The sequence below is a fragment of the Microbispora catharanthi genome, from assembly GCF_006334915.2.
Taxonomy (GTDB): Bacteria; Actinomycetota; Actinomycetes; order Streptosporangiales; family Streptosporangiaceae; genus Microbispora; species Microbispora catharanthi.
Genome location: NZ_VDMA02000019.1, coordinates 1 through 57671 on the forward strand (window position 1 = coordinate 1; position 57671 = coordinate 57671).

The window sequence follows — 57671 nt, forward strand, 5'->3', positions numbered from 1 at the left end:
TCACCCTCATGGATCAAACCAAGAAGAATGTGCTCAGTGCCGATGTAGTTGTGGTTGAGCATCCGAGCCTCTTCCTGGGCCAGGACGACAACCCGCCGCGCACGGTCGGTGAACCTCTCGAACATCTGCACTCCTCGCTGCGGCGTGACCTACAATCGGAGTCTCCACTTCGGTTACAGGCTATGAAGCGGCGAATCCGTGTGTCAATCGAGGCGTGGGGAGAGCCGAGGAAATGCCGAACGACCAGCGCATTCCCGAGCCGGACGCCTCCGGAGGGCCGGCCAGGACGCTGCGCGCCGACGCCCGGCGCAACCGAACGCGCATCCTTGAGGCCGCCGAGGCCGTCTTCGCGGCCAAGGGCCCCTCCGCCTCGACCGAGGAGATCGCCCAGAAGGCCGGCGTCGGGATCGGGACCGTCTTCCGGCACTTCCCCACCAAGGAGTCCCTGCTCAAGGCGATCATGCACGCGGTCGCGGTCAGGCTGACCGAGGAGACCCGGGCGCTCGCGGCCGAGGGCGACCCCGCCACCGCCTTCTTCGCCTTCTTCACCCGCACCGTCGAGCAGGCCGCGGAGAAGAAGACCGTCGTCGACCTGCTCGCGCAGGCCGGCATCCCGGTCACCGTCGCCAAGCCCGTCCTCGCCCTGCGTGAGGCCGTCGAGGTGCTCGTCGGCAAGGCCCAGCAGGCCGGGGCCGTACGTCCCGACGTCCGGGTGCCGGAGGTCATGGCCCTGCTGATCGGCGTGTGCCAGGCGTCCCTGCACACCCGGTGGGAGCCCGATCTGCGGGCCCGTACGCTCGCGATCGTCTTCGCGGGCCTGCGCCCCGCCGCGGCGGCCGGCTGACCTCCGCCACTGGGCGGTCGCGCAAAACCGCAGCTCATCGGCGTGGCGGGCACGTCGTGTGAACCCTTGCGCCTCACAGCCGCAATGATTGGCTGCGCACGGTGCCGACGAACCCGTCGACGCAGAGGGGTCCGGCGCGCCGGGCAGCGGTCACCGTTGTCAGAGAGGAGACGACGTGCGGCGCCAGGACGAGGCCGAAGATCTGGTCCAGTTGCTCACGCCCGAAGGCGAGCGTGTCGCGCACCCCGAGTACGACCTGGACCTGTCGAAGAGCCAGTATCGGGGGCTGTACCGCGACATGGCGCTGGTGCGCCGGATCGACCGGGAGGCCTTCGCTCTCCAGCGCCTCGGCGAACTGGGGATGTGGATCCCCTGCCTGGGGCAGGAGGCCGCCCAGATCGGCTCGGGCCGGGCGCTGGATCCGGACGACCACGTGTTCCCCTCCTATCGGGAGCACGGCGTCGCCTGGTGCCGGGGCATCGCTCCCCTCACGCTCATGGGCATGCTGCGAGGCACGACGAACGGCGGCTGGGACCCCCGGGAGACCCGCTTCCACCTCTACACGATCGTCCTCGGCGCGCAGACGCTGCACGCCGTGGGGTACGCCATGGGGGTCCGCAGGGACGGCGACGACTCGGCCGTCGTGGCCTACTTCGGCGACGGCGCGGCGAGCGAGGGGGACGTCAGCGAGGCGTTCAACTTCGCGGCCGTGTTCGACGCGCCGGTGGTGTTCTTCTGCCAGAACAACCAGTGGGCCATCTCCCACCCCGTCGGGCGGCAGAGCCGGGCGCCGATCTACCAGCGCGCGCGGGGGTTCGGCTTCCCCGGCGTACGGGTGGACGGCAACGACGTGCTGGCCTGCCTCGCCGTGACGAGGGCCGCGCTGCGGCACGTACGCTCCGGAGGCGGGCCGTTCCTCATCGAGGCGCACACCTACCGGATGGGCCCGCACACCACCTCCGACGACCCGGGTCGTTACCGGCCCGCCGAGGAGGTGGACGCGTGGCGGAAGAAGGACCCGATCGCGCGCATGCGGTCCTACCTGCTGCGGGAGGGCATGGCCGACGAGGCGTTCTTCGCCGAGGTCGACGAGGAGGGCGACCGCATGGCGCTCGAACTGCGCAACGGGGTCATCACCATGCCGGACCCGCCGGTGGACGCGATGTTCGACCACGTCTACGCCGATCGGCACGCGCTGGTGGAGGAGGAGCGCGCCTGGTACGCCGCCTACCTCGACCGCTTCGAGGAGCCCGGCACCTGACCACCGGCGCCTCACGCGATCAGGACCGGGCGCGGCATGCCGATCCGTACGGGGACGCCGGGAGACGCGTGCACGAGCGGGTCGTGGCCGGGTGTGGGAAGGCCGGCCGCTTCGAGCAGTCCCTGCTCCAACCCGGCGAGCCGGGCACGGTGCAGGGGCCAGCGCGGGTGCTCCACCTCCGCCGTCGCCAGGCGGCCCGCGACGACCGTGAACAGCCGGTAGCGCTCGACCAGGAAATCCGCGAGCCCGCTCCGCTCGGCCTCGGGCAGCGGAGCGCCGAGGTCGACGTCCGCGTCGCAGCGCGCCCCGGAGGGCCCCGGCCACCGGCGCCGGCAGCGGTAGCGGCGCCGCGCCCCCTCGCCGGTCACGGACATGTCCGACCAGTAGTACGGCAGCCGATACGTCGCCCGGGCACCCAGCACGGCCGGCAGTCTCCCGGCGTCCAGTGACAGGAACCACAGGCCGCCCCTCCCCCGGGCGTCCCTGGCGTACGTGCGCACGTTGGTCTCGGGGAAGCGTGACAGCCACGGCAGCGGCGGCAGGCCGGGCGCCCGCACGTCCCGCATCAGGAACGGCGTGAGCCCGACGTACGCGGACCCCTCGTAGGTGTCCACGGTGAGCCCGTCCGGCAGGAACGCCTGCACGAGTTCGGGCGGATACCTCCAGTGGATGAACGTGATGTCGGCCCAGCGGTGATGCATCACCGGACGGTCGACCCGTCCCGGCGGCGACGACGGCATGAAGACCATGCCCCGGCCTCTACCCACGACGCCGGAGGTCGGTCGCCGCGAGCGCCCCTTTCGTGTCGGTGCGCGACGCTACGATCATGCGCATGTCGGACGACTTAGCGGGGAACGCCCGATCTTTCCAGGTCGACCTGCGCGGACTGGTCGATCTCCTGTCCCACCACCTCTATTCCAGCCCACGGGTGTACCTGCGCGAACTGCTGCAGAACGCGGTGGACGCGGTCACCGCGCGGCTGGCGGTGGACCCGGCGGCGCCGACGGACATCCGGATCACCGTCGAGGAGAACGGGCTGCGGATCGACGACCCGGGGATCGGCCTGACCGAGGCCGACGTGCACCGCTTCCTCGCCACCATCGGCCGCTCGTCGAAGCGTGACGACCTCGAAGGCGCCCGGCAGGAGTTCCTCGGACAGTTCGGCATCGGTCTGCTGGCCTGCTTCACCGTGGCCGAGCGGATCCAGGTGCTCACCCGGTCGGCCCGCGACCCTGACGCTCCGGGCGTGGAATGGTCGGCGACCTCCGACGGGACGTACACGGTGCGTACGCTCCCGCCGGACGAGCGTGCCGCCCTCGTCGGCACCCCCGGGACGACGGTGCGCCTGCTGGCCAGGCCGGGGGCCCGGCGGTGGTTCGCCCCCGACCTCGTGGCCGACCTGGCCCGCGACTTCGGCGCGCTGCTGCCCTACGCGGTGACGGTGACGGGGGGCGGGCGGACGGTCCGCACCACCGACAGCCCTCCGGTGTGGGACCGCCCCTACCGTTCGGCGGCCGAGCGCCGGGCGGCGCTGCTCGCGTACGGCGAGCGGGTGCTCGGCTTCGCGGCGCTCGACGTGGTCGAGCTCGACGTGGAGTTGGCCGGGGTGCGGGGGGCCGCCTACATCCTGCCGAACGCCGGCAACCCGGCCGCCGGGGGCCGTCACCGGGTCTACCTGAAGGGCATGCTGCTCGGCGACGCGGTCACCGGCCTGCTGCCCGACTGGGCCTTCTTCGCGCGCTGCGTCATCGACACCGACACCCTGCGCCCCACCGCGTCGCGGGAGGGGCTGTACGAGGACGAGACGCTGGCCGCGGTCCGCGAGGCCCTGGGCGCCCGGCTGCGCGACTGGCTGACCGGTCTGGCCGCGCAGGAGCCGGGCCGCCTGGCCGCGTTCCTGTCCGTGCACGCCCTCGGCGTCAAGTCGCTGGCCAGGCACGACTCCGAGCTCTTCGAGATCATGCTGCCCTACCTGCGGTTCGAGACCACCCACGGCGAGGTGACGCTCGCCGAGTTCGCCAGGAAGCACCCGGTCGTGCGGGTGACGTCCTCGGTGGAGGAGTTCCGGCAGGTCGCCGGCATCGCGGCGGCCCAGGGCCTCGGGGTGGTCAACGGCGGCTACACCTACGACGGCGAGCTGGTCGCCGCGCTTCCCGGCGTCCTGCCGGGGGTGACGGTCGAGGAGCTGGACGCGGACGCGGTCACCGCGGCTCTCGACCCGGTGGACGCCCGCGAGGAGCTGGCGATGGCCGCCTTCCTCACCGCGGCCCGCGCGGCGCTCGACCCGCTGGAGTGCGACGTGATCCTGCGCGCCTTCTATCCGGCGTCGGTGTCCGCCCTCCACCTCGACTCGCGGGCCGCCCGGAGCGAGCGCGCCCGCGCGGAGACCGCCGCCGAGTCCGACGAGCTGTGGGCCGAGATCCTCGGCGCGCTCAAGTCGTCCGCGCCGCGCGCGCAGCTCGTGCTCAACCACCGCAGTCCGGTGGTGCGCAGGCTGGCGACGATCCGCGACCACACGCTGCTCGTCACCGCCGTCGAGGCGTTGTACGGCCAGGCGCTGCTGATGACGCACCGGCCGCTGCGGCCGATGGACACCTCGCTGCTGAACCGGGCCTTCGACCAGTTGCTCGGCTGGGCCGCGGCGAGCGTGTCCGACGCGCCGGAAGGAGAGGGGCGGTGAGCGGCGCCGCCGCGATACGCGCGGGCCTGGAGGAGTGCGCGGCCCTGCCCGAGGGGCGGCAGAAGGCCGAGCGCCTGGAGGTGCTCGCCGCGCAGGCCCGCACGGCCGGCAACCGCTCGCTGGAGGGCGAGGTCCTGCTCGCCCTCGTCGAGGCGTACCTGTACGCCGCCGAGGGCGACCGCATGCCGGTCGCCGCGGGACGGCTCCTGCGGCTCCTCGACGACTTCCCGGCCGAGCTGGGCCCGCTGTCCTACTCCATCCACTGGCGGCTCAAGTGGATGACGCACAGCCTGGTCGGCAACCCCGCCGTCCCGCTGGAGACGACCCACCGCTGGCTCGACGAGCTCCAGAGCCGTTACCGGGAGCGCGGCTACAGCGCACGCCCGGTGCTCGCGCTGCGCTCGCTCCTGGCGCAGGAGACCGGCGACTTCGAGACGGCCGCCGCCGCGATGGAGGCGTCCATCGCCGCGCCCGACGACGCGATGGCCGACTGCGACGCCTGCGAACACAACGGCTGGGGCGCCTGGCGCGAGGCCGCGGGCGACGACGAGGGCGCGCTGCAGTTCTGGGCGCCGCTGCTCGACGGCGAGCTGACCTGCGCCGAGGAACCCCACCGGGTGCTCGGGCAGGCCCTGCTTCCCCTGCTGCGGACGGGCCGCGTCGAGGACGCGCGCAGCGCGCATCTGAAGGGCTACCAGCTGGCCCGGCGCACGCTCTCCCTCCGCGAGGCGGTGGGGCAGCACATCGAGTTCTGCGCGCTGACCGGCAACGAGGCGCGAGGCCTGGAGATCCTCACCGAGCACGTCGCCTGGCTCGCCCCGCAGGGCGAGGAGGTCTCGCGGCGGCTCGGCTTCATCTGCGGCGTCACCGTGCTGCTGCGCCGCCTGACCGCGCTCGGCCACGACGACCTGCCGGTGGGCGACCGTACGGCGGGGGCCGCGCTCGACGACCTGGAGCGGGAGATCGGCGACATCTGCGCCCGTTACGACGCCCGTAACGGCACACATGTCGTGAGCGAGCGGGTGGCGGCGCGGCTGAGCCGGGAGCCGCTGCTCGACCGGCTGCCGTTGGGCTCCCCCGTGCGGCTCCCGCGGCCGGCGGGGGCCGCCGTCCCGGTCCCGCCCCGTCCGTCGCAGGCGTCGCTTGAGGATCTCGTGGCGGAGGCGCGGCGGCTGTCCGCACTGCGCCACCCGCACGCGGACGAGGCGTGGGAACGGGTCGGCGCCGCCGGGACCGAGCTGCCCGAGCCGGTGGCCGCGCGGGTCGAGCTCAGGCGGGCGGGGACGGCGATGGAGCAGGACCCCGGCGCCGCGTACGCGCGGCTCCTGGCGGTCGCCGACCGGTTCGAGCGGCTCGGCGACCGGGCCGACGCGCTGGAGGCGCGCGCCGGGGCGGCCGTCGCCCTGGCCTACGCGGGTGACCGGGCCGGCGGCGAGAGCCTCGCGGAGACCGTCACCGCCGAGGCCGCCGCCGCGTACGCCCAGGGGACGCTCGACGCCGAAAAGTACCTGGCGGCCCGCAGGGCCGGGGCGTACGTCGCGGTGAGCACGCTCGCCGGGCCGGACGGGCCGGTCGAGACCGACGTCCTGGCGGCGCGTGCCCGGGTGGAGGCGGAGCTGTCCACGGCGGAGGAGCTGGGCGGGACCGGCCGGGCCGGCACCTACCACGACATGCTGGCCCGGATCTTCCTCCTGCTCGGCGACCTCGACGCCGCGCGCACGCATCTGACGGCCGCGCTGGGCCGCTACCGCGACGCGGGCATGCCCTGGCTCGCCGCGCGGCCCGCGGGCATGCTCGGTCAGATCGCCCTCGATCAGGGGGATCCGGAGAGCGCCGAGGGCCACGTGTCGGCGGCCCTGGAGCACGGCGGAGACCTGCTGCCCGCCGAGGAGGCGGCGGAGCTGGGCTCCCTGCTCGTCGAGGCGCTCACCCGGCAGCCCGGCCGCGAACTCGACGTGGTGGGGGCGGCGCTCGCCGCGGCCGCCAGGTGGGACGGCCTTTCCGAGCCGGACACGCTGCACAACACCTTCGCCGCCGCCCGCGCCTACCACGTTCTCGATCGGCACGGCGAGGCCGCCGCGCTGTTCGAGGAGGTCATACCGCGCGTCGAGGTCCCGTACGAGGGGGAGGCCGTCGCGCGGACGCGGGCGCAGTACGGCCGGTCGCTGGCCGAGCTGGGCCGGCACCGGGAGGCCGCCGAGCAGTTCGTCATGGCCGCGCGACTGGTGCAGGACGACCCCGATGCGAAGGAACTGCACGCGGAGCTGGCCTGGTCTGCCGCCGAGGCGCTGCAGTTCGCCGGGAGGCCGGACGAGGCGCTGCCCGCCTTCCGGCGGGCCGCGCGGCTGTGGGGCGACCTCGGCATGATCGTCCCGCGCGTACGCTGCCTGCGCGCCGCCGCGTGGCTGATGGACTGGACGGGCGGGGACACGGCGGAGGACGAGGACGGGGACACGGAGCCGCCCGGTGTCACCGCGATGCGGGCCGTGCTCGCCGAGCTGGAGTCCCTGCCGGGTGCCGAGCCGTCGGAGGAGGTCGCCGCCGAGCTCGCCGAGACGCGCCGGCAACTCGACGCGATGCTCGACGACGGCTTCGACTCGTGCGACTTCGATGAGGACGAGGGCGAGGACGAGGAGTAGACCCCCGGTGACGGGCCACGGCGGTGATGCCGGGCCCGAGCGGTCGCATGCCGCCATTCCACGGAACTTTCGTCACAAACCAGCAAAAGTTCTGCAGTTTTGCCCAAACTATCTTCACAATCCCCCAAAAGGCGCTTACCTTCGGGGCGGATCACCGCTACGCGGCCGGCTTGTGAAGCGAACGCGTGCTCACGACCGTGCAGCGGGCCCGCACCGCACCGACGGAAAGGAAGCTCCGCCATGCCCCCCAGGCGGCCGACCTATCGCGCCAGAAAACGGATCGCGCAGACCTGCGCCTTACTCCTGACCTTCACGGGACTGACCGTGCTCACCCCGGCCACGCCCGCGCAAGCGCACGCGGCACCCATCGACGCCGCCGACTACCAGCGCGTGGAGCTGGCCAGGGGCGTCGCCGAGATGGGCGAGCCGATGACGATGACCGTGCTGCCCGACCTGTCGGTGCTGCACACCGCTCGCGAGGGAGTCCTGCGGCGCACCGACGCGCGCGGCGACACGACCGTGGTCGGCACGCTGAACGTCTACAACCACGACGAGGAGGGGCTCCAGGGAGTCGCCGCCGACCCCGGCTTCGCGACCAACCGCTTCGTCTACCTCTACTACGCTCCCCGCCTCGACACCCCCGACGGCGACGCCCCGGCCACCGCGTCCGATTTCTCGGCCTGGAAGGGCGTGAACCGGCTGTCCAGGTTCACCGTCAAGCCCGACTGGTCGCTGGACAAGGCCAGCGAGGTCAAGATCCTCGACGTGCCGGCCGATCGCGGCATCTGCTGCCACGTCGGCGGCGACATGGACTTCGACGCCGCCGGCAACCTCTATCTGTCGACCGGCGACGACAGCAACCCCTTCGACTCGTCGGGCTACTCCCCGATCGACGAGCGGCCCGACCGCAACCCGGCGTACGACGCCCAGCGCAGCGCGGGCAACACCAACGACCTGCGCGGCAAGATCCTGCGCATCAAGGTCAAGCCGGACGGGACCTACGACATCCCCGAGGGCAACCTGTTCCCCGCGGGCACCCCGAACACCCGGCCCGAGATCTACGCGATGGGCTTCCGCAACCCGTTCCGGCTGAGCGTCGACAAGGCCACCGGCGTCGTCTACGTGGGCGATTACGGCCCCGACGCCGGCACCGCCGACCCCAACCGCGGGCCGAGCGGCCAGGTCGAGTTCAACCGGGTCACCCGCCCCGGCAACTACGGCTGGCCCTACTGCACGGGCACCAACACGCCGGTCGAGACCTACAACACGTTCACCTTCCCCTCCGGTCCCTCCGGGGCGAAGTACGACTGCGCCGGCGGCCCGGTCAACGCCTCCCCGCGCAACACCGGCCAGCGCACGCTGCCGCCCGCCCAGCCCGCGTGGATCAGGTACGGCGGCGACGCCGGCTCGCCGCCCGAGTTCGGCGGCGGCTCCGAGTCCCCCATGGGCGGTCCGGTCTACCACTACGACGCCGCGCTCGACTCCGCGGTCAAGTTCCCGCAGGACATGGACGGCCACCTCTTCGTCGGTGAGTTCGGCCGCAGGTGGATCAAGGCGATCGACATGCAGGCCGACGGGACGCGCGGCGACATCGTCGACTTCCCGTGGACCGGCACGCAGGTGATGGACCTGGCGTTCGGCCCGGACGGCGCGCTGTATGTGCTCGACTACGGCACCGGCTACTTCAACGGCGACGCCAACTCGGCGCTGTACCGCTTCGAGTACATCAAGGGCCGTGACCGTTCCCCGATCGCGGTGGCCAAGTCCGACAAGACCTCGGGCAAGACGCCTCTCACGGTCACGTTCTCCTCGGCCGGCTCCACCGACCCCGAGGGCGCCACGCTCACCTACGCCTGGGACTTCGGCGACGGCACCACCTCCACCGAGGCGAACCCGGTCAAGACCTACGACAAGGACGGCACGTACACCGCGACGCTCACGGTGCGCGACCCCGCGGGCAACAGCGGCAGCGCCAGCGTGGTCGTCACGGCGGGCAACACCGCGCCGACCGTGACCATCGAGACGCCCACGGCGGGCAGCCTGTTCCAGTGGGGCGACTCGGTCCCCTTCACGATCAAGGTCACCGACCCTGAGGACGGCGAGGTCGACTGCGCGAAGGTCAAGATGACCTACGTGCTCGGCCACGACAGCCACGGCCACCAGATCAGCTCGAAGAACGGCTGCTCGGGCGAGCTGACCATCCCGGTCGACGGCGAGCACGACGACGCGGCGAACATCTTCGCGGTGTTCGACGCCGAATACACCGACAAGGGCGGGCTGACCACCCACGCCCAGAACATCCTGCAGCCGCGGCACCGCCAGGCCGAGCACTACTCGGCGTCCTCGGGGATCAACCCGATCAGCAAGTCGCAGGCGCACGGCGGCAAGACCGTGGGCGACATCAACAACGGCGACTGGATCTCCTTCAAGCCGTACGCGCTGAGCAAGGCCAAGGGGATCACCGCCCGCGTCTCCTCGGGCGGGAAGGGCGGCACCATCGAGGTCCGCGCGGGCTCGCCGACCGGCACCCTGCTGGGCAAGGTGAGCGTGCCCGTCACCGGAGGCTGGGAGACCTTCGTCGACGTCTCCGCGCCGCTGTCGAACGCCCCGGCCGGAACGACCGAGCTCTATCTGGTCTTCCAGGGCCACGACGGCGCGCTCTTCGACATGGACGACTTCACGCTGACGGCCGAGCCGCCCGCGGGCAGGAGCCCGGGACCGATCGTCGGCGCCGCCGGCCTGTGCCTCGACGTCGCGGGCGCCAACCCGGCCAACGGCACCGGCGTGCAGCTCTACGAGTGCAACGGGACCGGAGCGCAGGTGTGGACCGTCGACGGCTCCACGCTCCGCTCGCTCGGCAAGTGCCTCGACGTGTCCAACGGCGGCACCGCCGACGGCACGCGGGTGCAGATCTGGGACTGCGTCGCCGGCGTCGGCGCGCAGATGTGGACGATCGGTACGGACGGCACCATCAAGAACCCGCAGTCGGGCAAGTGCCTCGACGGGTCGAACACCGGGCAGATGGTCATCAAGACCTGTGACGGCGGCGACGCGCAGAAGTGGACGCTGCCGGCCGGCGACAGCGGCGAGGGCGAGGTTCTGGTCTTCTCGCGTACGGCCGGCTTCCGGCACGACTCGATCCCGGCGGGCATCCAGGCGATCAAGGACCTGGGCTTCAAGGTCACCGCGACCGAGGACCCGGCGGTCTTCACCACCCAGAACCTGGCCAAGTACAAGGCCGTGGTGTTCCTCAGCACCACGGGCGACGTGCTGAACGACGCCCAGCAGGCGGCCTTCGAGTCGTACGTCAAGGCGGGCGGCGGCTACGTGGGCATCCACGCGGCGGCCGATACCGAGTATGACTGGCCGTTCTACGGCGGCCTGGTCGGGGCGTGGTTCGCCTCGCACCCCGCCGTCCAGCAGGCGACCGTGAAGGTGGAGGACCGGGCCCACCCGGCGACCGCCCACCTCGGGCCGACGTGGACCCGCACCGACGAGTGGTACGACTACCGCTCCAACGCCCGCACCACCGCCCATGTGCTGGCCTCGCTCGACGAGAAGTCGTACTCCGGCGGCAAGATGGGCGAGGACCACCCGATCGCGTGGTGCAAGGAGTATCAGGGCGGCCGGTCGTTCTACACGGGCGGCGGCCACACGGCGTCCTCGTTCTCCGAGCCGGAGTTCCGGCAGCACCTGCTGGGCGGCATCAGGTACGCCATGGGCGACCTCAAGGCCGACTGCCGTCCCGAGACCGGCTACACGACGCTCTACAACGGCGCCACCACCGGCTGGCAGCAGGCCGGGCCCGGCGGATTCACGAACGCCGACGGCACCCTGACCTCGCACGGCGGCCTGGGGCTGTACTGGTACAAGGCGAAGGAGTTCCACTCCTACTCGCTCAAGCTGGACTGGAGGATGCGCGGCGACGACAACGCGGGCGTTTTCGTGGGCTTCCCCGCCTCCGACGACCCGTGGTCGGCGGTCGACAACGGCTACGAGATCCAGATCGACGCCACGGACGTTCCCGAGAAGACGACCGGGTCGGTCTACGGCTTCCAGTCGGCGGACCTCAAGGCCAGGGACGCCGCGCTCAACCCGCCGGGGCAGTGGAACACCTACGAGCTCCGGGTGGAGGGTGAGCGCCTGCAGATCTTCCTCAACGGCGTGAAGATCAACGACTTCACCAACACCGACCCGAAGCGGTCCCTCCAGCAGGGCTACGTGGGCATCCAGAACCACGGCGACGGCGACGAGGTGGCGTTCCGGAACATCCGCATCAAGGAGCTCGGCCCGGCGGAGGGCGACGTCACCGTCCAGGCCGAGAGCTGGACCGAGGCGAACGGCGTCGACACCTACCCCCACGCCCCCGCGCACGGCGGCACCGTGCTCGGCTACGTCAACCCCGGCGACTGGGCGGCGTACGACGGCGTGGACCTCACCGGCGTCACCAGGTTCACCGCCCGGGTGGCCTCGCCCACCCCGAGCGGCGGCTTCGAGATCCGGACCGGTTCCCCGACCGGCCCGGTGCTCGGCAGCGTCACGGTCCCGAACACCGGCGGCTGGGAGTCGTACGCGGACGTCTCCACGGCGCTCACGAACGTCCCCTCCGGGAGCGTGAAGCTCTACCTGGTGTTCACCGGGGCCGACTTCGACGTGGACGACTTCACGCTCGTCCGCGGCGCGAAGGACGCGAAGGCGCCGGTGACGACGGCCACACTCGATCCGGCGGAGCCGGCGAGCGGCTGGTTCACCGGACCGATCTCGGTCACGCTGAAGGCCGCCGACGAGGACAAGGGCAGCGGGGTCGACAAGACCGAGTACCAGCTCGACGGCGGGGCCTGGACCGTCTACAGCGCTCCGGTCGTGGTCTCGGGCGACGGCTCGCACACGCTGGCCTACCGCTCGTCGGACAAGGCGGGAAACGTCGAGGACGCCAAGACCCTCGCGGTCAAGGTGGACGCGACGGCGCCGATGACCACCGCGTCGTTCCCCCCGGCGAACGACGAGGGCTGGCACAACGGTGCGGTCCCGGTGACCCTGGCCGCGACGGACACCACGTCCGGCGTGGCGAAGATCGAGTACGCGGTGGACGGCGGCCCCTGGACGGCGTACGCCCAGACGGTCGGCGTCACCGGTGAGGGGCAGCACGAGCTGCGCTATCGCTCGGCCGACAAGGCGGGCAACGTCGAGGAGATCAAGGCCGTGACGGTCAAGATCGACACGAAGGCGCCCACCGTCGCGGTCTCCGGCGTCGCGGGCGGCCAGAAGTACGGCGACAGCCTGGACCTGGCCATCGGCTGGACGGCCGTTGACAGCGGCTCCGGCATCAAGACGGTCACCGGCACGCTGGACGGCAAGCCGTTCACGTCGGGCACCGTCCAGGCGCTGTACGAGCTGGCCCTGGGCGAGCACACGCTCACCGTCACCGCCGTCAACAAGGCCGGCAACCAGACCGTTCAGACGGTGAAGTTCTCCGTCGTCACCTCGACGGACGACATCACCGCTCTGATCGACCGTTTCGAGGCCGCCGGGAAGCTCACCGGCAAGAGCGCCCACAAGCTCCAGACCAACCTGGCGACCGTCCGCGACGCGGAGAACAAGGACAAGAAGGCCGACAAGATCACCAAGGAGCTGCAGAAGTTCAAGGACGTCGCCGGCGACCAGAAGGTCGTGACCGACGCCCAGGTCCGCGCCACGCTCCTCCGGGACGCCGACGCGCTGATCGTCCAGTACGGCGGCACGCCGAAGGGCTGACGCCCTGCTGAGGCCCTGCTGAAGCTGGGTTCGCCGATCTGATTCACCCGGGTGCCCCGTGACGCGAGTCGCGGGGCACCCGCTTTCCTTTTGAGGCCGATCCGCGTCAGGTCTTCGCGGATCCGGAATACTCCCGGCGGAGTAGCCATACCGCGGACGGAGCAGGCCCGAGGTGCCTGTGGCCGGACGACGCGCCCCGGACGCGCCCCGGCCTAGCGTTGCGTCGTCAGTCACCGCTCCCCCATGAAGACCGCTGAAAGGCTCCGCATGGCCAGCCCGCACACACTGTCCGCAGCCGCCCCCGCCGGCCCGTCCGCCCGCCCATCCGCCCGCCCATCCGCCCGCCCATCCGTCCGCCACGCCGGCTGGATCACCGACGTCACGTTCGCCGTTCTCACCGTGGTCCTCTTCGTCGCCGTCGCCCTCGCCACCGGCGTGCACCAGCCGTGGGACGGCGTCATCCCCCTCGCGCTGTTCCTCGGCGCGCTCCTGCTCGTCCGGCGCCGGTGGCCGATGACCGTGCTGCTGCTGTCGGTCGCCGCCGTCTTCGCCTACCACCTGGGGCACCCCTCTCCCGCCGGGTGGATCTGGCCCGTGGCGGCGGCGTACTTCACCGCCGCCGCCACCTCGCGCGTGCGCTGGGTGGTCGTCGCCGGCATCGCCCAGCTCGTCTACTCCGCCGTCGACGCCTGGTGGATCATCGACAGGAACCTCGTTCGCTACTTCGTCCACACCCTCGGTGAGGGGCTGCTGCTCGCGGCCCTCGTCGCCGCGGGCCTCGCCTACGTCGCGTCGCAGCGCCGGGGCGACCTGCTGCGCGAGGCCGAATATCGCGCCCGGGCCGCGGAGGAACGCCTGAGCGTCGCGCGTGAGGTGCACGACATCGTCGCCCACACGCTGGCCGTCGTCGGCGTCCACCTCAACGTCGCCGCCGACACCCTGCGGGAGGAGCCCGCCGAGGCCGCCGCCGCGCTGCGCCTGGCCCAGGACGTCAGGAACCGGGCGATGAAGGACCTCAACTCGCTCATCGCCGTCCTGCGGGAAGGCCCCGCCGGCACCGCGCCCCAGCCCGACGTCTCAGCCCTCGGCGCGCTCGTCGCCGACGCCCGCGCGGCCGGGCTCGACGTCACCCTCCGCGAACACGGGGACCTTTCGACGATCCCCGCCCCCGCCTCCGTCGCGGTCCACCGCATCGTGCAGGAGGCGCTCGCCAACACGCTCAGGCACTCGGGGGCGACCATGGCCGAGGTGGCGGTGGGCCGTCACGCCCGTTCGGTCACCGTCGAGATCGCCGACAACGGCAAGGGCCACTCCTCCGGCGGCGCCGTCACCGAGGGCAACGGCCTCACCGGGATGCGCGAGCGGGTGCGCGCCCTCGGCGGGACGCTCACCGCGGGCCCGGTGCCCCAGGGCTTCGCCGTGAAGGCCGAGATCCCTGTGGCAGGCTCGGCGGAGTGACGATCAGAGTGCTCCTCGCCGACGACCAGGCACTCGTACGGGCGGGCTTCCGCAGCCTGCTTGCCCGCTCGCGGGACGTCGCCGTCGTCGGGGAGGCCGCCGACGGCGCCGAGGCCGTACGGCTGGCCGCGAGCACCCGCCCCGACGTCGTCCTCATGGACATCCGCATGCCGGGGACGGACGGCATCACGGCCACCCGGAGCATCGTCACCGACCGGGACTGCCGGGTCGTCATCCTCACGACCTTCGACACCGACGAGCACGTCTTCGCCGCGCTGCGCGCCGGAGCCAGCGGCTTCCTCACCAAGGACGTCGAACCGGCCGAACTGCGCCGCGCGGTGGCCGCCGTGGCCGCCGGGGACGCGCTCCTGTCCCCCGGCGTCACCCGCCGCGTCATCGAGCGGTTCGCCCGGCGGCAGGACCTCGCGCCCGACGCCGGGGAGCGGCTGGCCGCCCTCACCACCCGCGAGCTGGAAGTGGTGCGGCTCGTCGCGCTCGGCCTGTCCAACGGCGAGATCGCCGAGCGCCTGGTCATCAGCCCGCTGACCGCCAAGACCCACGTCGCCAGGGCCATCGCCAAGCTGGACGTCCGCGACCGGGTCCAGCTCGTCATCCTGGCCTACGAGAGCGGCCTGGTGCGACCCGGCCGTTGACGTCCGGTCAGGCCGTCGACATGGCGGATTCGATGCTGCGGTGCCGGGCGGCGCCGTGCGCGAAATCGGGTACGCCCGGCGTGCCGCCCTCGCGCAGGTCGTTCAGGAACCGCTGGTAGGCGTGAGCGACCGCGTAGGCCGGCGCGTCAGCGTGGGCGTCCAGTCGCGGGACGCGGACGTACGATTCCGGCACCGTCAGGGGAGCGAGTCCGGTGGATGTCCCGCGGCCGCCTTCGATGGTGATCGGGCTGAGCTGGAGGTGGCCGATCGGAGCGGTGAGGACGAGGTCGCCCTCGGTGCCGTTGATCTCCCAGCGGAAGTTGGTGCCCCGGGAGACGCCTCCACGGTAGTGGAAGGTGGCCACCGCGCCGCCCGGCAGCCGTCCCGAGGCCACCACCTGGTCCGCGGCGGTCATCGGCACGGGCCGCCCGCTCCCGGTGTCCACGGCCGACGTACGCCGCGACGCCAGGTGGATCCGCAGATCCTCGGGCTCTCCAAGGACGGACGCGAGTCCGTCGAGGGTGTGGGCGAAGGGGATGGTCAGCAGTGTCGCGCCGTTGGCGGCGTCGAGCACGTAGTGATCGCCGGGGCCGACGGTGGCGCCCCAGGCGCCGCCGGAGCCGACGACCGTCGTGGACAGCACCTCCCCCACGTAGCCGTCGGCCACGAGATCCCGAACGTAGGCGAGGGCCGGGTGCGACCGCGCCTGGAGTCCGACGACGGTCGGCACCGCGCGGCCGCGCGCTTGCCGCGCCATGTCCGCGGCCTCCGCGAGCCCGTTGCCCAGCGGCCACTCGCACAGCACGCTCTTGCCGGCGCTCAGCGCCGTCCGCACCAGTTCCCGGTGGTGCGACACCTTCACCGCCACGACCACGAGGTCCACCTCGTCGCAGGCGGCCAGTTCGGCCGCCGTCCCGAAGGCGCGCGACACTCCGTGCCTGTGTCCGGAGCGCTCCGCCGACTGTTTCGAACTCGTGCTCAGGGCCCTCAGCTCGTAACCCGGGACGGCGCGCAGGGCCGGCAGGTGAGAGCGCCCGGCCCAGCCTCCGTTCGCCCCGAGTCCGATGATCCCCACTCCGATCGGCTTCCCGGACCGGGCCAGCTCGGCGAGCGGTGACGTGGATGTGTTCATGATTCGCGGCCTGTTCTTTCTGTAGACGGCACAGGGGTGCGTTCGCTGTCCAGCAGAGCCATGAGGGGTGCGGCGTAGCGGGTTCCGGCCACCGCGCCGGCCGGGACGGCCTCGTCGATCGCGCGGAGGTCCGTGTCGGTCAGGGCGACGTCGGCCGCGGCCAGGGCCTCCTCGACGCGGTGCGGCCGGCGGGCGCCCAGGACGGCCACGATGGCGCCGCGCTCGCGGCCCTGGGTGATGACCCAGGCGGTGGCGAGTTGCGCGACGCTGATGCCGTGCGCGTCCGCGAGCGGCCGCAGCCGGTCGACGAGGGTGAGGTTCGCGGCGAGGTTGCCGGGGTGGAAGCGGGGCAGCCAGTGGGCGCGCGGGTCGCCCCCGGCGGGTCGCCGGTAGGCGCCGGTGAGCAGACCGTGCGCGAGGACCCCGTAGGCGGTGACGCCGATCCCCAGCTCGCGGCAGGTGTCCAGGATGCCGTTGGTTTCGGGACCACGGCTGAACAGGGAGTATTCGATCTGTACATCGCAGATCGGGTGCACGGCGTGGGCACGGCGGATGGTCTCCGGCCCCACCTCGGAGAGCCCGACGTGGCGCACGTACCCGGCCTGGACCAGCTCGGAGATCGCGCCGATCGTGTCCTCGATCGGGGTGTCGGGGGCGAGGCGGGCGGGGCGGTAGATGTCCACATGGTCGCCGCCGAGGCGGCGCAGCGAGTAGGCGAGGGCGTTCTTGACGTGGGCGGGGCGGCCCTCGATGCCGACGAAGGCTCCGTCGGGGCCGCGCAGACCGCCGAACTTGACGCTGAGGAGCACCTTGTCGCGATCGCCGGCGCGGAGGGCGCGGCGGATGAGGTCCTCGTTGTGGCCCATGCCGTAGAAGTCGGCGGTGTCGAGGAGGGTGACGCCGGAGTCGAGGGCCGTGTGGATCGTGGCGATGGCGTCGGCCTCGTCGGCGGGTGCGGTGTGGTCGGACATGCCGGCGCAGCCCAGGGCGACAGAGGCGACCTGAGGGCCGCCGGTGCCAAGAGGTCGGGTGTGCATGGCGCCTCCTGCGGGGCGAGAAACATGGACGCCGCCGACAGGGCTGCCTCGAAAGCAGCTGCCTGTTAGCGTTGATATCTCAACACTAGAAAGAGGCATGTTGATATGTCAACACAGGACGGAGAGACCGCCACTTCGAGCGAGCCCGCGAGCGGCGCCGCGTCGGACCCCGTCGACTTCTGGGCCGCCTTCAAACGCGCCCACGAGGTCGTCCGGGCCCGCGTGATCGCGGACACCGCCGAGGCGGCGGGCCTGTCCGAGCCGGACCTGGCGATCCTCGTCAACCTCGACAAGGCGGGAGGCGCCCTGCGCCAGAGCGAACTCGCCGCGTCGCTCGGCTGGGATCGCACCCGCGTCTCCCATCAGCTCACCCGCATGAGCACCCGCGGGCTCGTCACCCGAGAGCGCGCCGGTGGCGTCATCGTCACCCTCAGCGGCACCGGCCGGGCCGCCATCGCCGCCGCGCACCCCGGCCTGGACGCCGCGGTGCGCCGCCACTTCACCGACAAGCTCTCCGCACAGGAGATCGAAACGCTGGCCTCCGTGTTCAGCCGGCTTTGACGTGCTCCCCGGTCGAAGACCGGAGCACCGCGGACGATTCCCGGCAGCGGCCGGAACGTGCCGGTCCACCGGTGACTCCCGATCATCGGCGGCAGTGGACGCCGTAAGTCAAGATTTTTTCCTTGCGCACTAAATTCAAGTATTGACCTAAGTATCGAACGCGATCATTCTCTGGGTCAGGGTTCGCCCCGTTCACCCCCCGAAGAGGAATCGCCATCATGAGACAGCGTTCGAGGATCCATCCCACGCGCCGCGCCCTGACGGCCGTGCTCAGCGCACTGGTCCTGGTCGTGGCCTGCGTCGTCACAGCGGCGGCCGTGTCCGCGCCGGCCACGGCCGCGCCCGCGCTGCTGTCGCAGGGCAAGACCGCGACGGCCTCGTCCACCGAGAACGCCGGCACACCGGCATCGGCCGCCGTCGACGGGAACACCGGAACGCGCTGGTCCAGCGCGTTCGGCGACCCGCAGTGGCTTCAGGTCGACCTCGGGGCCACGGCGACGTTGAGCCAGGTCACCCTCAACTGGGAGGCCGCCTACGCCACGTCGTTCAAGATCCAGGTGTCGGCCGACGCCTCCACCTGGACCGACGTCTACTCCACCACCACCGGCACCGGCGGCACGCAGACCCTCACCGTGACCGGCTCGGGCCGCTACGTCCGCGTGTACGGCACCGCCCGCGCCACCGCGTACGGCTACTCGCTGTGGGAGTTCCAGGTCTACGGCACCACCGGCACGTCCTCGGGCTGCGCCGGCCCCGACGCCGCGCTGAACCGGCCCGCGACCGCCTCGTCCACCGAGAACGCAGGGACGCCCGCGTCCGCGGCGGTGGACGGCGACCCCGGCACCCGCTGGTCGAGCGCCGCCGCCGACCCGCAGTGGCTGCAGGTCGACCTCGGCTCGGCCACGTCGATCTGCAGGGTCGTCCTGACCTGGGAGGCCGCCTACGCCACGGCCTTCAAGATCCAGGTGTCGGCCGACGCCTCCGCCTGGACCGATGTCTACTCCACCACCACCGGCACCGGCGGCACGCAGACCCTCGACGTCACCGGCTCGGGCCGCTACGTCCGCGTGTACGGCACCGCCCGCGCCACCGGCTACGGCTACTCGCTGTGGGAGTTCGCCGTCCACACCAGCGGCGGCGGCACCACCGACCCGCCGAGCGGCACGCCGATCTCGGCGTACAAGCAGGTGACGGCCTCGTCCTGGGAGGGCGGCAACGCTCCGGCGGCGGCGCTCGACGGGCGGACGACGACCCGCTGGTCGAGCCAGTACTCCGACGACCAATGGCTGCGGGTGGACCTCGGCGGGGCCGGGCACATCTCCGGCGTCTCACTCAACTGGGAGTCCGCGTACGCCACCGGCTACCGGATCGAGGTGTCCGCGAACGGCACGTCATGGACGCCGATCTACACCACGACCAGCGGCAGGGGCGGCGTCGAGAACCTGAACGTCACCGGCGACGGCCGCTACGTCCGCTTCGTCGGCACCGCCCGGGCGACGGGCTACGGCTACTCGCTGTGGGAGTTCCAGGTCTTCGGCACCGTGGACACGGCGGCCACGACCGCGCCCCTGCTGTCCCCGCCCACCAAGGCTCCGGCGACCACCGGGCAGTTCGCGCTGTCCGCCCCCGCCGACAAGGCCATGATCACCGACACCCGGCGGCCCGCGTTCTCCTGGGCGGCCGTCTCCGGCGCGGTGCGCTACGAGGTCTGGCTGAACGTCAGCCGCACCGACTACGACTTCACCGCCTCGGGCAACCTGATCGACCTCTACACCAAGGTCGCCGAACCGACCGGCACGAGCTACACGCCCACCTGGGACATCCCCGACCGGTGGACGTACAAGTGGTATGTCGTCGCGGTGAGCGGCTCGGGCGCCAGGACGACGTCGAACATCCGCACCTTCAGCCTCTACCTGCCCGACATCGAGCAGGTCGCCGACGGCGTCCCGATCGTCAACGGCGTCCGCGACCTCGACAGGAACGGCACGGTCGAGCCGTACGAGAACTGGCGGCTGCCCGTCGAAACCCGAGTCAGCGACCTCCTCGGCAGGATGACCCCCGAGGAGAAGGCGTATCAGATGTTCTACAACGCCCAGACCTACCCGCTCTCGGGCTGGCACTTCGGCCCGGCGTTGCCGAACGACCTGCACGCCGTGCTGCTGGGCGCGTCCGGAACCCGGCTCGGTATCCCGCCCGTCTCGGCGGGCGACACCATCGCCGGATACCAGACCACCTACCCGCTGCAGAGCACGCTCGCGGCGGGCAAGGACTACGCGCTCGACTACAAGCTCGGCGACATGCAGCGCCGTGAAGAGCTGGAGGTCGGGGCGCGCGGCGTGCTCGGCCCGCTCGCCGAGGTCGGCACCAAGGTCCTCTACCCGCGCATCCAGGAGGGCAACGGCGAGAACGCCGACGTCGCGGCCGCCCAGGTCCGCGCGCTGGTGGCCGGACTCCAGGGCGGCCCCGAGCTCAACCCCGCGTCCGTGCTGGCGACCGTCAAGCACTGGCCGGGCGAGGGCGCGGGCGGCGAGGCCGGGATCACCTACGACGCGGTGACGATCAAGTACCACATGATCCCGTTCAGGGCCGCGATCGAGGCCGGCGCCGTCAACATCATGCCGGGCTACGCCGGGAGCTCCTACCTCGACCCGGGCGGCTCGGGCGCGGGCGACAGCAAGCCGATCCTCGACTACCTGCGGACCGACCTCGGCTACACCGGTCTCATCACCACCGACTGGCTGCCGTCCTCGGTTTGGGTCAAGGCCGCGAACGCCGGCTCCGACGTGATGGGCGGGGCCGACCCCGGAGCCACCGGGTTCACCATGGCGACCTTCCTCGGAGGAGTCCCGATCGCGCGGATCAACGACGCGGTGACCCGGATCCTGCGCCTGAAGTTCACGCTCGGCGTGTTCGAGCGCCCGTATGGCGACCCGGTGAACGGCCCCTACCGCTTCCACCAGCCGTCGTACGTCGCGCTCGCCAACCAGGCCGCCCGGGAGTCCATCACGCTGCTCAAGAACAACGGCGTGCTGCCGCTGAAGCTCAAGGCGGGCGACAACGTCGTGGTCGCCGGTCCGCGGGCCACCGACGGATCGGCCTGCTGCATCTGGACGAGCTTCTTCCACCAGGAGTACGGCTCGCAGACGTTGCTGGACGCGGTGAAGGCGCGGGGGGCCACCGCGGGCGTCAACGTCTACCAGGACACCGGGCCTTCACCCAGGCTCGCGATCGTGGCGGTCGGCGAGCCGACCTACACGCACGCCACCGCCTGGGTGAAGGAGCAACCCCAGGTGCCCGCCGACCAGCTGGCCGTCATCCAGAACTTCAGGAACCAGGGCATCCCGGTGGTCGTCGTGCTGACCCTCCCCCGGCCCATCGTCATCAGCGAGTGGAACGGCCTGGCCGACGCCATCGTGGTGACGTACCGGGGCGGCGAGGAGGTCGGCCCGGCCACGGCGAGCCTCCTGTTCGGCGACTACACGCCGCGCGGCCGCCTGCCGTGGCAGCTCCCGCGCAGCCTCGACCAGATCCTCAAGCCGGGCGGCGGCGACGTGCTCGCCGACGCCGTCGAGGACTGGAACCTCCCCTACGACCTGGGCGCGACCGCCGCCCAGCGGTCGGAGATCCGGGCCCGCATCGACGCGGGCCAGACCGTCCCCACCACCTACGGCAATCCCCTCTACCCGTACGGAGCCGGCCTGCAGGGCTGGTCGTGACGCCCGCTTCAGACTGAAGTGGGCAGCGGCCCGCCGTGCCAGGTCATGGCGTCGCCCAAGGCGGCGAGGAGATCCACCTCGCCGCCTTCGGCCTCGGCGTAGGCACGGTGCAGGTTGAGCACCAGGCGCTCGGCGTCCGCCCATCCGGCGAACTCGCCCAGGTCGGCCGCCTGCGCGGCGGCCAGCGGAGTGAGCCCGTTCTCACGTCCAGCCCGGGCGGCGTCGAGGACGAAGCGGTAGTACCGCTCGTGCGCGGCCAGGACCTCCGGCAGCTCGGAGGCGGTGGCGAGCGGCCCGTGTCCCGGCACCACGTGCTCGGGCTCGAAGGCCGCCAGCCAGTCCAGCGACCGCAACGCCCCTTCGAGCGACCCCATCAGCACCAGCGGCGTGAGCCCGTTGAACAGCAGGTCCCCGGCGAACAACACCCGTTCGCCGGGAAGCCACGCCACCACGTCCCCGGGGGTGTGGGCGGCGTGGCCGGGATGCCGCAACTCGACGCGGCGCGCCCCGAGATGGACGGTCAGCTCGGAGGTGAACACCACCGACGGCGGGCGGCGCGTCACGTGTCCCCAGTCGGGCACCGGCGTCCACACCGGCGGGCAGCCGTCGATGATCGGGTCGGCCAGCAACGCCTCTCTCATCGCCGCGTGCCCGAAGACGACCGTGTCGTCCGGGAGCAGGCTGTTGCCGTAGCAGTGGTCCCCGTGCTGGTGGGTGTTCACCGCCATCCGGACGGGGGCGCCGCCGGTCGCCTCGGCCACCGCGCCGAGAAACCGCCGGGTGCGCGCCTCGGTCGCGCAGGTGTCGACGATCAGGACGCCGCCGTCGCCTGCCACGGCTCCGGCGTTGTTCACCCACCAGGTGCCGTCGGGCTGCACCCAGGCGAAGATCCCCGGCCCCACCTCGTGCAACCCTGCCTCTTGCGACCCTGCCCCGTCGGCCCGCTCCACCACGCGCTCACGATTCCTCTCCCCGGCGTCCTACCCAGGGGACCCTATCGACGGCCTCCCTGCCACCGTGAGCCGGCCGCGGCCGGTCGCTCCACGCCGGCCCGCGTCAGCGCCGGCCGTACAGAGCCGGCAAGTCGATCAGGTGCACATCAGGCGAGGCAGCCTCCTGCGCCAGCGCCTTGTCGTTGAATCCGGTGCCACTGAAGCAGATGAGACGGGTGCCCGTGGTGTCGTAACGGCCGGACTCCGCGATCAGGTCGCGGATGTGCCGGAGACGTTCGATGTGAGCGATTCCCATCGTGTCGTTCCACTTGGCTTCGCCGATGGCCAGAAGCGGCGGTTTGCCGTCGTCAGCGATGCCGATCACGGCCACGTCCACCTCGTGCCCGGTTCTGGCCTTGAGATCGCGGACGACACCGTGACCGACTCGGGCAGGCAGCCCGCCGAACAGGTCCGGATCGGCGTGATGCAGCGACCACTCGCGGCAGATCTGCTCGAAGTGCGGGCCGAGGACGTTGCTGACGAAGCGGCGGCGGCTGGCCTGCCAGACCCGCGTGGCGCTGCCCGGCCGCTCGAGCTGGTCCCAGACCGGCCGCATGATGGCGTGATAGAAGCGGATCAACGGCTCGGAGATCCGGTATGTGGCGCGGTTGTCCCGAAAAACGTCCGCATCGCGATGCAGCAGGCCGGCGTCTTCGAGGACGTTGATGGGATGCGCGATGTCCGTCGCCTTGCGCTCCAGGTAGCCGGCCATGCCTCCGCGGGTGGCGTTGCCATCGGCAACGGCCGCCAGGACGGACAGATACAGTGCACTGTCACGCAGGTCCGGCTCCTCGGCCAGTAGGTAGCGGGCCTCGCGGAACAGGGGCGTCTCCGGGTTGAGCACGGTGCGGACGACCCAGTCGTCGAAGTCTTCCGCGCCCGCCGGGGTATCACCACGTGCGAACTCGCGACGATAGGCGGGCGTGCCGCCGACGACCGCGTTGACCTTGAGGGCCAGCGCCGGATCGGAAATCCCCCAGAACGCGGCGGCCAGCTGGTGGTCAAGCGGACGAACGAGCAGTTCCAGTCCCGCCCGTCCGCGCAACGGCGCGCTGCCCGACAACAACCGTCCCATGAAGGACAGGGCCGAACCGCACAGCAACAGACGCGTACGGGAATTGGTGCGCTGGTCCCGCATCGGCCGGAACGCCTCCTGGATGAGGGAAGGCAACTCGGGGTTCGCCCGTGCGAGGTAGGGAAGAAGTTATAGGACCACAGTTCTATAAACTGTAGTCCTATAAGAGGCAGCCACGTGAGCATCGACTCCCAGCGTCATGTTGTGCCTGGGCATGTGCACACGGTCGGTCGCACCACGTCACAAGGCTCACCGATGCACGGTGAGCACGATCTTGCCGATCTGGGCGCCGGACTCCATGTGCCGGTGGGCCTCCACGACCTCCTCCAGCGGGAACAGGCGGTCCACCACCGGGCGGAAGGCGCCCGTACGCAGGCCCGAGGTCACGAAGGCGACGGCGCGGCGCAGCCGCTCCGGGTCCCTGGTGATCTCCAGCACCGTGTACGTACGCATGTTCAGCGCGGGCATGCCCAGGTCGAACCCCGGATAGGGCGTCGGCTGCCCGCTCTGCGCGCCCCACAGCAACAACGTCCCGCCGGGCGCGACGACCCTGGCCAGTTCCGCCACGCCCGGCCCGGCGACGGCGTCGAAGACGTACTCGGCACCTCTGCCGCCGGTCAGCTCGAGCACTCGCCCGGCGACGTCCTCCTCGTCGGAGACGACGACCTCGGCCGCGCCCTCCTCGATCAGCCGCCGCCTCTTGGCACGGGTGCGGGTGACGGCGATCGGCGTGGCCCCGATGCGGTCGGCCGTGTGTATCGCGGCCAGGCCGACGCTGCTGGACGCCGCGTTGATCACCGCCACGTCACCCGCCCGCATCCCGGCCACCTCCGTCATCGCGCCGTAGGCCGTGAGGTAGGGCATCCACACCGCCGCCCCGGCGACCTCGTTCATCCCGTCGGGGCGGGACAGGAGCGCGGACGCCGGCACGATCGCCTGCTCGGCGTAGACGCCGTAGTCGTTCTGCGAGAAGAAGCCGGGCAGGACGCTGACCGCCTGACCCTCCGCGAACCCGGTCACCTCCGGGCCGACCGCCTCCACCACACCGGCGGCCTCGGTGCCGAGCGTGGCGGGCAGGTGCTTCACCGGCTCGATGTACCGGTCGCGCCGGAACAGGATCTCCGCCCTGTTGACGCCGATCGCCTCGACCCGGATCCGCACCTCACCGGGCCCCGGCTCGGCCGGCTCCAGGTCGTCCAGCCGCAGCACCTCGGGCTCGCCGATCTCGTGGAACCGCACCGTCTTCGCCATGTCGTCGTCCTCCGCTTCATCGCCGTCCACTGTGCTGGTTCACTGTGCGACCAAAGTACGACCGATGTCAAACTTCGACGAAAGTCGTACTATGGGGCCATGGGACGTACGCCGCCGCATCCAGAGGTGTCGCAGTTCGACCTCCAGCAGGTGCTGGAGGCCCTCGTCGATCCGGTACGCCGGAGCATCGTCGCGCAGCTCGACGCCTCCGACGCCGACATCCCCTGTGGGGGCTTCGACATTCCGGTCAGCAAGTCCACCGCCACCCACCACTTCAACGTGCTGCGCGAGGCGGGCCTGATCCGGCAGCACTACGTCGGGACGTCACGGATGAACTCCCTGCGCCGCGCCGAGATGGACGAGGTGTTCCCCGGCCTGCTCGACGCCCTCACCCGTCAGCCGGCGAAGAAGACCTGACGCTCCGCGGCCCTGTCGTCGAACGCCTCCAGCCGGGCCTGTCCCTCGGCGGCGAGGGTGTCCAGCATGGTGTGCAGCAGCGCGGTGCACAGGACCGTCGGGCCGGCGTGGGAGTCGAACGCGAAGCCCGAGCTCACCGGGGCGAGCAGGACCTCGTCCGCGAGGTCGGTGAGCCGGCCCACCGGCTGGTCGGTGACGAGGGCGACCTTGAGCCGGACCCGCCGCGCCCAGACGAGGCCCTGCTCCAGCTCACGCGGATAGCGCGGCAGGCCGATGGCGAGCACCCACGCGGCACCCGACTCCGCCGCTCTGCTCAGCCGGTCTTCCAGGATCGAGCCCGGCACGTCCAGCACGCGTACGTCCGGAAGCACCTTCTCGGCGAGGTAGCCGAACAGATGCGCCAGCGGCGCGGAGATCCGCAGGCCCATGACCAGAAGCGGGCTCGACCTGGCCAGTTGAGCCGCCACCCGCCGGAGCTGGCCGGGATCGGCCAGGCCGTCGCGCAGCCGTTCGAGGTCGCGGATCTCGGAGTCGACCAGTTCCTGGATCTCGTTGTAGCGGTCATCCGTCGCGACCGGCGGACGATCGCCGAATACCGACGTGCGCAGCGCCTCCCGGAACTCCGGGAACCCGCGGAACCCGAGCGCGGCGGCGAAGCGGGTGACCGACGGCTGGCTGACGCCGGCGCGCGCGGCGAGGTCCGCGCTGGTGAAGAAGACGGCCTCCTGCGCGTTGTCCAGCAGGTAGCGCGCGATCCGGCGTTGTGACGGCGAGAGGCGGTGGCCGTCGAAGAGCGTCCGCAGGTTCGCGACGATCCGGGTGGCGTCCAGCACGGCGAGCGATCGGCCAGGCTCTGGGACGTGCCTCATCCTGGAACACTTCCCTTCTTCGTGGAGTGACGGACCCGGCCCCCTGGCCGGTCGCCTCACTCGTGAATCGCGAAGCGCCTGCCGGATGCAACGCCGCCGGGCGGCCCCCGTGGGGACCGCCCGGCTACGCCGCGTCGTGATGCCGGTCAGTTCTTCGGGCCGTTGCCGTTGAACCTCGTCTTGCACTCCTGCAGCCGCACGTCGACCTGCTCGCCCCGGTCGACGGTCACGTGCACCGTCTCGAGAACCTCGCCGGTCGGGCGGGCGCAGGTGAGCGTCCAGCTTTCCTTGATGAAGTTGCCCGGCCCGGTGGCGACGACGCCGGTCTCGGTGTAGGCCGGGGCCGGCCGTACGGACGGATTGACGTGCCAGGCGAACTTGCCGTTGGCCGGGGTGACCAGCGTCGACTGCAGATGGGTGGGGATCCTCTGGGGCGGATCGACCACGTTGTTCGCCTGCCGGATCGGCGCGGTCCACAGGTCGAAGTCCTTCGCGATCTTCAGGACCGCGCCCTTCGGCGCCTTTCCGGTGATGACCGAGTGCCCGGCCGGATCGGCCGCGTACTCCAGGGCCGCCATGAACGCCTCGCGGTTCGACTTGCCCTCGTAGCGACCCGTCCCGGTGTAGTCCTCGATCACCTCGGAGTAGGTGTTGCTGGTCGACTGGGTTTTCATGATCTCGAAGGTGAACCCGAGGCCGCGGGTCGCGTAGTACGACCAGTCCGGGGTCTCGCCGGTCGTCTCGTAGTCGAAGCCCGACTTCATGCCCGTGTAGCCGTTCTCGGCCGTGATCGCGTCGGTCAGGGCGGCGTAGACGGCCTCGTCCGGGGTGTCGCCCGCGCGCTTCTCCAGCGGCGGGCGGAGGACGGTGTGACCGGAGGTGTGGTTCGTGATCAGGACGGTGACCTGGTTGTTCTTGGTCAGGTCCATGACGTTCTGCACTTCGGGCTCGGAACCGGGCCCCGGGCCCCGGGTCGTCGCGTTCGAACCGGCGTTGCTGCCCCAGCCGAAGGGGTAGTTGCGGTTGATGTCGACCCCGGCGCTGCTCGCGCACGTCGGGGACAGGCCGCAGCTCGTACGCCGGTTGATGACGAACCCGTCGACGTTGACGACCGGGACGAAGACGACTCGCGCCTTGTCGAGCAGGCGTGTGACCTGGGGGTCCTTGCCGTCGTTGTCGATCAGGTCGTAGGCGAACTCCATCGTGTGCTCGCCGGAGGGCCATTCGTTGCCGTGGTGGACGCCCATCATCAGCAGGACCGGTTTGCCGTCGGCGGCGCCGACGTCGTGGGTGACCTCGATGCCGTACACCTCCCGGCCCTGGCGGGTCTTGTGCGGCAGCGTGATGTGCTTGACGAGGCCGGGGTGCCGGGCGCTCAGCGCCAGCATCTCGTCGTTGTAGTCCGTGATCGTCCGGTAGGTGGTCCGCCCGCTCGGCAGGCTTGGCGCCTGCTGCTGGACGATCGCCTGGGGGTCCGCCGTGGCAGCGGCACCGGCGCCGGCGGCCGGAATGCCGAGACCTCCCAGAAAACCGACGCCCAGCGTCAGCGTGAGAACGCGTTTCCCGAGGACAGAGGCAGTGGAGGGGGACGTGCCTCCTGAAGACATGCTGAAACCTTTCTCAGCCGCGGACGAGCGGGAAACGAAAACGCATCCTTTTCTCCGGGCCGTCTTTCGGCAGTACGCGACACCCCCCGAACAGTCGCTGACTGCAAAGTTTCAGTAAGTCTGCGGGGTGAATGTGAGCCTGTCAACCGCTGATCGGCGGCCTTCTCCGCACATACGGAAAATGCGTCGGTGATTTTCCGCACCCGCACGCGACGCCCGAGGTGCGGGGAGACCGCGCCGGAGGGCCGGCTCCTGTCGAGCATGTTTTGTTTCGCCTCGTTTTTGTTCCGCATCGTTTTCGTTCCGCATCGTTTTTGTTCCGCATCGTTTTCGTTCCGCATCGTTTTCGTTCCGCAGCGTGCACGCCCTTCGAGCAGCCGTCGTCCGCGGCTCGGGCCGACGTGCCGGACGGTCGACGAACTCGACGCCACACGCCTATAGGTCGCGGGGAGAAAGGCTTTCGGGGGCGCGGGCCGGGATCCCACCCGCACGGCGAGATCGGCCGTCTCGCTTTCCCGGTGACGAAGGCATTTCGACAACGCGGGGCCCGTCTCGCCGCGCACAGGTCCCGCGCGCAGGGCCGGGTTCGCGGCCACACCACGACCGGGTGGGCGGCGGGGAGCGGCGATCATCGTCGGACGGCTCCGACGCCGGTCATCCGGTAATGAAAGGCACCCGATTTTCCGAGCCGGGAGGGTGAAAGTTTCACCGAGATGCGTCCCGCTCCGGATCGCCCTTCACTCTCGACGAACCGACGGCCTACATGCCTTTGTCAAGGTCGACCAGGGAGCTTCTCCCGTTTCTGACACGATCGCGTGTCAGATGTTCATTGACTCGACACCCGCGATTCACCTATTGTTCCGCACGGGTTCCCGAAACTTTCTTTCTTTATTCGAAAGTTTCGATCAGGCCTGTGTGAGGAAGCGCGCGTGCCCTGCTCACCCCGGCGGAGACTCAGGAGGAACGAACGTGTCGGCACAGCTCGTCCTGTTCGCGATCGACATCTGCGCGGTGGTGTTGCTCGTCTTCGGGCTCTACTTCCCACGACACCGCCGGCGCGACCTGGTCGTCTCCTACCTCGGGGTCAACATCGGCGTCCTCGCGGTGGCGAGCGTGCTGAGCGCCGGCAACGTCGGCGCCGGGCTCGGGCTGGGGATGGCGCTGTTCGGCGTGCTGTCCATCATCCGCCTGCGCTCGACGGAACTCGACCAGCACGAGGTCGCCTACTATTTCTCGGCCCTCGCCCTGGGCATCCTCGGTGCGGTGAGCACCACCTCGGCCTGGCTCAGCGGCGGCATGATGGCGCTCATCCTCGCGGTGATGTTTCTCGGCGACCACCGGCGGCTGTTCCGGCACTACCGGCACCAGATCCTGGTGCTCGAATCGGCCTTCACCGACCATGTCGCGCTCGTCGCGCACCTCGAACAACTCCTCGACGCCCGAGTGCACGCCGTCACCGTCCAGCGGCTCGACCTGGTCAACGAGACCACCGTGGTCGACGTTCGGTACGCGCTGACCGACCGGGCGCTGACCGCCGAACCCGAGGCGCCCGCACACGCCGGAGCACGCCGATGACCACGACGCCCATCGGGACCGCCCTGGCGCGGCTGGCCCCCGTCGGACTCGACGAGCTGGTCGACCGGGCCGCGTTGCAGACCAGGGTGGACCGCAAATACCTGGTCCCGGCCGAGGCCCTGCCCCGTCTGCTGGAAGGGCTCATGCCGTACGCCCAGGTGCTGGACATCGACGGGGAACGCACCTTCCGCTACCAGTCGGTGTATTTCGACACCCCTCAGTTGGCCAGCTACCACTGCGCGGCCTACCGCAGGCGCCGGCGTTTCAAGGTGCGCACCCGCACCTATCTCGACTCCGCCCAATGCTGGCTGGAGGTCAAGATCAGCGGTGCGCGGGGCAGCATCACCAAACACCGGCTGCCCTACGACCCGCGGGACCGCGGCACGGTGGACCCCGGGCGCGACTTCGTCGACGCGGCACTCGCCCGCGAGTCGATCGGTCCCGCCGCCAGGAGCTGCCTCGACCCGGTCCTGGTGACCGAATACCACCGCGCCACCCTGCTGCTGCCGGACACCGCGAGCCGGGTCACCCTCGACACCCGACTCGCCTGGCGGCACGGCGACTCCGCGCTGCGGCTGCCCGGCCTCGCCGTGGTCGAGACCAAGAGCGCATCGGCCGCCACGCCGGTCGACCGCGTGCTGTGGCGGGCCGGGATGAGACCCGTTCGCATCTCCAAGTACGCCACCGGGCTGGCCGCGCTCCGCCCCGACCTGCCCGACACGCCGTGGCGGCGGACGCTGCGCCGCCACTTCCGCGGCACCGCGTCGCCGATGGACCCGGCGCCGGACCTTTCCCACCGCCCCGAACAGGAGGCATCGTGCGTCTGACGCTCCGCAGCACCGGCGTCACGGCGGCCCGCCGCGTCACGAGGACCGCGGTCGCCGCCGTGCTCCTCACCGGGCTCCTCGCCGGGCCCCTCAACGCGTACCCGTCGTCGGCGGGCGCCGGATCGGCTTCCGGCACCGGATCGGCCGGCCGCGCCGCGAGCACCGCCGCCACGGCGTCCGCGACCGCCGATGCCGGGGCGGCGGACGACCTGACCGGCGACATCGCCTTCTCCACGCCGAGCGGCACCTTCCAGGGACAGGTGTCGGTGTCGCTGAGCACCGCGGTCAGCGGCGCACAGATCCGCTACACCACCGACGGAACGCCGCCCACCGCGCAATCGGCGCTCTACGGCGGCCAGCCGCTGCAGTTCACCCGCACCACCCAGCTGCGCGCACAGGCCTTCGCCGGCGGCACGGCGTCCGGGAGGGCCGGAACGGCCATGTACGTCGCCCAAGCCACCACCACGACCCACGATCTGCCGCTGGTCCTGATCGACTCGTACGGCAAGGGCAAGCCCGGCCGGGATTACCTCGACGCCGCCACCATGATCTTCGATCCTGGCAGTGGTGCGACGACGTCGCTGGCCACGGCTCCGGCGGTCGCCACCCGCGCCGGAGTCCACCTGCGGGGGCAGTCGTCGGCCTCGTTCGAGAAGGCGCCATATCGCCTCGAGTTCTGGGACAACGACAACGACGACGCCGACTACCCGGTGCTGGGGATGCCCGCCGACTCCGACTGGGTGCTGCGCGGGCCGTTCCCGGACAAGTCGCTGATCCGCGAGGCCTTGGTCTACGACCTCGGCAAGGAGATGGGGCTGAAGGTTCCCCGGTATCGGTTCGTGGAGCTCTACCTCAACACCGACGCCGGTCCGGTGGGCGCCGACGACTACATGGGCGTCTACATGCTCGCCGAGACGATCAAGAACTCGAAGAACCGCCTCGACCTCAAGAAGCTGGACGAGGACGACACGACCCTGCCGAAGCTCACGGGCGGGTACATCTGGAAGTTCGAGTGGATGGCCGCGGAGGAGCCGACGCTGCCGTGCAGCGGGTCGTCGGCCACCTGCTGGACCTACCTCGAGGTGGTCGACCCCTCGCCGCTGCAGCCGCAGCAGAAGGACTGGCTGCGGGGCTACATCCAGGAATTCCACAACGTGCTGCACTCGCAGAACTTCGCCGACCCGAACACCGGCTATCGGGCGTACATCGACGTGGGTTCGTTCATCGATCAGTTGATCATCTACGAGCTGAGCCGGAACATGGACGCCAACTACCGCAGCGCCTACTTCTACAAGGACCGGGACACGAAGATCTTCGCCGGCCCGCTGTGGGACTACGACCTCACTTTCGGCGTGGGCGGCTTCTTCCAGAACGACCAGACCGCGGGCTGGCAGTATCAGCAGACCCGGCAGCCGGTCGCCAACGACTGGTTCGCCCAGCTCATGCGGGATCCGGCCTTCGTCGACCAGGTCAAGGCGCGCTGGCAGGCGCTGCGCCGCGGCGTGCTGTCCGACTCCGCGCTGCAGAGCAGGATCGACGCTCTCGCCCAGCCGCTGACCAACGCCGCGCAGCGGAACTTCCAGCGCTGGCCGAACCTCACGACGCGCACCATCGGCTTCTTCAACACTCCGACCGCGTCCACCTGGCAGGGTCAGGTGCAGTACCTGCGCGACTGGGCGCTGCGCCGCGCGGCCTGGCTGGACTCGACGGCGGGGTGGGGCGGTGCGGTCACCTCGCCCAGCCCCAGCCCGTCACCCAGCGCCAGCCCGAGCCGCTCGCCCAGCCCCTCGCCGAGCCCGAGCCCCAGCCCCTCGCCGAGCCCGTCGCCCAGTCCTTCGCCCAGTCCTTCGCCCAGTGCGAGCCCGAGCCCTTCACCGTCCGGCGGAGTGTCCGGCGCGTGCTCGGCGACGTTCCGGGTGGTCAACTCCTGGCCCGGCGGCTTCCAGGGTGAGGTCACGGTGCGCGCGGGCAACGCGGCGATCAACGGCTGGACCGTGAACTGGACCTGGCCCGGTTCGCAGACCGTCACCCAGCTGTGGGGAGGCGTGCGCTCGGGCTCCGGCTCGGCCGTGACGGTGCGCAACGAGTCGTGGAACGGCTCGCTCGCGGCCAACGCGAGCACGACCTTCGGCTTCGTCGGCGGAGGATCCTCGGCCACCCCGGCGGTCACCTGCACCAGCCCGTGAGGCGAAGCGAACCGACGAGGTCCCGTCCGTCGGACGGGACCTCGTGCCCTGTTGCATTAGGAGGCATCAAGCGCCCCCTGGCCGTGTAGGCACCACGGGCGGTGTCACCTCGTTGGCGGCCACCGCGCGGCGGACCTCGGCATGCGGGTGCGCCACCGGATCGATGTCGGCGGCCCTCAGCAGCCCCCGCTCCGCGAGCCGCGCAGCGCTCCCCGGCCCGGTCAGCCCTCCTTGGTGTCGACGTAGACGACCGCGTGCTTCACGGCGACCGAGGTCCACGGCACGATGACGACGGCGCCGTTCCGCTCGAAGACGCGTGCGTCGTCCCCCTCGGTGCCGTACTTCTGCGGCAGCTGCGCCACCTCGGCCGCCTTGCCGGTGGCCGCGTCCAGGCGGACGAGCCGGGGAGGCAGATCGCGCCAGTCGCCGACCTCCAGGGCGAGCAGGCCGTGGTCGTCGGCGCGGACGAGATTCAGCATCGTGGGCTGCGTGCCGGACGACTCCCACACCTGCTTGCCGGTCTTGAGGTCGAAGGCGAGCGCCTTGTCGCTCGATCGCGCCTTGTTCGGCACGTTCTCCGGAAAGGTCGTGAGGTAGAGACGGTCGCCGTGCACGACGTAGCGGCGCTGCTCGAACATCCCGTCCACGAACGCCACCTTGTTCATGGCGAGCATGTCCACCTTGCCGGTCGTGAACTCGCTGAGCTTGCCGCCTCGATCGTCGAGAACGAGGAAGGTGCTCTTGTCGCCCTCCTCCTGCCGGACGACCAGCGGGTCGGCCGACAGCACCAGGCTCATCAGGCTGAGATCGCCCATCTTGTAGCGCCATACGGCCTTGCCGCTCTTCGGGTCGAGCACCTGCACGAAGTTGCCCGAGCCCTCGAAGCTGCAGTCGAGGAGCAGGGCCACCCGGGTGGCCGCCGTGTTCATGTCCTTGATGTGGCAGCCCTGGGGAAACTGGGCCGTCCACTGCTTCCCCCCATCGGACAGGCGGTAGCCGGACAGGACATCGTGCGCGTACACCACGGCGACATCGCCCGCGTCCATGATCCGGGGCACCGTGAGCGAGTTGGCCAGCCGGGACTTCTCCGCCGGGATCTTGATCTTCCAGGTGATCTTTCCTGTCGCGGCGTCGATCCCGGCCAGGTGGTCGCACAGCTGGTCGCTGCCGTACGCCACGGCGCCCTTGCCGTTCGCCAGGTCGGCGGTGGCGCCGCAGAGCTGGTCGCCGGGCGAGGGAGTGCCCCAGGCGCGCTTGCCCGAGGTCAGGTCGTAGGCGAGCACCCCGTCGCGCTGCACCCGGATCACCGTCTTGTCGGTCAGCCAGCCCGCGAACGAGAGCCCCTGGGTGAAGTCCATGCTGTCGGCACTCGCGAGCGGGACGGACCATTCCCCCGCGCCCCCACCGGAATCGGTGCCGGAACCGCCGCCCGCGACGAACCAGGCGGTCCCCGCGCCCACCGCCAGCAGCACCACCAGCCCGAGCGCGACGAGCAGCGCCGTCTTGCCCTTGCCGCCGGGCGCCTGCGGCTGCGGCTGCGGCTGCGGCTGCGGCTGCGGCTGCGGCTGCGGTGGGAGCCCCTGGGCGGGCTGCCCCGGAGCTCCATAGCCCTGGCCGGGGTAGCCCCCCTGCTGACCGGGGTAGCCCGGTTGGCCCGTGTACCCCTGCTGGCCCGCATGCCAGGGCGTCTGGCCCTGCCCAGGCGGAGCGGGGGCCGGAGCGGCCTGGCCCGGCTGCGGCTGCCCCCAGGGCTGCGGGTACGGCGAGCCCGGGTGTCCCTGACCCGGCTGGCCCTGACCCGGCTGCCCGTACGACGCCGGTGCGCCGGGTGCGCCCGGACCCCAGGGCGCGGCTTGGCCGGGCGGGCCGTACGCCGGAGGGGCCGGGGCCTGCGGAGCCGGCCTGGCCTGCTCACCCCACTGCCCCTGACCACCCGGCTGCCCGTACCCCGGCTGGGCGGGCGCGGCCTGGCCATAGGCCGGCTGACCGTACCCCGGCTGACCGGATGCGGCCTGGCCATAGGCCGGCTGGCCGTACGCCGACTGGCCGTACGCCGGCTGAGCGGATGCGGCCTGGCCGGGTGCGGGCTGGTGGCCCCAGCCTCCGGCGTCACCCGGTTGTCCCTGGCCGAGGTAGGGCTGTTCCTGTCCGCCGTAGGGCGATCGGCCCGGGCCGTAGGGGTACGGCGAGGGCGGAGTAGGCGGTGTGGGCGGGGTGGGCCCGCCGTACGGGTCCCTGTTGTGCTGATCCGTCATGCCTCTCCCCCGATCACGCGAGCTGGGCGCGGACGTAGCCCGCCCACTGCCGCTCGAAGTCCGCCCTCGTCACGCCGAGCACCTGGAACAGGGCGGCTTCGCTGTCGTCGCCCGGTGCCCGGTAAGCCGCGACCACGCCCTCGACCAGCTTCCGCTCGCCGTACTTCTGGGCGATGAACCGCATGGCCAGGTGCCCCATGAGGTAGTTGACGCTGGTCATCTGCTTGAAGTCCCAGAGGGCGTTGGTCGGCAGCTTCCCGTCGAACGGCATGGCGAGCTGTCCTGCCACGTAGGCGCGGCCCTCACTGACACGCCGGTTTCCGTTGATCGGCCGGTTGCGGCCGGCGACGTACTCGGCGAAGCCCTCGGTGATCCAGTTCGCCCTGCCGAACAGAGCGAACTGTGCGCTGTCGAGCCCGGCGACGAGCGAGTGCGCGAGCTCGTGCTCGGAGATCTCCATGATCCCCTGCTCGTTCCTGAAGAACTCGGACGCCGTGTCCATGACGACGCGAGTGCCGCCGATCTTCACGGTGTCGTTCCCGATCCCCCATCTCGGCATCGGGATCGAGACGCCGGCCTCGTTCGCCTTGGCCGTACGGAACAGCTTGCCGAGCTGGGCCTTTCCCTCGACCAGCGCCACCACGAACCCGCTCGGCACCGCCGCGTCCGGATCGCCGTTCTTCTCCCAGAAGGCGAGATCGCTCGCGGCGGCGGCGGAGACGGTCGGCGCGACGCGCCGGGCCAGGGCGGCGTCCTGTGGCCTGGCGAGGACGAGACTGGCGCCCGCCTTCGCCACCACGATGTCCGGCCAGATGTCCCACGGCCCGGGGAAGTACATCGTCTTCGACACCTCGCCGCTGATCGTCGGCGGCGCGCCCTGCACCTTCGTCACGACAAGGGGCGCGTTCGCCGACGCCTTCTCGATGGTCCAGCGATACCACTCGGACACCGGGCGCAGGTCGATGCCGGCGAACCGGTGGACGAACGCGACGTCCTGCGTGAACTTCACGCCCCGCCCGAAACTGTCCTGAGCCCGGCCCTGGCGCCGCAACACCTGGTAGGACTTCTCGGCCAGCGGCATCTTGCGCAGGTTGGCGAAGACTCTCGCCTGGTCGCGGACCAGAGCGGCGTTCTTCTGGTCGAAGATCGAGGTGAACGCCGTGGCGTCACCCGAGGCCAGCGCCCTGCTGTGCGACTGGACCAGCTTGCTGATCTCGTCGTCCTTCACGACGACCGTGTTCGAGTCGGTGGCGGCGTCGTTCGTGGCGTCGTCGCCTGAGCCGCCGCCCCGCAGGACGAGGCCCACGCCCGCACCCACCGCGACGACGAGGACGAGGGACAGGATCCCGAGCGTCACCCACAGCCCGGTCTTGCGCCCGGGGGCAGGAGGCGGAGGGGGAGGCGGAGCCTGCCACTGCTGTGGCGGAGGGCCGTACTGCCACTGCGGCGGAGAGGGAGGTGGAGACTGCCACTGCGGCGGCGGCTGCGGCGGATACTGCTGGTGATAACCGGGCCCCGTCGTCACTCTTGCCCCGTAAATGCTCAGAGTTACCGAAAGGCGTAAAGCGTATCAGTGGTCAAGAAGCGGGCACCGGCGCTTCCCCGAATGCGCCACACGCACTCTCGCTATGTCCTCTGACCAGGCATTTTCGAGCCTCTCCATCGAATGCGCCGGACCCTCGCGGTCAATCCGCGGAGCCGTACGGCCATTCGCGTGGCCCGGCGTGTCAGGAACGAGCCGAGCTCGCACACCATTGGGCGGACCTCACCGGCCGGTCTGCGGGAAAGACGGCGTGCCGCTCCCGGGCCGTCCGTAACCTGAGACGGTGCGTACCGGCTCCCCCGACACCCGTCTGATCGTGCTCCGCGGGAACTCCGGCTCCGGGAAGACCAGCGTCGCCCGTGCCGTGCGGGCGGCCTATGGCCGCGGTCTGGCGCTGGTCGGCCACCATCGCTATGGCGCGATGCTGCGGTCGCTGCGCCGTGACCACGCCGGGACCAGCGCCTTCTTCTACCTGGATGTGTCCTTTCCTGAGACGCTCCGGCGGCACGACAGCCGCCCCCAGCGGTCGGACTTCACGCCGGACCAGATGCGGGAGTGGTATCAGGAGCGCGACCTGCTGCCGGACGGGTGCGAGACGGTCATCGGCGAGGACAGCCCGCTGGAAGCCTCCGTGCGGCAGGTGCTGCGTCAGGTGTGACGCGCGCGGACGGTGCCCGCCCAGGTGAGAAGGTCCAGGTTCTTCTCCAGAGCGGCCTCGCGGATGGCGAGGATATCGAGCACGTCGTCCTGCGGCAGCGTCTCCACCATGATGGACAGGCCATCGCAGTCACTGACGTGCGGAAGGATCTGCCGGGTCAGCTCGATCCCGCGCTCGGCCTGGGCCTGATCGATCTGCCCGTGGTCGGTGAGCTGCGCGAGCTCGCGAACGTTGCGAATGGCGCCGTCGTGATCGGCGACCAGCTTTCGGACGTACTCCTCACCGAAAATGGGCACCAGCCGCGGATACATCGACTCTTCCTCATAGCGGAAGTGCGGGCCGGTGGCCTCGGCGATGGCGGAAACGATATGGCGAGCCGTCGTCACATCGTGTGCGGTGAAGGCGTCGACCAGGGCGAACAGCAGGTTCCGGACCTCGCGGTGCTCATCACGGAACGTCTCACGGAAAACATCGGAGATGGCCAAGGAAACCCCACCCAGCTGATAGGCGCCATAAGCCGGCACCGCTTATTCGGACCGCAGACAGTACAGTCGCGGTCCCTTCCGTCTCTCCAGTGACGAAGGTCCCGTCCTGGCGGGGCGATTGTCGGTCCTCACCCGCCAGGAACGTACTGAGGACTTTGGTCCCTTCGATCGTGGGCTTTACGGCCGTCCTCCAGACCGGGGGCGTTCCATAGCGTGCTCATGACCCGTAGTCGAGGCTTGGCCATCGGCGGGTGGTCTGCTCGGAGTGGTCGCACTGCCGGGCATTCGCGGGATGCGCCGTGTCCGTCGTCGCGGCCTCGATCGTGAAGGTGAGGAAACCGATATGGGGCCCGTCACGGTGGTGATCGGGGAGAAGGGCGGCACGCAGCCCCCGGCGCCGCGGGCGTCATGGCATCTGCGCGCCAACGCGATCGTCGTCGCCTGGATCGCACTGACGATCGCGGCGGCGCTGTCGCCGGGCGTGTTGCCCGCGCCGCGGTGGCTGGTGATCCACGTCTTCCTGCTCGGCGCGGTCACCACCGCGATCGTGATCTGGAGCGAGCATTTCGCCGCGGCGCTGCTGCGCGTCGGAGCGTCCGGCCGGCGGTGGAGCATCACCCGGCTGGTCGCGCTGAACGCCGCGACCATCGCCGTGCTGTACGGCGTGGCCGCCGGGCCGTGGCCGGTAGCGGCGGCCGGGGCCGCGGCGGTGGTCGGCGTGGTCGTCTGGCATGCCGCAGTGCTGGCGGGGATGCTCAAACGGGCACTGCCCGGCCCGTTCCGCCATGTCATCGGCTGGTATCTGGCCGCCGCGGGTGCGCTGACGGTGGGCGGCGCCTTGGGCGGGCTGCTCGCCGCGCACGTGGGGAACGGCCCGATGCACGAGCGGCTGCACGCCGCGCACGCCGAGACGAACCTGTTCGGCTGGGTGGCCCTGACGGTGCTCGGCACGCTGTTCACGCTCTGGCCGACGGTCCTGCGGACGCGGCTTTCCCCGCTGACCCGGCGCTGCTCCCGCCTCGCGCTGCGGCTGGCCGTGGCGGGCCTCGGTCTGACACTGCCCGGCCTGCTGCTGGGGCTGCGCTGGGTCGCGGTGGCCGGGCTGACGGTGTATCTGGCCGCAGCGGCCGTCGCGCTGGCACCCGTCGTGGAGACGCTGCGACGGCGCCGCCCGCACACGGGAGCGGCCTGGACGCTGGGGGCCGCGGTGGCCTGGTTCGGGATCGCGCTCATCACCGATCTCGTGGTGGTCGCCACCCATTCCGCCGACGACCTGCCGGCGGCTCTTGAGCCGCTGCTGCCGCTGGTGCTGGCCGGATTCGCCGCCCAGGTGCTGCTCGGTTCGCTCATGCACCTGCTGCCCGCGGTGCTCGGGGGCGGGCCGGTCCGCTTCAAACAGAACGCGGCTCTGCTGGAGCGGGGCTGGCCCTACCGCCTGGCGGCGGCGAATCTCGGCGTGCCGCTTGTCGCGCTGCCGGTTCCCGAACGCGTCGGCCTGCTCGGCTGGGTGCTCGTCCTCACTCCCGCGGTCGCCTTCGTCGCGCTGGCCGTGACCGCGCTGGTGCGGGCGCGTCACCCTCGAGGCCGGGTGTCGCCCGTTCCCCTCGGCGTGGTCGTCGGCTGCCTGCTCACGACCGCCGCCGTCGCTGTCGCCGTGTCCGGAGGTGCCGGGCCGGCCCGGCTGGAGGTCGTCCCCGGCGTACGGAGAACGGTCGAGGTGACGCTCGCCGCGATGCGCATACGGCCCGCCGTCATCAGCGCACCCTCCGGCACCGTGCTGACACTCCGTGTGACCAATGCCGACGCCCAGCGACACGACCTGAGGCTGTCCACCGGAGACCACACCCCGATGCTCGGCCCCGGCGAGACCGCCGTGGTGAAGCTCGCCCCGCTGGCCGGGACGGTGGACGGCTCGTGCACCGTCGCGGGGCACCAGGCGGCCGGCATGACCATGCGCATCGTGCCCGCTCCGGCGGCCGCGAGCGCCGAACCCGCGGAGACGGGGCACGCGGCCATGGGCCGTTCCGGCACGCGGACAGGCGGCCGCGGCACGACCCTCGATCCCGGCGCGCCGATGTCGCCGGGGTGGAAACCGTACGACGCCGCCCTGAAGCCCGCGGCGGGCGGCGAGGAGCACCGGGTCGAGATCCGGGTGGAGGAGACCGATCTCGAGGTCGCGCCGGGAGTGCACCAGCGCATGTGGACCTTCGACGGCTCCGTTCCCGGCCCGACACTGCGCGGCAAGGTGGGAGACGTGTTCGTCGTGACGTTCGTCAACGGCGGGACCATCGGCCACGGCATCGACTTCCACGCCGGAGCCGTCGCCCCCGACGGGCCGATGCGCACCATCGACCCGGGGCAGCGGCTCACCTACCGCTTCCGCGCCGACCGGGCCGGAGCGTGGCTGTACCACTGCTCCACCATGCCCATGAGCCTGCACATCGCGAACGGCATGTACGGCGCCGTCGTCATCGATCCGCCGGACCTGCCGACGGTGGACCGTGAGTTCGTGCTCGTCCAGGGCGAGCTCTACCTCGGGCAACCCGGCCAGGACGACCTGGGCTCGCGGATCCTCGAGGGCCGGCCGGACGGATGGATGTTCAACGGCACCGCCGCCGGTTACGACCACGTTCCCCTCACGGCCACGGCCGGCGAGCGGGTGCGCATCTGGGTGGTCGCCGCTGGTCCCGGGTCGGGAACCGCCTTCCACCTGGTCGGCGTGCCGTTCGACACCGTCTACAAGGAAGGCGCATATCTGCTCAAGAGGGGCGACCCGGGCGGCGCTCAGGTGCTGGACCTCGCCCCGGCCCAGGGCGGCTTCGCCGAGCTGGTGTTTCCCGAAGCCGGGCACTACCCCTTCGTCGACCACACCATGCCGCGCGCCGAGGCCGGCGCCCACGGGCTCTTCGCGGTGAGCGCGCCATGACCTGGTGGTCGGTCATCCGGTTCCTGCACGTGCTCGGCGCGGCCCTGTGGGTCGGCGGCCAGCTGGCGGTCTCGCTCATCTTGCTGCCGCTGGCCCGCCGGCTGCTCGACGCCGAGCGGCGGGCCTCCGTGCTCGGCGCTGTCGGGCGGCGGTTCGGCCTCTTCACGGTCACCGCGTTCCTTCCCGTCCAGCTCGTCACCGGGGTCGCCATGGCCGCGCACAAGGGCGTCACCTGGGCCTCGCTCGCGCAGCCGGGTTACGGGCGGATCCTGGCCGCGAAGCTCCTGCTGTTCTGCGCGGTGATGCTGGCGGCCGGGCTGCACGGCTGGGCAAGCGGCACCGGGCGGCCGGCCGCCGCGCGGGCGCTCGCCACCGCCGCGCTCGTCGGCTCGCTCGGTGTCGTGCTCCTGGCCACCGCCCTGCCCGCGACGTAGGCCAAGCGCCGGTCGGTCAGGCCGGCGGTGCGGTGGTGCTCGACCGGACGACCAAACGCGCCGTGCTGACCTGTCGCGAGCCGGGGGAACGGTCGTCGATCGTGTCTGCCAGCACCCGTGCGGTCTGCACGCCGTACGCCTGGATGTCCCACGAGAGCGCCGTCAGCGCCGGTCGTACCATCACGCACAGCTGCGAGTCGTCACCGGCCACGATCGACAGCTCGTCCGGCACGGCGACGCCCATCTCCTGTGCCACGTTGAGCGCGGCGGTGGCCATCACGTCGTTGTCGAACATGATCGCGGTCGGGCGGTCGCGCCGGGACAGCAGCGTCCGCGTGGCCCGCATGCCTTCCTCCCAGGTGTAGTCGGTCTCGACGACCTGTGGTTCACCGAGGCCGTGACCGAGCACGGCCTGGCGGAAGGCCGCGATGCGTACTTGGGTGTGCTCCAGTGCGGACAACCCCGCGACGCGGGCGACACGGCGGTGTCCGAGCGCCACGAGGTAGTCGACCGCCGAGACCACGGCTGCCGCGTCGTCGGTCCACACGGCGGGTATATCCGTGTCCGGCCGGGGCCGGCCGACCAGAACGGCCGGGATCTGGAGTTCCTCGAGCACCGGGATCCGCGCGTCCTCCGTCCACAGGTCGGTGACGACCATGCCGTCGACGCGCCGTTCCGCCCAGCAGAGCCGCATCGCGTCGATCGCGGCGCGGTGGTCCTCGACGACCTGCAGAAGCAGAGCGGTGCGCCGCCCGGACAGTTCGCGTTCCAGCCCGGCGATGAACCGCATGAAGAACGGCTCGACACCGAGCGTGTCCGCCGGGCGGGCGATGATCAGGCCGACGCTGTGCGCCCGGGACCCGGACAGGGACCTGGCCGCCGCGCTCGGCCGCCAGCCGATCTCGTTGGCGATGTCGAGGATGATTTTGCGGGTCTCCGCGGACACCCCCGGCCGTCCGTTGAGCGCGTACGACACGGCGCCGATCGAGACACCGGCCCTTGCCGCGATCTCGGCGATAGTCGGCCGCTTCACCGCATCCCCCCTCTGCATCCTGACCATTTTGTTACCGCTGTTGGAAGAGGAACAGCACCGGATCGCTTTTCCCATGCCCCTACCGGAGAGGCGGGGACGTCCGCAACGACGGCGAGGATCCTTAAGCGCTTAAGTCACCACGTCGGCGAGGTTCCCATGGCGGCGGCCGAGGACCACGGCGACCGTCCGGCGCGCGATCGGCGTCCGGGGACGTACTGAAAGTTTCTCGGTACACGCACGTCATCCAGGACTTGAGCACCGTCCGCTTCAACCCTCGGACGCTTCGGCGGCCGCCGACGGACCCGCACGTCCGGATCGGCTTTTCGCGTGGTGTGACGACGAGGAATCGCTTTCGTTGCTTTCCGTGTCCGGCCCGCCGCGCACCCCCGCAGGGAGACGGCCTTGACTTAAGCCCTTAAGTGACCCACCGTTCTCCCACAGCGCTGCTCTCGACGGCCGTCCGGTTCTCAGTAAGGAGGCTTCGATGCAACTTCGTGTCAAATTCGCGGCAGCCGCAGCAGGAGTGGTGGCTGCAGCAGGCATGTCCGCGATAACCGTCCCCGCCGCGGCCGCCCCCGGAGGGTGCTCGGTGCAGTACAAGGTCGTCAGCGAGTGGCAGGGCGGCTTCCAGGGTGACATCGCGATCACCAGCCTCGGCGGCTCGCTGACCGGCTGGACGTTGGAGTTCGACTTTCCCTCGGCTGCTCAGGGCGTGAGCAACGGCTGGAACGCCGACTGGTCGCAGTCCGGCGCGCACGTCACCGCCAAGAGCCTGAGCTGGAACGGCAACATCCCCTCCAACGGCTCGGTGGCGATCGGCTTCATCGGCAAGTGGAGCGGGAGCAATCCGGTTCCCGGCGCGTTCACCGTCAACGGCGTCACCTGTACCGGCGCGTCCCCCAGCGCCAGCCCCAGCGCAAGCCCCAGCGCAAGCCCCAGCCCCAGCCCGTCTCCGAAATCGAGCCCATCCCCATCCCCGTCCCCGAGCCCCTCCCCGTCTCCCAGCCCCCAGCCCGGCGGGCCGGCTCCGCAGTTGCATGTCTCGGGCAACACGTTGGTGACTTCGGCCGGCAAGCCGTACCGGCTGCTGGGCGTCAACCGCTCCAGCGGTGAGTTCGCCTGCATCCAGGGCCGGGGCATGTGGGACGGCCCGGCGGATCAGGCCTCCGTCGACGCGATGAAGCCGTGGAACATCCACGTGGTACGGGTGCCGTTGAACGAGGAGTGCTGGCTGGGGACCGCCGACGTGCCCTCGGGCGGGACCAGCGGCGCGGCCTATCAGCAGGCGGTCAAGGACTACGTGAAGCTGCTTGTCACCAACGGGATCACTCCGATCGTGGAGATGCACTGGAACTACGGTCAGTACACCGGGGCGGGTGCGGGCTGCTCGGATGTGGCGGCGACCTGCCAGAAGCCCATGCCCGACGCGAAGTACGCGCCGACGTTCTGGACCCAGGTGGCGAACGCCTTCAAGGGCGACAACGCCGTCATCTTCGACCTGTTCAACGAGCCCTACCCGGACGCGGCCAACAACTGGTCGGACGCCACGGCGGCGTGGACCTGCCTGCGTGACGGCGGCACCTGCACCGGAATCGGCTACCAGGTCGCCGGCATGCAGGACCTGGTCGACGCGGTCCGCGCCACCGGGGCGACCAACGTCATCATGACGGCCGGTCTGACCTGGACCAACGACCTTAGCCAGTGGCTGAAGTACAAGCCGCAGGACCCGACCGGCAACCTGATGGCCTCCTGGCACTCCTACAACTTCAACGGGTGCGTGGACACCACCTGCTGGAACAACACGATCGGCGCCGTCGCCGCGCAGGTGCCGGTGGTGGCCGGCGAGATCGGCCAGAACACCTGCGCTCACGACTACATCGACAAGGTCATGAACTGGGCCGACGCGAACGGTGTGGGCTACCTCGCCTGGACCTGGAACGCCTGGGGAATCTGCGACAGCTCGGGCAACGTCCTCATCACCGACGCCAACGGCACTCCCACCAGCACCTTCGGCGAGGGATTCAAGGCCCACCTGGTGGCGCAGAACCCCTACGCGTGATCTCCTGTCCCGGCCACAGGTGATTCACCCGGGCCCAGCCGCCCTTCGGCTGGGCCCGTCGCCGATCCACAGGATGCGGCGGACGCGGACGTCGATGAGGCGCTCGCCCCCTTCAGGATGCGGTCCACCACATCGGCGGCCGAGTAGTCGTCCGGCAGCCCGTCGAGGAAGCCGGTGTCCTGGCCGAGGGTGAGCAGCGGGGGTTCCGGATAACCGTCCGGTCGGTGCTGCCCGAGACCGATCGCGGCGAGCAGCCCGTTGCACAGGCACCGGCGCTCGGTGGTCTCCTCCGCGCGACCGCCCTTGCGGACGTAGGTCTCCACCGGTTCCGCCGGGCAGCGGTAGCCGACCCCGCCGTCCGGCTTCTGATAGGGCGTGCGCAGGTAGCCCAGGTCGCACAGCCGGGACCGCTCCGCGTAGACGCCGGCGTCGGACAGCGTGCCGGGGATGTGGGCCACCTTGAAGGGGAACCCGGCAGGGGAGGCGTGAGGGTCGTTGCGGACCTCAAGTGTGCCGTCGGCGGCGCGGCGCAGCAGCCGCCGCCTGAGCTCGTCGTCCAGGCCGGACTCCCGGCAGAGCGCGAACGCCGACCCGACCTGGATCCCGGCGGCTCCCGTCTCCAGGGCTCTGGCGAGCCCGTCGGGCGTGCCATACCCGCCTGCGAGCCAGAACGGCAGGCCGAGCGCCGCGACCTTGCCGGTGTCCACCTCGTCGCGCGGGCCGTAGACGGGTTCGCCCGCCCCGTCCAGCCGCAACCGGCCGCGCGGCGGCGCGCTGTGGCCGCCCGCCGACGGCGACTCGATCACGAATCCGTCCGGCCTGGTGGCGGCCGAGCGCGCGAGGTAGGCGGCCAGGACGTGCGAGGAGACGATCGCCAGCAGCCGGGGCCGCGCCGGAGGCGCGATCGACGGGCCGAGCAACGCCGCCGGGTCGAGGCCGACCGTGTGCGGCGTCTCGCCGCCGGCCACGGTCACCGAGATCTCCGCCGCGCGGTGCGCCGCGAGATCGTCGAGCAGCCGTGGAATCTCCGCCGGGATGCCGGCGCCCATCAGCACGTAGTCGACCCCGGCGAGCATCGCCCCGTAGACCGCGGCCGGCGTGGCCATCTGGATCTTCTCCAGGTAGTTGACCCCGATCAGGCCGTCGTGCCCCTCCTTGGCGAGCAGGACCTCGGCGAAGTTGGCGACCACGGCCAGTTCGTCCGCGGCCTGGCTACGTCGCAGTCCCAAACGCGGCACCGGCCGGTAAGGCCTGCCGCTGCCGGTCCCGCCGGGAACGAAATAGCGGGCCAGGATCCGCTCGGCCATCTCGGGGACCGGAAAACGGGCCAGCGCCCGGCGCAGATGCCCTCCGGGATCCCCCTGCTGCAGCCGTCGGGCCAGCGTGACGTCAAGCGCCGTGCCCGACACCACACCGAGCTGGCCGGCGCTCGCCACCGCACGTGCCAGCCGCCATCCGGACACCCCCACGCCCATCCCGCCCTGTATCAGGACGGGATGGGCCACCCCTGCGAGCCCGATCCGCGCCACCGGGAAGCCTTCGGTACGGCGATCGGCGTCGGACACCCCGTGTCCGCCCGCGCCGGCCGAAAGCGCCCCCGCCATCCCTCTGCTGAACCTCATCCGTGGCTCCTCTCGCCTACCGTTCGGAGGGTCGTCTCGCGTACGGCGGCCGGCGCGGGCGGCGTGGCCGGCACGAGCCCGCGGCGCGCGCGGTAGACGACGTACGGGCGCCACAGGTAGGCCAGCGGCGCCGACCAGACGTGAACAAGCCGGGTGAAGGGCCACAACGCCAGGAACAGGAAGCCGCCGACGGCGTGCAGCTGATAGACCAGCGGCGCGCCGATCATCAGGTCGCTGCGCGGGGAGAACCAGAACACGCTGCGGAACCAGACGGCGATCGTCTCCCGGTAGTCGTACCCGTGGCCGAGCAGGTTGACGGCGACCGTGGCGGTCATGCCGAGCGCGATCATGGCCGCCAGGGCGGCGTAGAGCACCTTGTCCATCGGGGTGGTCGTGTGCCGGACCCGCCTGTCGGCGAAGCGGCGGGCGATGAGCAGGACCAGCCCGGCGACGAGCATGGCGCCGGTCAGCGTGCCGCCCCAGACCGCGGTCAGGTGGTAGAGGTGCTCGGGGATCCGAAGCGCCGCGGTCACCGAGGCCGGCACCAGCAGCCCCATGGCGTGCCCGCCGATGACCCCGAACGCGCCGAGGTGGAACAGCGGCGACCCCAGGCGGAGGATCCGGCTCTCCAGCAGCTGGCTGGTGTGCGTGGTCCAGCCGAACTGGTCGTGGCGCCACCGCCACACGTGACCGCCGACGAACACCGCCAGGCACAGGTATGGCAGGACGATCCAGACGACGGTGTTCATCGGGCCTCCGTCGATGGGCAGGTGGGGTAGGGGGCGAGGCCGGCGCCGTCGAGCCCGCCCGAGGCCAGGAGGTCCGGGCCGAGGGAGTCCAGGCCGACGGACTCGACGGGCGGGCCGTCGAGGGCCAGTTCCGCCACGGCCTCCCGGTCGGCGTCGGTCAGCTCGGGCAGGACGGCGGTGACGGCGTCGAGGAGCAGGTGGTACGGCGTGCCGAGATCGGCGAGGGCGGCGCGCAGCAGTTCGATGCCGCGCCGGTGCTGGCGCAGCGGCGCCTCCCCTTCGCCGGGGCCGACCGTGGCGGCGAACTCGAGCACGACCGGCAGCAGGTCGGGCAGTTCACCGGCGGCCAGCCGCAGGCCGTGGGCACGATAGCGCCGCTTGAGGATGAGCAGCGCCATCCCCCGCTTGCGGGTGTCGCCGTGCAGGTAGTACGTGAGATAGAGGCCAGACCGGCGGCGCAGGTCGAAGGTCTGCACGTAGTGCCGCTGCACGTCGATCGGTTCGGTGCCGGTCAGCCAGGCGAGGAACTCCTCGGCCTGCCCGCGCAGCCGCGGGTGCTCGATCCGGCCGGCGGCGCCGCGCAGCTCGTCGCGGGCGCCGAGCAGTTCCGCGTCCGGGTAGGTGAGCAGCACCGACGCGAGCTGGAACAGCCGGGCCCGGTCGGCCGCGGTCACCGGGGCGGCGTCGGTCGGCGGCGCGGTCACGACCGCCCCCGCGACGGGTCGACGGACAGGCCGATCCGCCCGTCGGGCCGCCGCGACACGAGCCCCCGCCGGCCGGCGTGCACGTCGTCGTCGCCGCCGACGAGGTGGAAGCGCTCCACGGCGGCCGGGCCCGATCCGCCCACTGCCTGCCCACCCATGCCGGGGCCGCCCTCGCAGTCGAGCGAGCAGCCGCCCGTCGTGGCGGCCTGCGCTTCGAGGGCGGCGGCGTCCTTGCTGTAGGCGGCCGGGATGACGTACCGCTCGTCGTACTTGGCGATCGCGAGCAGCCGGTACATCGACTCGACCTGCTCGGCGGTCATCCCGATGCCGTCCAGGAGGCCCTGTGCGACCGTGCCGTCCAGGGTGCGGGCCCGCATGTACGAACGCATCGCGGCCAGCTTCATCAGGACCCCGGCGGCGGCGTCCGCGTCGCCGGCGGTGAACAGTTCGGCCAGGTACTCCACCGGGATGCGCAGGTCCCGGATGGTGTGGAAGACGTCGTCGGCGTCGGTGTCGTCGCGGCCCGCGGCGCCCGCCGCGTCGAGCACAGGCGACAACGGCGGGACGTACCAGACCATCGGCAGCGTCCGATACTCCGGGTGCAGCGGCAGCGCGATCCGATACTCGCTGATCAGCCGCCACACCGGGGACAGCTTCGCGGCCTCGATCCACTCCCCCGGCATGCCGGCGTCGCGGGCGGCCTGCTGCACCGCCGGGTCGTGCGGGTCGAGGAAGACGCCGCGCTGGGCGTCGAGCAGGTCGCGCTCGTCCGGCACGGACGCGGCGGCGAGGACGGCGTCCTCGTCATAGAAGACGATGCCGAGGTAGCGCAGCCGCCCCACGCACGTCTCGGAGCAGATGGTGGGCTGGCCGGCCTCGATGCGCGGGAAACACAGGGTGCACTTCTCGGCCTTACCTGTGGCGTGGTTGACGTACACCTTCTTGTACGGGCACGCCGACACGCACATCCGCCAGCCCCGGCATTTGTTCTGGTCGACCAGGACGATGCCGTCCTCCTCCCGCTTGTACATCGCGCCGGACGGGCACGCCGACACGCAGGCCGGGTTGAGGCAGTGTTCGCAGATCCGCGGAAGGTGGAACATGAAGGTCTTCTCGAACTCGAACCTGACCTTCGCCGCGGCCTCGGCGGGCATCCGGGTGATGTTGGGGTCGCGGTCGGCCCGCTCGTGCGCGCCGCCGAGGCCGTCCTCCCAGTTCGCTCCCCACTCCACGGCCGTCGGCTCACCCGTCAGCGCGGAGTACGGCCGCTTGACGGGCGTGTCGGAGAGGCCGCCGGGCGCGCTCACCAGGATGTCCTTGTCGAACGTGACCGGCTCGTAGTAGTCGTCGATCGACGGCAGGTCCGGGTTGGCGAAGATGCGTGCCAGCCGCTTCACCCGGCCGCCGGAGCGCAGGGTCAGCCGGCCCTTGCCGTCGAGCCGCCACCCGCCGTGCCAGCGATCCTGATCCTCGTAGTGCTTGGGATAGCCGATGCCGGGTTTGGTCTCGACGTTGTTGAACCACACGTACTCGGTGCCCTCGCGGTTGGTCCAGGTCTGCTTGCAGGTGACGGAGCAGGTGTGACAACCGATGCACTTGTCGAGGTTCATCACCATCGCGACCTGCGCGCGGATCCTCATCAGTACTCCACTTCCTGGGAACGGCGGCGGATCACCGTGATCTCGTCGCGCTGGCTGCCGATCGGCCCGTAGTAGTTGAAGGCGTAGGTGAGCTGGGCGTGTCCGCCCGCGAGGTGGGTGGGCTTGACCAGCAGCCGGGTCATCGAGTTGTGGTAGCCGCCGCGGCGGCCGTTCTTCTCGGCCTTGGGCACGTTCACCGTCCGCTCCGGCGAGTGGTACTGGAACACCGTGCCCTCGGGCATCCGGTGGCTGACGACGGCGCGGGCGACGACGACGCCGTTGCGGTTGTGCGCCTCGATCCACTCGTTGTCCCTGACACCGATCTTCGCGGCGTCCTCGACGCTCATCCAGATCACCGGCCCGCCCCGGGACAGCGCGAGCATCAGTTCGTTGTCGTGATACATCGAGTGGATCGACCACTTGGCGTGCGGGGTCAGGAAGCGGACCGTCACGCCGCCGTCGACGAGCTCGCCGGGCTTGCCGAAGTGGCGGGCCATGTTCAGCGGCGGGCGGAAGGCGGGCAGTTGCTCACCGAGCTCGGCGACCCAGTCGTGCTCGACGAAGAAGTGCTGCCGCCCGGTGAGGGTGTGCCAGGGCTTCGACCGTTCGACGTTGAGGGTGAACGGCGAGTAGCGGCGTCCGCCCTTCTCCGATCCTGACCACTCGGGGCTGGTGAACACCGGCTGCGGCGCGGCCTGGGTGTCCGGGTAGGAGATGTGGTCGGTCTCGTGGCCCTCGATCAGGTCGGCGAACCGCTGCCCGGTGCGCAGTTCCAGGGCGGCGAAGCCGGCGGCCGCCACCCGCCCGTTGGTGGTGCCGGACAGCGCCAGGATCGCCTCGCACATCCGGTCGGCGGTCGCGAGCGACGGGCGTCCGGCGAACGGGCCGTCGGTCACGACGCCGTTCTGGTGGGCGAGGTACTCGATCTCCGGGGCGACGTCGACGGTGATCGCCTTGGTGGTGGTGCCGAGAGTGTCGAGCAGCGGGCCAACCGCGCGCATCTTGGCGCCGATCAGCGTGTAGTCGCGTTCGATCTCGACGAGCTTCGGCATCGTCACGCCGGGTAGGGGCGGGCACTCCCCCGCTTTCCAGTCCCGCACCCGGCCGCCGGGCATGGCGAGCTCGTCGGGTGTGTCGTGCTGCAGCGGCACCGCGAGGACGTCGCGGCGTACGCCGAGGTGGGTGGCCGCGAGCTCGCTGAACCGGTCGGCGAGGGCGAGGAAGGTGTCGTAGTCGGTGTGCGCGTCCGCCGGCGGCTCGACGGCCGGGCTGAAGGCGTGCACGAACGGGTGCATGTCCGTGGTCGAGATGTCGTGCTTCTCATACCAGGTGGCGGCCGGCAGGACCATGTCGGCGTGCAGCCCGGTGTTGGTCATCCGGAAGTCGATCGCGGTGAGCAGGTCCAGCTTCCCGGTCGGCGCCTCGTCGCGCCAGACCACGTCGCGGGGCCGCAGGCCGGGGTCGCACTCCTGCGCGCCGGCGAGGGAGTCCACTCCGAGCAGGTGCCGCATGAAGTACTCGTTGCCCTTGCCCGAGGAGCCCAGCAGGTTGGCCCGCCACAGGGTGAGGCAGCGGGGGAAGTTCGCCGGGTCGTCGGGATCCTCGGCGGCCGCCTTGAGCCGTCCGGCTTCGAGCTCGTCCACGATGTACCGCTGCACGGTGTGACCCGCCTCGGCCGCCTCGTCGGTGAGGTCGAGGGGGTTGCGGTCGAACGCCGGGTGGCCGGGACTCCAGCCCATCCGCTGGGCGGCGGCGATCGTGTCCGCGAACGTCATGCCGGTGAACCGGCCGGTGCCCAGCGGCGAGGACAGCTCGTCGGCGGGCACCCGCTCGTAGCGCCACTGGTCGGTGTGCAGGTACCAGTACGGTGTGGCGGCCTGGTGCCGCATCGGGCGCTGCCAGTCGAAGGCGAAGGACATGTGCTGCTGGCCGGTCAGCGGCCTGGCCTTCTCCTGACCGACGTAGTGCGCCCAGCCACCGCCGTTGACGCCCTGGCAGCCGGTCAGGGTGACGAGCGCGATGAAGGCGCGGTACGTCATGTCGGAGTGGAACCACTGGTTGGCGCCGGCGCCGAGGACGATCAGGGAGCGGCCCCGGCTGCGTTCGGCGTTGCGTGCGAACTCGCGGGCGATCCGGGCGGCGAGCGCGGCGGGAACCCCGGTGATCTGCTCCTGCCAGGCGGGGGTGTCGGGCTCGCCGGCGTCGTCGTACCCGGTCGGCCAGCTGCCCGGCAGGTCGCCGCGGCGCACACCGTACTGCGCCATGAGCAGGTCGAACACGGTCGTGACGAGGTGGCCGCCCATCCGCGTGACCGGTACGCCCCGGAGCATCGTGGCGCCGCCTTCGGTGTTGCCGACGTCGAACCGGGCCAGCTCGACCTCGACGGCGTCGCCGGTGAGCCCGAGCAGACCGAGTGCGGGCACGACCTCGCCGAGGTCGAGGTTCCACCGGCCGGCGTCCCGCTCGCCGTAGCGGAACCCGAGCGAGCCGTTCGGCACGACCGGCTCGCCCGTACGCTCGTCGACGAGCACTGTCTTGTGCGCCGCGTCCGGACCGTACTCGTCCTGGTCGTCGTCCTCGCCGCCGCCGAGGTCCTGTGCGGTGAGGAAGCGGTCGGGCGTCCAGGCGCCGTTGTCACGCCGCCGGAGCGTGACGAGGAACGGCAGGTCGGTGTAACGGCGGACGTAGTCGGTGAAGTAGGGCACCTGACGGTCGCGGAAGAACTCGGTGAGGATGACGTGACCCATGGCCATCGCCAGGGCGCCGTCGGTGCCGGGGTGCGGCGCGAGCCAGTCGTCGGCGAACTTCACGTTGTCGGCGTAGTCGGGGCTCACCGCGACGACCTTGGTGCCCCGGTAGCGGGCCTCCGCGAGGAAGTGCGCGTCCGGGGTCCGGGTCACCGGAATGTTGGAGCCCCACATCATCAGGTAGGTGGAGTTCCACCAGTCGCCCGCCTCGGGCACGTCGGTCTGGTCACCCCAAATCTGCGGGGACGCGACCGGCAGGTCGGCGTACCAGTCGTAGAAGCTCAGCAGGGTGCCGCCCAGCAGCGCGTGATATCGGGTGCCTGCGGCGAACGACGCCATCGACATCGCCGGGATCGGGGAGAACCCCACGACGCGGTCCGGCCCGTACGTCTTCGTCGTGTAGACGTGGGCGGCGGCCGTCATGGTGATCGCCTCGTCCCATGAGGCGCGCACGAAGCCGCCGCGGCCCCGCTGGCTCTTGTACGCGCGTGCCTTCATCGGGTTCTCGACGATGTCGGCCCAGGCGAGCACCGGGTCGCCGAGGCGCCTCAGCGACGCGCGGAACATCTCGGCCAGCACCCCGCGCACGTACGGGTGCCGCACACGGGACGGCGAGTATTCGTACCAGGAGAACGACGCGCCGCGCGGGCAGCCGCGCGGCTCGTAGTCCGGCGCGTCCGGACCCGTCGTCGGGTAGTCCGTGGCCTGGTGCTCCCACGTGATGAGGTCGTCTTTGACGAACACGTTCCAGGAGCACGAGCCGGTGCAGTTGACGCCGTGCGTCGACCGGACCACCCGGTCGTAACGCCACCGGTCGCGGTAGAACGTCTCCCAGGTGTTCGGGTCGATCTGGTGCAGGGTCCGGCCACCGTCACCGACCGTTTCCTTCGTCAGGAAACGACGCGCGGCCAGCAGCGGCGCCGCACCGGGCACCGAGTCCGTGGCGGGAGAACCGGCGGCGTCCTGGGGCGGGCGTGGTGACACGGCGGTGCACTCCTTCGATGGAAGCAGATCGATGCGACGCGCGGCGCGCCGCGTATGCCAGGTTCCTCCGACGCGGGGTGGCACGGCAGGTGCCGGCCGTCCCGGTCGGACGGGACTTAAGTCCCGCGATGACCTGTGGGCTCGGCGGCAGCCGTTTCGGGAACGAGGAGACGCGACCCGACGGCACGGCGGGCCGTCCGGGCGACGGCGGTGGTGTCCAGCAGCAGGGCGGCCAGCGCGACCAGGGCCAGCAGCGCCAACCCCAGGGCGTAGGTGCCGTACCGGCCGTAGATGAAGCCCATCAGCAGTGGCGGCACGAAACCGCCGAGGCCGCCCGCTGCGCCCACGATCCCGGTGACCGAGCCGACCTTGTTCGCCGGTGCGAGCAGCGCCACCAGGGCGAACGTCGCGCCGCTGCCGGCGCCGAGCGCGGCGGCCATGGACAGGAACGCGACCGTGCCGAGGGGCGCAAGCGCGGGTGTGAACGCCTGGACCGCGGCGCCGGCCACGACGACGAGCAGCGAACCGGCGAGCACCCTGGCCGGTGCGATCCGGTCGGACAGCCATCCGCCGACCGGGCGCATCAGCACCGCCAGCAGCACGAACCCGGCCATCCGATCGGAGGCGTCGGCCTGAGCCAATCCGTACGCGGTCTTGAGGTAGGCCGGCAGATAGACCGAGAACGCCACATATCCGCCAAACGCCACCGCGTACAGCGCCGAGGCCTGCCAGGTCACCCGCAGCCGCAGCGTGGCCGCGAGCCGGTGCGCCAGCGACTCCGCCGGCACCACCCGGTCCGGCGCGTCCCGCAGCAGCAGGACCGCCACCACCGCGTACGCGACGAGCACGGCGGCGGTGACCGCGAACGGGGTCGCGGTGCCGCCCGCGTCGGCCAGCTTGACCGTGGTCAACGCGCTGATCGCGGTGCCGCCCATGCCCGCGCCGAACACGCCCACGGCCAGGCCGCGCCGCGTGGGCGGGAACCAGGCGTTGACGAACGGCACGCCGATCGCGAAGGCCGTGCCGCCGACGCCGAGGAAGAAGCCTCCGGCCAGCAGTCCTGCCAGCGATGTCTGCCCCGCCAGCCCCAGGTAGAGCACCGGAACGACGGTGGCCAGCGACACCAGCGGGAACATGACGCGGCCGCCGTACCGGTCCGTCAGCGCACCGACCGGGATGCGGCCGAGCGACCCGACCACCACCGGCACCGCCACCACCAGCGCCTGCTGGAAGGGGCTCAGGTGCAGGGCCTCCTTGAACTTCGGCGCCAGCGGGCTGAGCAGCGCCCAGGCCCAGAAGTTGATCGCGAAGCCGACCGTGGCCAAGGTCAGCATCAGCGCCGGACGCCCGCCGGCCGCTCGGGCGTCCGGCTGTACGGCCGGCGCGTCCCCCGCACTCATGGTTGCCTCCACTGTGTATCCGCTCCGGACGCGGCGATCGAAAGCGTCACCGCTGAGCTCACACAGCGTCTCCGGCCGGTAGATCAGTGAGACAGGGACCTTGGACCTCTCTGCGAGGGCCCCGCGTCACCCCTCACCTCCGCCGACCGGTCACGAGGATCGGGGTCGCGGCCGCTGACCCGGCCCGAACGGTCACTCACCGGCTGCCGGCCAAACGAAGATCAGGCCGACGGCGGTCCGCTGAGCGAACCGGAATGTCGATCCGCCGGTCGATCTGAATGAAGATGTGACGGCGGTAAGCAGGCCGGGGTCAGTACCAGACATTGGTGAGGGAAGCCCGATGCATCGTCGATCTCGCATTTCAGCGTTCGCCGCTGGTCGTTCCGTGACACACAGGTTTCTGATCGTTCTCCTGTCGCTTTCCCTTTTCGCCACAGCATGTCTGGACGAGGATTTCGGGGGAGGCTCGAACGCCGCGGAAACCGAGAAGGGGCAGGTTCAGCAGCCGAAGACGTCCAAGAAACCCAAGGGCCCGGTCTGCCCCGCTCCGGGGCCCATCACGAGGTCCCAACTCCCCGATTTCCCATCGGCGGACGGGGTCAGTGTGATCACTCAGAACCCCTGCGTCAGCATCGCGGGCCTGGCCGAGGATGCCCTCGGTTTCATCCCCGAAGGGCGCTCCCAGGAGTTCAAGGAGTTCCGTGGCGGGCTCGAGCGGTTCATCACCAGGGTGAACGCGGTCAACGACGCGGCGGAGTGCGCCTATGAGACCGACCACTTGGCGATCGGGGTGTATCACCACGACAACACCCCATGGTCGATCGGCATGGTCGCCGTCGTCCGCGGGGACCTGGACGCGCTGGTCGACAGCGGAGTCTGCTGGCTGCTGAGAAGGCTGCCGTTCGAGGTCACCACAGGGCTCGCACCTGACGAGATCCGTCCCGATTTCTGCGCCGACGCCGTCATCAGGAGAAGCAACGGCTATCGCTTCACGATCCTGTGGATCGGCTCGTCGAATTTCATGTGCGGGAGCCTCGCCACCCTGTACAGGGGCACCACGTGAGGAGGCCGAACCTCTACGAAACGCACCCCCGGAATCCGCATATCTGTTTCGTGCGTTCGGGTGCCCTGACGGTCGAGACCATCGACTCCACTGCCTGCGAGTACCGCGTGGTCCGGCCGGCCCGGGCCCTGCAGCACGCGATGCTGTACGAGGGCCGGCTCGGCGCGGAGCTCAGCGTGGACAAGCGAGCAGCCGTGGTGCTCCCGATGGCTTGGGGGGTTGGCCGCCCGCTCCCCGCACAGCTTGATCTACCTGCCGCTGCGCACTGCCCGCCCGGCCGGCTCGGCCGACCAGGAACGGCTGCGCCGCCCTCCCCCGGCGGGCAGCGCCGCGATGCCGGCTAGCCCCGCAGGCACGGTCGGCGTCGAGGGGGACGACGGGTTATGCCGGGATGACGTAGGGGAAGGCGCTGCTGCGCTGGCCGCCGGCCACGCTCTGCGTGAGGCCCGAGGGCACGGCCGTCCCGGTGACGAGGGACATCATGACCTCGGGCGCGTTGTCGGCCATCGTCCGCCCGTTGCGCGCCGCGAAGCTGAACGTCGCGGGCGTGCCGACCACGTATGGCAGAACGTCGGGGAACAACTCGCGGGCCACGATCTCGCCGTAGCCGCGAGGGTCGTCAGAGGTGCCTGCGGCCCCGGCGACGGCGGCGACCAGGCCGGCGATGTGCCCGCCGTCGGCGGCGAAGTCCTGTGACGGATGGCGGGTGTTGGCGGGGTTGGAGAAGTCGGTGTCGCCGGGCCAGAAGATCGGCCACATCATCGGGTACCCGGCGCGGTTGACCTGCCGCCAGCCGCCGGCGTCGGTGGCGAGCTTGGTGGCGCACCACACCCCCACCCGGGCACCGGGCCGCAGCCGCGCGTCCGTGTGCGGGACCTCCAGCACGATCGACTCCACCGTCGTGCCGGCGAAGCTGTTCCGCGCGGCCTCAGGCCGCCACTTCGACAGGTCGGCCGCGATCCCCTTCGCCACTGCGCCGTTGACGATGGCCAGCAGCGACAGGTCGATGTAGAACGAGTCGACGGCCCGACCGGCCCAGACCCGCACGCCGCCCCCGGCGGCCGGCTGCCCGGTCCGGCCCTCCAGCACCAGGTCCCCGGCCGCCGAGTCCTCCCGCGCGTCGGGACCGGTCAGCGCATGCAGTCGCAGCGCCTGCTGTCCGTCCGGGCCGGGCTCGCCGAACGAGAGCCGGTAGGTCAGGTCCTCGAACGCGGCGCCGTCGAAATGCACCTTGAACTCATAACGAGCCTCCGGGTGGAAGCCCGGCTGCGCGTAGACGCCAGTGATATCGGAGTTGACGTCCATGACGAACACCGTGCTGCCCTCTCCCGGGAACACGTACAGGTCGTCGATGAACAGCTGGCCGTTCTGCGCCGCCAGCGGCGTATCGAGATGGTGAGACACGAAACGTCCTTCCGGTCACGTTGTGGTTGTCCTGCAGGCTGAAGCGGGCCTGGGCCGGCGCGTTCAGTCGGCCGGCAGCGCGGGGCTGAGCAGGTCTTCCAGCTCGACCCGCCGGTAGAACTCGCGCCGCACGAGGTCGCCGACCCGGTTGACGGTTTCGGCGCCGTCGTCGGCCGGGTCGATGTGCACCCGGAACGGTCGCCGGCCCTTGGGTGTGTCGACCACCCGGACGATGGCCCGCGCCACCTCGGCCGGATCGGCGTCGGCGGGGGCCAGGTCGGCGAGTTTCCCGGCGACCTGGTCCATCAGGCCGCCGTAGAGGCCCTCGTAGGCTTCCGCCACTTCCGGGCTGGCCGGGTGGCCGGCGTTCGCGAAGTGGTTCGTGCCGGTGGTGAACGAGCCGGGGACGATGATGACGGTGTCGATCCCGAACCGGGCGAGCTCGGCCGCATAGGAGACGGCGAGGGAGTCCTCGGCCGCCTTGGCCGCGAAGTACGGGCCGAGGTATGGCGGAGTGCCGCCCCTGGTGCTGCTGGAACCGACCCAGACCACCAGCCCGTCCCCCTGGCTGCGCAGGTGGGGCAGCACTGCCCGGTTGAGCCGCTGCGTGGAGACGGCGTTCGTGTCGTAGACGCCGGCCAGCTGCTCGGGCGTGAACGCCTCGAGTGGCCCGAGGACCATGTGCCCCGCGTTGTGCACGACGACGTCGACCCGGCCGTGCTCGGCGATGACGGCGGCGACGGCGGCATCGACGGAGTCCTGGCTGGATACGTCCATCTCGATGGGACGCAGGTCCACCGAGTGGGTCTCCGAGTATTCGGATGCGTCGCGGGCCGCGGCGGTGTTGCGGCCGGCGATGTCGCGCATGCCGGCGTACACGACATGCCCGGCGTCAGCGAGGCCTCGGACGGTCATGGCGCCGAAGCCGCTGGACGCCCCGGTGACGATCACGATCTTCTTGGACGGCATTCGTCTGCTCCTTCGGTTGGGTGCGGGTGTTACTGCGTTGGGGTGACCGGCTCAGACGACACCGCCGTTGGCGTAGAGCACCTGGCCGTTGACCCAGCGGGCCGGCCCGGCCAGGAACGCCACGACCTCGGCGATATCGGCGGGGACACCGAGACGTTCCAGGGGCGCCATCGCGGCCAGGCGGCCGATCGCCTCCTGGTCCTTTCCGTCGAGGAACAACGGAGTGGCAGTCGGTCCCGGGGCCACCGCGTTGACGGTGATGTCCCGGCCGCGCAACTCCTTGGCCAGGATGAGGGTCAACGCGTCCACCGCGCCTTTGCTGGCGGCGTACGCCGCGTAGGTGGGCAGGGCTATCTTGACCATCGAGGTGGAGAAGTTGACGATCGCACCGCCGGACCGTACCCGGCGTGCCGCCTCCCGGCTGACGACGAAGGTGCCTCGGATGTTGATGCGGTGCATGCG

General features: G+C 71.1%; 40 protein-coding genes (1 of these 40 running past the window's edge). 18 read left to right on the forward strand and 22 right to left on the reverse strand.

Going from position 1 to position 57671, the window contains the following annotated elements; translation table 11 throughout:
• A partial coding sequence (locus FH610_RS45720; protein ID WP_139578418.1) for a Clp protease N-terminal domain-containing protein occupies positions 1-125 on the reverse strand: 125 nt, incomplete at its 3' end.
• 107 nt (positions 126-232) lie between these two features.
• Here FH610_RS45720 and FH610_RS30155 point away from each other — a divergent pair.
• Together FH610_RS30155 and pdhA are read left to right on the forward strand one after the other, a co-directional pair.
• Positions 233-844 carry a TetR/AcrR family transcriptional regulator gene (locus FH610_RS30155; RefSeq protein ID WP_139578419.1) on the forward strand — a complete coding sequence of 204 codons (612 nt, stop codon included), beginning with the start codon at positions 233-235 and terminating at the stop codon, positions 842-844.
• 175 nt (positions 845-1019) lie between these two features.
• Complete coding sequence (gene pdhA / locus FH610_RS30160) at positions 1020-2105, forward strand: pyruvate dehydrogenase (acetyl-transferring) E1 component subunit alpha (RefSeq protein WP_205826183.1); 1086 nt, start codon at positions 1020-1022, stop codon at positions 2103-2105.
• 11 nt (positions 2106-2116) lie between these two features.
• Here pdhA and FH610_RS30165 read toward each other — a convergent pair whose 3' ends face one another.
• Positions 2117-2806: a YqjF family protein gene (locus FH610_RS30165; protein WP_205826184.1), complete on the reverse strand. Its 690-nt coding sequence runs from the start codon at positions 2804-2806 to the stop codon at positions 2117-2119.
• A gap of 131 nt (positions 2807-2937) precedes the next feature.
• Here FH610_RS30165 and FH610_RS30170 point away from each other — a divergent pair, with 131 nt between their 5' ends.
• From FH610_RS30170 to FH610_RS30195, 5 genes are all read left to right on the forward strand, one after another.
• Complete coding sequence (locus tag FH610_RS30170) at positions 2938-4785, forward strand: HSP90 family protein (RefSeq protein WP_205826185.1); 1848 nt, start codon at positions 2938-2940, stop codon at positions 4783-4785.
• Positions 4782-7424 (forward strand): hypothetical protein, encoded by a 2643-nt coding sequence (locus FH610_RS30175; protein WP_139578422.1) that lies wholly within the window; start codon positions 4782-4784, stop codon positions 7422-7424. The genes FH610_RS30170 and FH610_RS30175 overlap by 4 nt, the downstream gene beginning before the upstream one ends.
• A 240-nt stretch (positions 7425-7664) precedes the next feature.
• A complete protein-coding gene (locus FH610_RS45510) occupies positions 7665-13178 on the forward strand; it encodes a ThuA domain-containing protein (protein ID WP_161628109.1) in 5514 nt (1837 codons plus the stop codon).
• A gap of 243 nt (positions 13179-13421) precedes the next feature.
• The gene (locus tag FH610_RS30190; protein WP_139578423.1) at positions 13422-14636 is read left to right on the forward strand and encodes a sensor histidine kinase; all 1215 of its coding nucleotides are present in this window, start codon (positions 13422-13424) and stop codon (positions 14634-14636) included.
• Positions 14633-15289 (forward strand): response regulator, encoded by a 657-nt coding sequence (locus FH610_RS30195; protein WP_139578424.1) that lies wholly within the window; start codon positions 14633-14635, stop codon positions 15287-15289. The genes FH610_RS30190 and FH610_RS30195 overlap by 4 nt, the downstream gene beginning before the upstream one ends.
• Positions 15290-15296: 7 nt before the next feature.
• Here FH610_RS30195 and FH610_RS30200 read toward each other — a convergent pair whose 3' ends face one another.
• Positions 15297-16421, reverse strand: a complete 1125-nt coding sequence (locus FH610_RS30200) for a Gfo/Idh/MocA family protein (protein WP_139578425.1) — start codon at positions 16419-16421, stop codon at positions 15297-15299.
• The gene (locus FH610_RS30205) at positions 16418-17458 is read right to left on the reverse strand and encodes an aldo/keto reductase (RefSeq protein ID WP_139578426.1); all 1041 of its coding nucleotides are present in this window, start codon (positions 17456-17458) and stop codon (positions 16418-16420) included. Before FH610_RS30205 ends, FH610_RS30200 begins: the two co-directional genes overlap by 4 nt.
• Before the next feature lie 105 nt (positions 17459-17563).
• Between FH610_RS30205 and FH610_RS30210 the strand changes: the two genes are divergently transcribed.
• Positions 17564-18019 carry a MarR family winged helix-turn-helix transcriptional regulator gene (locus FH610_RS30210; protein ID WP_139578427.1) on the forward strand — a complete coding sequence of 152 codons (456 nt, stop codon included), beginning with the start codon at positions 17564-17566 and terminating at the stop codon, positions 18017-18019.
• 218 nt (positions 18020-18237) lie between these two features.
• Complete coding sequence (locus tag FH610_RS30215; RefSeq protein WP_139578428.1) at positions 18238-21735, forward strand: discoidin domain-containing protein; 3498 nt, start codon at positions 18238-18240, stop codon at positions 21733-21735.
• Positions 21736-21743: 8 nt separating this feature from the next.
• On the opposite strand, the gene FH610_RS30220 is transcribed toward FH610_RS30215, so the two are convergent.
• The 3 genes from FH610_RS30220 to FH610_RS30230 all read right to left on the reverse strand — a co-directional run bounded on the left by FH610_RS30220 (position 21744) and on the right by FH610_RS30230 (position 25053).
• On the reverse strand, positions 21744-22685 hold the full coding sequence (locus tag FH610_RS30220) for an MBL fold metallo-hydrolase (RefSeq protein ID WP_240809303.1): 942 nt from the start codon (positions 22683-22685) through the stop codon (positions 21744-21746).
• A 106-nt stretch (positions 22686-22791) separates the two neighbouring features.
• Positions 22792-23865, reverse strand: coding sequence for an AAA family ATPase (locus FH610_RS30225; protein WP_240809282.1), 1074 nt, complete (start codon positions 23863-23865; stop codon positions 22792-22794).
• 186 nt (positions 23866-24051) lie between these two features.
• The gene (locus FH610_RS30230) at positions 24052-25053 is read right to left on the reverse strand and encodes a zinc-dependent alcohol dehydrogenase family protein (RefSeq protein ID WP_139578429.1); all 1002 of its coding nucleotides are present in this window, start codon (positions 25051-25053) and stop codon (positions 24052-24054) included.
• Positions 25054-25152: 99 nt separating this feature from the next.
• Between FH610_RS30230 and FH610_RS30235 the strand changes: the two genes are divergently transcribed.
• Positions 25153-25470 carry an ArsR/SmtB family transcription factor gene (locus FH610_RS30235; protein ID WP_139578430.1) on the forward strand — a complete coding sequence of 106 codons (318 nt, stop codon included), beginning with the start codon at positions 25153-25155 and terminating at the stop codon, positions 25468-25470.
• Here FH610_RS30235 and FH610_RS30240 read toward each other — a convergent pair.
• Positions 25449-26339: a MurR/RpiR family transcriptional regulator gene (locus FH610_RS30240; protein WP_139578431.1), complete on the reverse strand. Its 891-nt coding sequence runs from the start codon at positions 26337-26339 to the stop codon at positions 25449-25451. The genes FH610_RS30235 and FH610_RS30240 overlap by 22 nt on opposite strands.
• 146 nt (positions 26340-26485) lie before the next feature.
• Positions 26486-27946, reverse strand: coding sequence for a M14 family zinc carboxypeptidase (locus tag FH610_RS30245; RefSeq protein WP_139578432.1), 1461 nt, complete (start codon positions 27944-27946; stop codon positions 26486-26488).
• A 969-nt stretch (positions 27947-28915) separates the two neighbouring features.
• Here FH610_RS30245 and FH610_RS30250 point away from each other — a divergent pair.
• The 3 genes from FH610_RS30250 to FH610_RS30260 are packed head-to-tail and all read left to right on the forward strand — an operon-like array spanning position 28916 to position 32534.
• The gene (locus FH610_RS30250) at positions 28916-29521 is read left to right on the forward strand and encodes a DUF4956 domain-containing protein (protein ID WP_240809283.1); all 606 of its coding nucleotides are present in this window, start codon (positions 28916-28918) and stop codon (positions 29519-29521) included.
• Positions 29518-30348, forward strand: a complete 831-nt coding sequence (locus tag FH610_RS30255; RefSeq protein ID WP_139578434.1) for a polyphosphate polymerase domain-containing protein — start codon at positions 29518-29520, stop codon at positions 30346-30348. Before FH610_RS30250 ends, FH610_RS30255 begins: the two co-directional genes overlap by 4 nt.
• On the forward strand, positions 30339-32534 hold the full coding sequence (locus tag FH610_RS30260; protein ID WP_205826186.1) for a CotH kinase family protein: 2196 nt from the start codon (positions 30339-30341) through the stop codon (positions 32532-32534). Before FH610_RS30255 ends, FH610_RS30260 begins: the two co-directional genes overlap by 10 nt.
• Before the next feature lie 221 nt (positions 32535-32755).
• Here FH610_RS30260 and FH610_RS30265 read toward each other — a convergent pair whose 3' ends face one another.
• Positions 32756-34789, reverse strand: coding sequence for an outer membrane protein assembly factor BamB family protein (locus FH610_RS30265; protein ID WP_139578435.1), 2034 nt, complete (start codon positions 34787-34789; stop codon positions 32756-32758).
• Positions 34790-34802: 13 nt separating this feature from the next.
• Positions 34803-36314 (reverse strand): hypothetical protein, encoded by a 1512-nt coding sequence (locus FH610_RS30270; protein WP_167538796.1) that lies wholly within the window; start codon positions 36312-36314, stop codon positions 34803-34805.
• A gap of 301 nt (positions 36315-36615) precedes the next feature.
• Here FH610_RS30270 and FH610_RS30280 point away from each other — a divergent pair, with 301 nt between their 5' ends.
• Positions 36616-36990, forward strand: coding sequence for a P-loop NTPase family protein (locus FH610_RS30280; RefSeq protein ID WP_139578438.1), 375 nt, complete (start codon positions 36616-36618; stop codon positions 36988-36990).
• Here the strand turns inward: FH610_RS30280 and FH610_RS30285 are convergent.
• Positions 36981-37475, reverse strand: a complete 495-nt coding sequence (locus FH610_RS30285) for a hemerythrin domain-containing protein (protein ID WP_161628110.1) — start codon at positions 37473-37475, stop codon at positions 36981-36983. The two genes, FH610_RS30280 and FH610_RS30285, sit on opposite strands and share 10 nt — an antisense overlap.
• Before the next feature lie 343 nt (positions 37476-37818).
• On the opposite strand from FH610_RS30285, the gene FH610_RS30290 reads away from it, so the two are divergent.
• The gene (locus tag FH610_RS30290) at positions 37819-40401 is read left to right on the forward strand and encodes a multicopper oxidase domain-containing protein (protein WP_139578440.1); all 2583 of its coding nucleotides are present in this window, start codon (positions 37819-37821) and stop codon (positions 40399-40401) included.
• Complete coding sequence (locus FH610_RS30295; protein ID WP_139578441.1) at positions 40398-40835, forward strand: DUF2269 family protein; 438 nt, start codon at positions 40398-40400, stop codon at positions 40833-40835. Before FH610_RS30290 ends, FH610_RS30295 begins: the two co-directional genes overlap by 4 nt.
• 16 nt (positions 40836-40851) lie before the next feature.
• On the opposite strand, the gene FH610_RS30300 is transcribed toward FH610_RS30295, so the two are convergent.
• Positions 40852-41868 (reverse strand): LacI family DNA-binding transcriptional regulator, encoded by a 1017-nt coding sequence (locus FH610_RS30300; protein ID WP_139578442.1) that lies wholly within the window; start codon positions 41866-41868, stop codon positions 40852-40854.
• A 526-nt stretch (positions 41869-42394) separates the two neighbouring features.
• Here FH610_RS30300 and FH610_RS30305 point away from each other — a divergent pair.
• A complete protein-coding gene (locus tag FH610_RS30305; RefSeq protein WP_205826188.1) occupies positions 42395-43927 on the forward strand; it encodes a cellulase family glycosylhydrolase in 1533 nt (510 codons plus the stop codon).
• On the opposite strand, the gene FH610_RS30310 is transcribed toward FH610_RS30305, so the two are convergent.
• The 6 genes from FH610_RS30310 to FH610_RS30335 form a co-directional block, all read right to left on the reverse strand.
• Complete coding sequence (locus FH610_RS30310; RefSeq protein WP_240809284.1) at positions 43918-45549, reverse strand: nitronate monooxygenase; 1632 nt, start codon at positions 45547-45549, stop codon at positions 43918-43920. The two genes, FH610_RS30305 and FH610_RS30310, sit on opposite strands and share 10 nt — an antisense overlap.
• Positions 45546-46298, reverse strand: a complete 753-nt coding sequence (gene narI / locus FH610_RS30315; protein ID WP_139578443.1) for a respiratory nitrate reductase subunit gamma — start codon at positions 46296-46298, stop codon at positions 45546-45548. The genes FH610_RS30310 and narI overlap by 4 nt, the downstream gene beginning before the upstream one ends.
• The gene (gene narJ, locus FH610_RS30320) at positions 46295-47002 is read right to left on the reverse strand and encodes a nitrate reductase molybdenum cofactor assembly chaperone (protein ID WP_240809285.1); all 708 of its coding nucleotides are present in this window, start codon (positions 47000-47002) and stop codon (positions 46295-46297) included. The genes narI and narJ overlap by 4 nt, the downstream gene beginning before the upstream one ends.
• Positions 46999-48642, reverse strand: a complete 1644-nt coding sequence (narH, locus tag FH610_RS30325; protein ID WP_139578444.1) for a nitrate reductase subunit beta — start codon at positions 48640-48642, stop codon at positions 46999-47001. Before narH ends, narJ begins: the two co-directional genes overlap by 4 nt.
• Positions 48642-52373 carry a nitrate reductase subunit alpha gene (locus FH610_RS30330; RefSeq protein ID WP_240809286.1) on the reverse strand — a complete coding sequence of 1244 codons (3732 nt, stop codon included), beginning with the start codon at positions 52371-52373 and terminating at the stop codon, positions 48642-48644. Before FH610_RS30330 ends, narH begins: the two co-directional genes overlap by 1 nt.
• 116 nt (positions 52374-52489) lie before the next feature.
• Positions 52490-53773 (reverse strand): MFS transporter, encoded by a 1284-nt coding sequence (locus tag FH610_RS30335; protein ID WP_205826189.1) that lies wholly within the window; start codon positions 53771-53773, stop codon positions 52490-52492.
• A gap of 604 nt (positions 53774-54377) precedes the next feature.
• Between FH610_RS30335 and FH610_RS30340 the strand changes: the two genes are divergently transcribed.
• Positions 54378-54836 carry a hypothetical protein gene (locus FH610_RS30340; RefSeq protein WP_139578445.1) on the forward strand — a complete coding sequence of 153 codons (459 nt, stop codon included), beginning with the start codon at positions 54378-54380 and terminating at the stop codon, positions 54834-54836.
• Between the two features lie 381 nt (positions 54837-55217).
• On the opposite strand, the gene FH610_RS30345 is transcribed toward FH610_RS30340, so the two are convergent.
• The 3 genes from FH610_RS30345 to FH610_RS30355 form a co-directional block, all read right to left on the reverse strand.
• Positions 55218-56240 (reverse strand): DUF4331 family protein, encoded by a 1023-nt coding sequence (locus FH610_RS30345; RefSeq protein ID WP_139578446.1) that lies wholly within the window; start codon positions 56238-56240, stop codon positions 55218-55220.
• A 63-nt stretch (positions 56241-56303) separates the two neighbouring features.
• The gene (locus FH610_RS30350) at positions 56304-57209 is read right to left on the reverse strand and encodes an SDR family oxidoreductase (protein ID WP_139578447.1); all 906 of its coding nucleotides are present in this window, start codon (positions 57207-57209) and stop codon (positions 56304-56306) included.
• 51 nt (positions 57210-57260) lie between these two features.
• Positions 57261-57671, reverse strand: partial view of an SDR family oxidoreductase gene (locus FH610_RS30355; RefSeq protein ID WP_139578448.1) — the 3' portion only. Its footprint extends 345 nt past the window's final position; the window shows 411 of its 756 coding nt (coding positions 346-756); its start codon lies beyond the right edge, outside the window; its stop codon occupies positions 57261-57263.

Bases quoted from the DNA above. Each gene is read 5' to 3' on its own strand.
- FH610_RS30190 (WP_139578423.1), top strand. From the start codon at position 13,422: ATGAAGACCGCTGAAAGGCTCCGCATGGCCAGCCCGCACACACTGTCC.
- FH610_RS45510 (WP_161628109.1), top strand. From the start codon at position 7,665: ATGCCCCCCAGGCGGCCGACCTATCGCGCCAGAAAACGGATCGCGCAG.
- FH610_RS30350 (WP_139578447.1), bottom strand. From the start codon at position 57,209: ATGCCGTCCAAGAAGATCGTGATCGTCACCGGGGCGTCCAGCGGCTTC.
- FH610_RS30235 (WP_139578430.1), top strand. From the start codon at position 25,153: ATGGGACGTACGCCGCCGCATCCAGAGGTGTCGCAGTTCGACCTCCAG.
- FH610_RS30205 (WP_139578426.1), bottom strand. From the start codon at position 17,458: ATGCACACCCGACCTCTTGGCACCGGCGGCCCTCAGGTCGCCTCTGTC.
- FH610_RS30295 (WP_139578441.1), top strand. From the start codon at position 40,398: ATGACCTGGTGGTCGGTCATCCGGTTCCTGCACGTGCTCGGCGCGGCC.
- FH610_RS30225 (WP_240809282.1), bottom strand. From the start codon at position 23,865: ATGCGGGACCAGCGCACCAATTCCCGTACGCGTCTGTTGCTGTGCGGT.
- FH610_RS30245 (WP_139578432.1), bottom strand. From the start codon at position 27,946: ATGTCTTCAGGAGGCACGTCCCCCTCCACTGCCTCTGTCCTCGGGAAA.
- narH (WP_139578444.1), bottom strand. From the start codon at position 48,642: ATGAGGATCCGCGCGCAGGTCGCGATGGTGATGAACCTCGACAAGTGC.
- FH610_RS30265 (WP_139578435.1), bottom strand. From the start codon at position 34,789: ATGACGGATCAGCACAACAGGGACCCGTACGGCGGGCCCACCCCGCCC.
- FH610_RS30230 (WP_139578429.1), bottom strand. From the start codon at position 25,053: ATGGCGAAGACGGTGCGGTTCCACGAGATCGGCGAGCCCGAGGTGCTG.
- FH610_RS30155 (WP_139578419.1), top strand. From the start codon at position 233: ATGCCGAACGACCAGCGCATTCCCGAGCCGGACGCCTCCGGAGGGCCG.
- FH610_RS30200 (WP_139578425.1), bottom strand. From the start codon at position 16,421: ATGAACACATCCACGTCACCGCTCGCCGAGCTGGCCCGGTCCGGGAAG.
- FH610_RS30335 (WP_205826189.1), bottom strand. From the start codon at position 53,773: ATGAGTGCGGGGGACGCGCCGGCCGTACAGCCGGACGCCCGAGCGGCC.
- FH610_RS30255 (WP_139578434.1), top strand. From the start codon at position 29,518: ATGACCACGACGCCCATCGGGACCGCCCTGGCGCGGCTGGCCCCCGTC.
- FH610_RS30170 (WP_205826185.1), top strand. From the start codon at position 2,938: ATGTCGGACGACTTAGCGGGGAACGCCCGATCTTTCCAGGTCGACCTG.
- FH610_RS30165 (WP_205826184.1), bottom strand. From the start codon at position 2,806: ATGCATCACCGCTGGGCCGACATCACGTTCATCCACTGGAGGTATCCG.
- FH610_RS30215 (WP_139578428.1), top strand. From the start codon at position 18,238: ATGAGACAGCGTTCGAGGATCCATCCCACGCGCCGCGCCCTGACGGCC.
- FH610_RS30240 (WP_139578431.1), bottom strand. From the start codon at position 26,339: ATGAGGCACGTCCCAGAGCCTGGCCGATCGCTCGCCGTGCTGGACGCC.
- narI (WP_139578443.1), bottom strand. From the start codon at position 46,298: ATGAACACCGTCGTCTGGATCGTCCTGCCATACCTGTGCCTGGCGGTG.
- FH610_RS30310 (WP_240809284.1), bottom strand. From the start codon at position 45,549: ATGAGGTTCAGCAGAGGGATGGCGGGGGCGCTTTCGGCCGGCGCGGGC.
- FH610_RS30290 (WP_139578440.1), top strand. From the start codon at position 37,819: ATGGGGCCCGTCACGGTGGTGATCGGGGAGAAGGGCGGCACGCAGCCC.
- FH610_RS30210 (WP_139578427.1), top strand. From the start codon at position 17,564: ATGTCAACACAGGACGGAGAGACCGCCACTTCGAGCGAGCCCGCGAGC.